General features: G+C 58.9%; 57 protein-coding genes and 1 other annotated feature. Of the genes, 25 read left to right on the forward strand and 32 right to left on the reverse strand.

Features of this window, described 5'->3' with window-relative positions; genetic code table 11:
- Positions 1–619, forward strand: a 619-nt coding sequence (locus tag ACQUTP_RS23340; RefSeq protein ID WP_369286206.1) for a carbohydrate porin, incomplete at its 5' end; no start/stop codon positions are given.
- Positions 620–1,069: 450 nt separating this feature from the next.
- Here ACQUTP_RS23340 and phnV read toward each other — a convergent pair.
- The 5 genes from phnV to phnR all read right to left on the reverse strand — a co-directional run bounded on the left by phnV (position 1,070) and on the right by phnR (position 5,759).
- A complete protein-coding gene (gene phnV / locus ACQUTP_RS23345) occupies positions 1,070–1,867 on the reverse strand; it encodes a 2-aminoethylphosphonate ABC transport system, membrane component PhnV (RefSeq protein ID WP_064178482.1) in 798 nt (265 codons plus the stop codon).
- A gap of 2 nt (positions 1,868–1,869) precedes the next feature.
- Positions 1,870–2,730 carry a 2-aminoethylphosphonate ABC transporter permease subunit gene (phnU, locus tag ACQUTP_RS23350; RefSeq protein WP_004202231.1) on the reverse strand — a complete coding sequence of 287 codons (861 nt, stop codon included), beginning with the start codon at positions 2,728–2,730 and terminating at the stop codon, positions 1,870–1,872.
- Positions 2,730–3,842: a 2-aminoethylphosphonate ABC transport system ATP-binding subunit PhnT gene (gene phnT, locus ACQUTP_RS23355; RefSeq protein WP_285756255.1), complete on the reverse strand. Its 1,113-nt coding sequence runs from the start codon at positions 3,840–3,842 to the stop codon at positions 2,730–2,732. Before phnT ends, phnU begins: the two co-directional genes overlap by 1 nt.
- 5 nt (positions 3,843–3,847) lie before the next feature.
- The gene (phnS, locus tag ACQUTP_RS23360) at positions 3,848–4,861 is read right to left on the reverse strand and encodes a 2-aminoethylphosphonate ABC transporter substrate-binding protein (protein WP_004202233.1); all 1,014 of its coding nucleotides are present in this window, start codon (positions 4,859–4,861) and stop codon (positions 3,848–3,850) included.
- A 178-nt stretch (positions 4,862–5,039) separates the two neighbouring features.
- Positions 5,040–5,759 (reverse strand): phosphonate utilization transcriptional regulator PhnR, encoded by a 720-nt coding sequence (gene phnR, locus ACQUTP_RS23365; protein WP_109938684.1) that lies wholly within the window; start codon positions 5,757–5,759, stop codon positions 5,040–5,042.
- A 141-nt stretch (positions 5,760–5,900) separates the two neighbouring features.
- Between phnR and phnW the strand changes: the two genes are divergently transcribed.
- Positions 5,901–7,004: a 2-aminoethylphosphonate--pyruvate transaminase gene (gene phnW, locus ACQUTP_RS23370; RefSeq protein ID WP_004202236.1), complete on the forward strand. Its 1,104-nt coding sequence runs from the start codon at positions 5,901–5,903 to the stop codon at positions 7,002–7,004.
- 9 nt (positions 7,005–7,013) lie between these two features.
- Positions 7,014–7,823, forward strand: a complete 810-nt coding sequence (gene phnX / locus ACQUTP_RS23375) for a phosphonoacetaldehyde hydrolase (protein ID WP_004202238.1) — start codon at positions 7,014–7,016, stop codon at positions 7,821–7,823.
- Here the strand turns inward: phnX and nepI are convergent.
- Positions 7,820–9,013: a purine ribonucleoside efflux pump NepI gene (gene nepI / locus ACQUTP_RS23380; protein ID WP_087849573.1), complete on the reverse strand. Its 1,194-nt coding sequence runs from the start codon at positions 9,011–9,013 to the stop codon at positions 7,820–7,822. The two genes, phnX and nepI, sit on opposite strands and share 4 nt — an antisense overlap.
- 211 nt (positions 9,014–9,224) lie before the next feature.
- On the opposite strand from nepI, the gene ACQUTP_RS23385 reads away from it, so the two are divergent.
- A complete protein-coding gene (locus ACQUTP_RS23385) occupies positions 9,225–9,584 on the forward strand; it encodes a type II toxin-antitoxin system RelE/ParE family toxin (protein ID WP_004173863.1) in 360 nt (119 codons plus the stop codon).
- Positions 9,568–9,891 (forward strand): helix-turn-helix domain-containing protein, encoded by a 324-nt coding sequence (locus ACQUTP_RS23390; protein ID WP_004173862.1) that lies wholly within the window; start codon positions 9,568–9,570, stop codon positions 9,889–9,891. The genes ACQUTP_RS23385 and ACQUTP_RS23390 overlap by 17 nt, the downstream gene beginning before the upstream one ends.
- Before the next feature lie 128 nt (positions 9,892–10,019).
- Here ACQUTP_RS23390 and ACQUTP_RS23395 read toward each other — a convergent pair whose 3' ends face one another.
- From ACQUTP_RS23395 to ivbL, 8 genes are all read right to left on the reverse strand, one after another.
- Entirely contained in the window at positions 10,020–10,472 is a 453-nt protein-coding gene (locus ACQUTP_RS23395) for a DUF1198 domain-containing protein (RefSeq protein ID WP_004181583.1), read from the reverse strand.
- A gap of 136 nt (positions 10,473–10,608) precedes the next feature.
- Positions 10,609–12,000 carry a hexose-6-phosphate:phosphate antiporter gene (uhpT, locus tag ACQUTP_RS23400; RefSeq protein ID WP_004202242.1) on the reverse strand — a complete coding sequence of 464 codons (1,392 nt, stop codon included), beginning with the start codon at positions 11,998–12,000 and terminating at the stop codon, positions 10,609–10,611.
- 145 nt (positions 12,001–12,145) lie between these two features.
- Complete coding sequence (locus ACQUTP_RS23405; protein WP_017899678.1) at positions 12,146–13,474, reverse strand: MFS transporter; 1,329 nt, start codon at positions 13,472–13,474, stop codon at positions 12,146–12,148.
- 11 nt (positions 13,475–13,485) lie between these two features.
- On the reverse strand, positions 13,486–14,967 hold the full coding sequence (gene uhpB / locus ACQUTP_RS23410) for a signal transduction histidine-protein kinase/phosphatase UhpB (protein WP_025999189.1): 1,482 nt from the start codon (positions 14,965–14,967) through the stop codon (positions 13,486–13,488).
- A 17-nt stretch (positions 14,968–14,984) separates the two neighbouring features.
- A complete protein-coding gene (gene uhpA, locus ACQUTP_RS23415) occupies positions 14,985–15,578 on the reverse strand; it encodes a transcriptional regulator UhpA (RefSeq protein ID WP_043522852.1) in 594 nt (197 codons plus the stop codon).
- A gap of 121 nt (positions 15,579–15,699) precedes the next feature.
- Positions 15,700–15,987, reverse strand: a complete 288-nt coding sequence (gene ilvN, locus ACQUTP_RS23420; RefSeq protein ID WP_017899675.1) for an acetolactate synthase small subunit — start codon at positions 15,985–15,987, stop codon at positions 15,700–15,702.
- 3 nt (positions 15,988–15,990) lie between these two features.
- Complete coding sequence (gene ilvB, locus ACQUTP_RS23425; RefSeq protein WP_032425823.1) at positions 15,991–17,679, reverse strand: acetolactate synthase large subunit; 1,689 nt, start codon at positions 17,677–17,679, stop codon at positions 15,991–15,993.
- 104 nt (positions 17,680–17,783) lie between these two features.
- On the reverse strand, positions 17,784–17,879 hold the full coding sequence (gene ivbL, locus ACQUTP_RS23430; RefSeq protein ID WP_002923286.1) for an ilvB operon leader peptide IvbL: 96 nt from the start codon (positions 17,877–17,879) through the stop codon (positions 17,784–17,786).
- Positions 17,880–17,891: 12 nt separating this feature from the next.
- Between ivbL and ACQUTP_RS23435 the strand changes: the two genes are divergently transcribed.
- The 5 genes from ACQUTP_RS23435 (at position 17,892) to emrD (ending at position 21,427) form a co-directional block, all read left to right on the forward strand.
- Positions 17,892–18,059 (forward strand): hypothetical protein, encoded by a 168-nt coding sequence (locus ACQUTP_RS23435; protein ID WP_072096580.1) that lies wholly within the window; start codon positions 17,892–17,894, stop codon positions 18,057–18,059.
- 450 nt (positions 18,060–18,509) lie between these two features.
- The gene (gene tisB, locus ACQUTP_RS23440; RefSeq protein WP_004145059.1) at positions 18,510–18,629 is read left to right on the forward strand and encodes a type I toxin-antitoxin system toxin TisB; all 120 of its coding nucleotides are present in this window, start codon (positions 18,510–18,512) and stop codon (positions 18,627–18,629) included.
- Positions 18,630–18,719: 90 nt separating this feature from the next.
- A complete protein-coding gene (locus ACQUTP_RS23445; RefSeq protein ID WP_004202251.1) occupies positions 18,720–19,166 on the forward strand; it encodes a GNAT family N-acetyltransferase in 447 nt (148 codons plus the stop codon).
- Positions 19,167–19,233: 67 nt separating this feature from the next.
- Positions 19,234–20,067, forward strand: a complete 834-nt coding sequence (locus ACQUTP_RS23450) for a DMT family transporter (RefSeq protein ID WP_049092136.1) — start codon at positions 19,234–19,236, stop codon at positions 20,065–20,067.
- Positions 20,068–20,242: 175 nt separating this feature from the next.
- A complete protein-coding gene (emrD, locus tag ACQUTP_RS23455) occupies positions 20,243–21,427 on the forward strand; it encodes a multidrug efflux MFS transporter EmrD (RefSeq protein ID WP_428902459.1) in 1,185 nt (394 codons plus the stop codon).
- Positions 21,428–21,497: 70 nt separating this feature from the next.
- On the opposite strand, the gene dsdC is transcribed toward emrD, so the two are convergent.
- Positions 21,498–22,421: a DNA-binding transcriptional regulator DsdC gene (gene dsdC, locus ACQUTP_RS23460; protein ID WP_017899673.1), complete on the reverse strand. Its 924-nt coding sequence runs from the start codon at positions 22,419–22,421 to the stop codon at positions 21,498–21,500.
- A 226-nt stretch (positions 22,422–22,647) separates the two neighbouring features.
- On the opposite strand from dsdC, the gene dsdX reads away from it, so the two are divergent.
- Together dsdX and dsdA are read left to right on the forward strand one after the other, a co-directional pair.
- Positions 22,648–23,985: a D-serine transporter DsdX gene (dsdX, locus tag ACQUTP_RS23465; RefSeq protein WP_004202257.1), complete on the forward strand. Its 1,338-nt coding sequence runs from the start codon at positions 22,648–22,650 to the stop codon at positions 23,983–23,985.
- A gap of 17 nt (positions 23,986–24,002) precedes the next feature.
- Positions 24,003–25,331: a D-serine ammonia-lyase gene (gene dsdA / locus ACQUTP_RS23470; RefSeq protein WP_117247112.1), complete on the forward strand. Its 1,329-nt coding sequence runs from the start codon at positions 24,003–24,005 to the stop codon at positions 25,329–25,331.
- Between the two features lie 3 nt (positions 25,332–25,334).
- On the opposite strand, the gene ACQUTP_RS23475 is transcribed toward dsdA, so the two are convergent.
- From ACQUTP_RS23475 to ACQUTP_RS23495, 5 genes are all read right to left on the reverse strand, one after another.
- A complete protein-coding gene (locus ACQUTP_RS23475; protein WP_025999188.1) occupies positions 25,335–25,757 on the reverse strand; it encodes a hypothetical protein in 423 nt (140 codons plus the stop codon).
- 74 nt (positions 25,758–25,831) lie between these two features.
- Complete coding sequence (locus ACQUTP_RS23480; protein WP_285756248.1) at positions 25,832–26,194, reverse strand: DUF202 domain-containing protein; 363 nt, start codon at positions 26,192–26,194, stop codon at positions 25,832–25,834.
- Entirely contained in the window at positions 26,184–26,531 is a 348-nt protein-coding gene (locus ACQUTP_RS23485) for a YidH family protein (RefSeq protein WP_004202264.1), read from the reverse strand. Before ACQUTP_RS23485 ends, ACQUTP_RS23480 begins: the two co-directional genes overlap by 11 nt.
- Positions 26,532–26,631: 100 nt before the next feature.
- Complete coding sequence (locus ACQUTP_RS23490; RefSeq protein WP_017899668.1) at positions 26,632–27,954, reverse strand: 6-phospho-alpha-glucosidase; 1,323 nt, start codon at positions 27,952–27,954, stop codon at positions 26,632–26,634.
- Positions 27,951–29,573, reverse strand: coding sequence for an alpha-glucoside-specific PTS transporter subunit IIBC (locus tag ACQUTP_RS23495; RefSeq protein ID WP_004202268.1), 1,623 nt, complete (start codon positions 29,571–29,573; stop codon positions 27,951–27,953). Before ACQUTP_RS23495 ends, ACQUTP_RS23490 begins: the two co-directional genes overlap by 4 nt.
- A 298-nt stretch (positions 29,574–29,871) precedes the next feature.
- Between ACQUTP_RS23495 and ACQUTP_RS23500 the strand changes: the two genes are divergently transcribed.
- Positions 29,872–30,618, forward strand: coding sequence for a GntR family transcriptional regulator (locus ACQUTP_RS23500; protein WP_004202269.1), 747 nt, complete (start codon positions 29,872–29,874; stop codon positions 30,616–30,618).
- Here ACQUTP_RS23500 and ACQUTP_RS23505 read toward each other — a convergent pair.
- From ACQUTP_RS23505 to ibpA, 3 genes are all read right to left on the reverse strand, one after another.
- Complete coding sequence (locus ACQUTP_RS23505; protein WP_004202271.1) at positions 30,586–32,247, reverse strand: putative transporter; 1,662 nt, start codon at positions 32,245–32,247, stop codon at positions 30,586–30,588. The two genes, ACQUTP_RS23500 and ACQUTP_RS23505, sit on opposite strands and share 33 nt — an antisense overlap.
- A 145-nt stretch (positions 32,248–32,392) precedes the next feature.
- On the reverse strand, positions 32,393–32,821 hold the full coding sequence (ibpB, locus tag ACQUTP_RS23510) for a small heat shock chaperone IbpB (protein ID WP_004145074.1): 429 nt from the start codon (positions 32,819–32,821) through the stop codon (positions 32,393–32,395).
- A gap of 116 nt (positions 32,822–32,937) precedes the next feature.
- Positions 32,938–33,351 (reverse strand): small heat shock chaperone IbpA, encoded by a 414-nt coding sequence (ibpA, locus tag ACQUTP_RS23515; protein WP_004151523.1) that lies wholly within the window; start codon positions 33,349–33,351, stop codon positions 32,938–32,940.
- Positions 33,345–33,420, reverse strand: a sequence feature (ROSE (Repression Of Heat Shock gene Expression) occurs in the 5'-region of heat shock genes and acts as an RNA thermometer to modulate expression.). Its footprint overlaps the gene before it by 7 nt.
- A 244-nt stretch (positions 33,421–33,664) precedes the next feature.
- Here ibpA and ACQUTP_RS23520 point away from each other — a divergent pair.
- On the forward strand, positions 33,665–33,997 hold the full coding sequence (locus ACQUTP_RS23520; RefSeq protein ID WP_004202272.1) for a YceK/YidQ family lipoprotein: 333 nt from the start codon (positions 33,665–33,667) through the stop codon (positions 33,995–33,997).
- A gap of 1 nt (position 33,998) precedes the next feature.
- Here the strand turns inward: ACQUTP_RS23520 and ACQUTP_RS23525 are convergent, their stop codons facing one another.
- The 8 genes from ACQUTP_RS23525 to dnaA form a co-directional block, all read right to left on the reverse strand.
- Positions 33,999–35,225: a DUF3748 domain-containing protein gene (locus ACQUTP_RS23525; protein WP_285756247.1), complete on the reverse strand. Its 1,227-nt coding sequence runs from the start codon at positions 35,223–35,225 to the stop codon at positions 33,999–34,001.
- 77 nt (positions 35,226–35,302) lie between these two features.
- Positions 35,303–36,418, reverse strand: coding sequence for a BamA/TamA family outer membrane protein (locus ACQUTP_RS23530; RefSeq protein WP_164877811.1), 1,116 nt, complete (start codon positions 36,416–36,418; stop codon positions 35,303–35,305).
- 20 nt (positions 36,419–36,438) lie between these two features.
- Positions 36,439–37,521, reverse strand: coding sequence for a hypothetical protein (locus ACQUTP_RS23535; protein WP_285756245.1), 1,083 nt, complete (start codon positions 37,519–37,521; stop codon positions 36,439–36,441).
- Between the two features lie 150 nt (positions 37,522–37,671).
- The gene (gene yidA, locus ACQUTP_RS23540) at positions 37,672–38,484 is read right to left on the reverse strand and encodes a sugar-phosphatase (RefSeq protein ID WP_004202280.1); all 813 of its coding nucleotides are present in this window, start codon (positions 38,482–38,484) and stop codon (positions 37,672–37,674) included.
- A 198-nt stretch (positions 38,485–38,682) separates the two neighbouring features.
- Positions 38,683–41,097: a DNA topoisomerase (ATP-hydrolyzing) subunit B gene (gene gyrB, locus ACQUTP_RS23545; RefSeq protein ID WP_060656538.1), complete on the reverse strand. Its 2,415-nt coding sequence runs from the start codon at positions 41,095–41,097 to the stop codon at positions 38,683–38,685.
- A 28-nt stretch (positions 41,098–41,125) separates the two neighbouring features.
- Positions 41,126–42,199, reverse strand: coding sequence for a DNA replication/repair protein RecF (recF, locus tag ACQUTP_RS23550; RefSeq protein ID WP_032454434.1), 1,074 nt, complete (start codon positions 42,197–42,199; stop codon positions 41,126–41,128).
- Between the two features lie 148 nt (positions 42,200–42,347).
- The gene (dnaN, locus tag ACQUTP_RS23555; RefSeq protein ID WP_004145090.1) at positions 42,348–43,448 is read right to left on the reverse strand and encodes a DNA polymerase III subunit beta; all 1,101 of its coding nucleotides are present in this window, start codon (positions 43,446–43,448) and stop codon (positions 42,348–42,350) included.
- A 4-nt stretch (positions 43,449–43,452) separates the two neighbouring features.
- Positions 43,453–44,856, reverse strand: coding sequence for a chromosomal replication initiator protein DnaA (gene dnaA / locus ACQUTP_RS23560; protein WP_017899658.1), 1,404 nt, complete (start codon positions 44,854–44,856; stop codon positions 43,453–43,455).
- A gap of 621 nt (positions 44,857–45,477) precedes the next feature.
- On the opposite strand from dnaA, the gene rpmH reads away from it, so the two are divergent.
- From rpmH to ACQUTP_RS23610, 10 genes are all read left to right on the forward strand, one after another.
- Positions 45,478–45,618: a 50S ribosomal protein L34 gene (gene rpmH / locus ACQUTP_RS23565; protein ID WP_000831330.1), complete on the forward strand. Its 141-nt coding sequence runs from the start codon at positions 45,478–45,480 to the stop codon at positions 45,616–45,618.
- Positions 45,619–45,633: 15 nt separating this feature from the next.
- Positions 45,634–45,993, forward strand: a complete 360-nt coding sequence (rnpA, locus tag ACQUTP_RS23570; RefSeq protein WP_004151535.1) for a ribonuclease P protein component — start codon at positions 45,634–45,636, stop codon at positions 45,991–45,993.
- Positions 45,957–46,214 carry a membrane protein insertion efficiency factor YidD gene (gene yidD / locus ACQUTP_RS23575; RefSeq protein ID WP_004151536.1) on the forward strand — a complete coding sequence of 86 codons (258 nt, stop codon included), beginning with the start codon at positions 45,957–45,959 and terminating at the stop codon, positions 46,212–46,214. The genes rnpA and yidD overlap by 37 nt, the downstream gene beginning before the upstream one ends.
- 2 nt (positions 46,215–46,216) lie before the next feature.
- Positions 46,217–47,863 carry a membrane protein insertase YidC gene (gene yidC, locus ACQUTP_RS23580; RefSeq protein WP_285756243.1) on the forward strand — a complete coding sequence of 549 codons (1,647 nt, stop codon included), beginning with the start codon at positions 46,217–46,219 and terminating at the stop codon, positions 47,861–47,863.
- Positions 47,864–47,985: 122 nt separating this feature from the next.
- Positions 47,986–49,350 (forward strand): tRNA uridine-5-carboxymethylaminomethyl(34) synthesis GTPase MnmE, encoded by a 1,365-nt coding sequence (gene mnmE, locus ACQUTP_RS23585; protein ID WP_021313053.1) that lies wholly within the window; start codon positions 47,986–47,988, stop codon positions 49,348–49,350.
- 118 nt (positions 49,351–49,468) lie between these two features.
- Positions 49,469–49,888 (forward strand): GNAT family N-acetyltransferase, encoded by a 420-nt coding sequence (locus tag ACQUTP_RS23590; RefSeq protein WP_004202289.1) that lies wholly within the window; start codon positions 49,469–49,471, stop codon positions 49,886–49,888.
- A 99-nt stretch (positions 49,889–49,987) separates the two neighbouring features.
- Positions 49,988–51,172 carry an MFS transporter gene (locus ACQUTP_RS23595; RefSeq protein WP_004202290.1) on the forward strand — a complete coding sequence of 395 codons (1,185 nt, stop codon included), beginning with the start codon at positions 49,988–49,990 and terminating at the stop codon, positions 51,170–51,172.
- Positions 51,141–52,100 carry an HTH-type transcriptional regulator YidZ gene (gene yidZ / locus ACQUTP_RS23600; protein ID WP_004202291.1) on the forward strand — a complete coding sequence of 320 codons (960 nt, stop codon included), beginning with the start codon at positions 51,141–51,143 and terminating at the stop codon, positions 52,098–52,100. The genes ACQUTP_RS23595 and yidZ overlap by 32 nt, the downstream gene beginning before the upstream one ends.
- A gap of 310 nt (positions 52,101–52,410) precedes the next feature.
- The gene (locus ACQUTP_RS23605; protein ID WP_072140520.1) at positions 52,411–52,986 is read left to right on the forward strand and encodes a 4'-phosphopantetheinyl transferase family protein; all 576 of its coding nucleotides are present in this window, start codon (positions 52,411–52,413) and stop codon (positions 52,984–52,986) included.
- Positions 52,987–53,022: 36 nt separating this feature from the next.
- Positions 53,023–53,589 carry an NADPH-dependent FMN reductase gene (locus tag ACQUTP_RS23610; protein WP_004202293.1) on the forward strand — a complete coding sequence of 189 codons (567 nt, stop codon included), beginning with the start codon at positions 53,023–53,025 and terminating at the stop codon, positions 53,587–53,589.
- 45 nt (positions 53,590–53,634) lie between these two features.
- Here ACQUTP_RS23610 and ACQUTP_RS23615 read toward each other — a convergent pair whose 3' ends face one another.
- On the reverse strand, positions 53,635–54,972 hold the full coding sequence (locus tag ACQUTP_RS23615; RefSeq protein ID WP_004202294.1) for an NCS2 family permease: 1,338 nt from the start codon (positions 54,970–54,972) through the stop codon (positions 53,635–53,637).
- A 169-nt stretch (positions 54,973–55,141) separates the two neighbouring features.
- Between ACQUTP_RS23615 and yieH the strand changes: the two genes are divergently transcribed.
- Positions 55,142–55,807, forward strand: coding sequence for a 6-phosphogluconate phosphatase (gene yieH, locus ACQUTP_RS23620; protein ID WP_004202295.1), 666 nt, complete (start codon positions 55,142–55,144; stop codon positions 55,805–55,807).
- Positions 55,808–55,893: the final 86 nt, after the last annotated feature.

Here is a 55,893-nt window from a genome sequence, read left to right on the forward strand (position 1 = left end):
CAAAACCCACAACATCAAGGCCGGGCCGATCGACGTCGAGGTGTACGCCAACTACGGCTTTGACTCGAAGGCGGTGGACAGCGACGCGCGCCTCGAAGCCTGGCAGGGCGGGCTGGTGCTGAGCCACACCAACGACAGCGGGGTGAACAAGGTGATCCTGCGCTACTCCGACAACTCGGATAACAGCGTTTATAACAAAACCGACGACCTGACCACGGTCTACGCCAGCTTCGAGGGCAGCCATAAGTTCACCCAGCAGGCGCAGGTGGAATATCTGCTGGCCTTCCACGACTACGACAACGGCAGGGACAACACCGACAACCGTAAAAACTACGGCGCCATCGTGCGGCCGATGTATTTCTGGAACGACGTGCACTCCACCTGGCTGGAAGCGGGCTACCAGCGCGTGGACTACGACCAGGGCGGGGATAACCATGGCTGGAAGCTGACGCTGTCGCAGAACATCGCCATCGGCATGGGGCCGGAGTTCCGCCCGATGCTGCGCTTCTACGTGACCGGCGGCCAGGTGGACAATGAGCATACCGCGAAGGTGAACGGCACCCAGGACCAGCAGCTGGATTCGCTGAACGTCGGCGGGATGTTTGAGGCGTGGTTCTGATGCGATAGCGTTGTTGAAGGAGCGTTCCCGGCTGGCGCTACGCTTAGCCGGGCTACGACTGGTGCGCTCCATTTATGCCGGATGGCGGCATACATGCCTTATCCGGCCTACGTTCCTTCCTGCGGGCTCCCCCCGTAGGCCCGGCAAGCGCAGCGCCGCCGGGCAGGACACTTCAAGCTCCATACCTGCGGTTGTGCCGGATGGCGGCATAAATGCCTTATCCGGCCTACGTTTCTGAGGAGGCGTGCGGGATACCCTCCCCAGGCCCGCGCAAGCGCAGCGCCGCCGGGCAGGACACTTCAAGCTCCATACCTGTGGTTGTGCCGGATGGCCGCATCAATGCCTTATCCGGCCTACGTTCCGGAGGAGGCCTGCGGGATCCCCCCAGGCCCGGCAGGCGCAGCGCCGCCGGGCGGTCTGGCGCCAGCCCCGCATGACGACATCCACTCTTTATCTCTGACACAAACGACGGGCGATGCGCTCCAGCTTCATCATCAACAGCAGCGTGACGCCCACCAGCACGATGGTCAGCGCCGAGCCATCGGCTATATTACCGCGATCGGTCAGGCTGAAAATGGTCACCGGCAGCGTCGTCCAGCCCGGCGGATAGATCATCACCGTCGCCCCTAACTCTCCCATCGACAACGACAGGCTCAGCGCCAGCGCCGAGATCATCCACGGCGTCATCAGCGGCAGCGTCACATGGCGCAGGCGGTACCACGGTGAAGCGCCCAGGCTGGAGGCGACGTTTTCAATATCAGCGGAAATCCGCGCCAGGCCGGTCGTGACGTTGCTGAAGGTAAAGGCCGAGATCAGCACGAAATGCGCCGCCAGGACGATAAAGAAGGTGCCGTTCATCTGCAGCGGCCCCTGGCTGAAGGCCACCAGAATGCCCAGTCCCACTGAAACCGAGGGGATGGCGCTGGGCAGATAAAACATCAGCCCAAGATATTTCTGCAGCTTCGCGCCAGTCTGGCGCAGCGCCAGCGCCGCCCACATCCCGCACAGCAGCGCCAGCAGGCTGGCGCAGAAGCCCACCACCAGGCTGGAAAACAGCGAATCCCACGCCGCCCCGCGAAACGCGTTAACAAAGTGGGCAAAGGTAAAGCCGGTGGGCAGCAGGCCGTTCCATTGTTTACTCAGGCTGGAGAGTAAAATCACCGCCAGCGGCAGCAGGAAAACGCCGGCAAAAAGCGTCACCGCCAGCGCGCCCGCCGCCGCGCGGCCTTTACGCGACCAAATCAACATCGTTAACTCCTTACGCCAGTGCGCACCGCCGCCAGCCGATAGAGCATAAACAGCCCCAGCGACAGCAAAATATTGATCAGCGCAATCATGCAGGCCACGCTGTAATCCGACTCCAGAATCGCCTTGCTGTAGACCATCATCGGCAGGGTATTGACCCCTTTGGCGCCAATAAACAGCACGATACCGAACTCGTTAGTGGTCAATAACAGGCACAGGCTGCCCCCCGCCATCAGCGCCGGCAGCGCCGCCGGGAAGATAACCTGGGTAATCACCCGTAACGGATGAGCGCCGAGAATACTCGCCGCTTCCAGCTGGCTCTTATCTATCTGCCGCAGTCCCGCCATCAGCGGGCGCATCACCAGCGGCGTAAACACGGTAATCTCCGCCAGAATCACGCCGTTAATCGAATAGAGGAAGTCTACCGGCGGCAGTTCAAAAGCAAACAGCGCCATCAGGGTGCCGTTGAGCAGCCCCGCCGAGCCGTAAATAAAGGTGAACGCGAGAGTGATAAGAAAGGTCGGCAGCGCAATAAAAGTATCAATGACCCGGCCCACCAGTTGGCTGCCGGGGAACGGAATAAACACCAGAATCAGCGCCAGGACGCTGCCGAGCACCAGGCAGCCAAGGGTGGCGAACACCGCAATCTGTAAGGTATTGAGCAGCGCGCCAATAAAGCGCTTAGAGTCGATCACCTGCCAGAAGGTCTCGAGGCTCAGGTTGCCGCTGGCGTCGCGTAACGCCTGTTCGGCGATCAGCAGCAGCGGATAGAAAAACAGCGTCGCCAGCACCAGCAGCGGCAACGCCAGCCACAGGTAAGGGCGCAGGTTTCGCGCCGGACGCGCAAGCGTGAGGGTTTGCGCCATCATTGCACCTCGATCAGAACCGCATCGCCAGGTTCGAAGTAGAGCGCCAGCTTGTCCCCCGCGCGCGGCAGTGGGTTGACCTGAGTCATGACGATCCGCACCGCTTCGCCCGCGACGTCGCACAGCAGATGCGTCAGATCGCCCTGCCAGTGCACCGACATCAGGATGGCGTTGAGGCGATTACTGGTTGCCGATCGCGGCGCCAGGCTCATGTGCTGCGGGCGAATGCATAACAGCTTATTGTTGCCATGCAGGCCGCCCCGGCTGAAGGCGTTAATCAGGCCGCCGCCGCAGCTTACGCTAACCAGCCCCGGCTCGGGGCTGTCTTTCAGCGCCGTCGCCTGCAGGATATTGGCGCGGCCGAGGAATTCGGCGCTAAAGCGGTTCGGCGGATAGTGGTACAGCTCGTGCGTTTCACCGTGGGCGATCAGCGACCCGTCTTTCATAATGCCGATTTTGTCCGCCAGGGTCAGCGCTTCGGTCTGATCGTGGGTAACGTAGAGGATGGTCAGCTCCGGCAGTTCGCGGTGCAGACGGGCAATCTCTTCCACCATGTTATGGCGAATTTGCGCGTCCAGCGCCGACAGTGGTTCATCAAGCAGTAACACCCGAGGACGCACGGCAATCGCGCGGGCTATCGCCACGCGCTGCTGCTGGCCGCCGGAAAGCTGATGCGGATAGCGGGTGGCGTAGTCCGCCATACCGACGATTTTTAAGGCTTCGGTCACCCGCCCGGCGATAAGCCCCCTGGGCTGCTTTTGCGCCCGCAGGCCGAAGGCGACGTTGTCTTCCACCTTCATATGAGGAAACAGCGCGTAGTTCTGCACCACCATCGCCAGCCCGCGCTGGTAAGGCGGCAGGTGGGTGACGTCCGTGTCGCCGATCAGGATCCGCCCGCCAGCCGGTTGCACAAAACCGGCAATCGCCCGCAGCACGGTGGTTTTCCCGGAACCGGAAGGGCCAATCAGCGCCAGCACTTCACCGGGCTCAATGGTCAATGACAGCGGTTTTAAGACCACGTTGCCGTGGTAGGAAACGCGCAGCGAGTCCAGGGTGATCCCGGAGGTCCCCGCCAGCGACGGGGAAGAGATGACGGTGGTTTTCATTAACATCAGGCTTACTCGCTATCGGTCACTTTATGCCAGCGGGCGATATCCGCCGAGAGAGAAACCGCGACGTCGTCCCAGTTGGGTTCCCAGCGCTTCACGCCGTCGAGCGCCGCCTGCGCTGCCTTAAAGTTAGCGTCATCCGGCGCCACGTCGTTGCGCACCGGTAAGCCCCAGGAGCGCGCGCTGACGCTGGATTGCGCCGGTTTATCCAGCAGGAAATTAATCAGCTTCTTGCCGTTTTCGCTGTTCGGTCCGTTCTGCACCAGCCCGATGGTGTAGGGCAGCGCCAGCGCGCTGCGCTCGCCTTTGTCGTCCGCCGGCCAGAAGATTTTGACGTTCGGGTTACGCGCCATCTGCGACAGGTTCATCTGCAGATCGCCGTTGGCGACGTACAGCTCGCCTTTGTTGACCAGCGCCGTCAGCTTGCCGGTGGAGGCCGATGGGCCGACGTTATTGGCCTGCAGCTTGCCCAGATACTCGAAGCCGGCATCTTTGCCGCCAAGGCTGTGGAAGGCCTGCAGCATCACCGCGGTGCCGTCCCCCGCCTGGCCCGGCGTGGAGTACTGCAGCTTATTCTTAAAGCGGCTATCCAGCAGATCCTGCCAGCTGGCCGGCGCGGTTTTCAGCAACTGGCCGTTATAGATGAAGGTCAGATAGTTGTTCACCAGCGGCGAATAGCGGTCATTGGCGCCGGGGATCTGCGCGCTGCCCTGTGGGGTAAAGGTGGCCAGCAGCTGCTCTTTCGCGGCGCGCTGGATAAACGGCGGCACCGTGACCAGCACATCGGCCTGCGGATTGGTGCGCTCCTTCGCCAGACGCTCGACGATCGCGCCAGAGCCGCCTTCCACATACTGCACTTTGATGCCCGTCGCTTTGGTGAAGGCGTCGAACTGGCTCTGATACCAGCTGTTATCGCCGTCATGCAGGCCGTCGGCGGAGTAAACCGTGACGACGCCGTCCGCCCAAACCGGGGAGCTGGTCAGCGCGAACAGGGACAGCAGAGCAAGTCGGGAGAGTTTCATCGTGTTAGCCTCATCGCAGTTAGTTGTTCTGGTGTAGACCAGATTTGCGTTCACGCTACCGAGGGTTTATGACAAAACGATGAAAGAAGTGTGTCGAAAGAGTTAAAGCGAAGGGGATACGTCGCCCCCGGTTAACGCTGACGCCACCGGGGATACGGGAAGGGTTAATACAATAAAATCAATGGGTATCGACTTCGATCCGCAGGCTGTCATGCCGCCAGTATTCGATATCGTAATCAAGAATACGCCCGTGCTGATCATAATTCAGCCTGCGCAGCAGCAGCGCCGGGCGCCCCTCCATCACCCCCAACGCCTCTGCGGCCTGCGGCGGCATGGAGGTGGGATAAAACGACAGATGCATACTGGTATAGATCAGGTCGTAGTGACTCTGATAAATCTCGGTCAGACTGCCATTGAGATCGTGGCGCAGCAGCTCCGGCACCCGGGCCGGCAGGCAGTGGTTTTCGCAATAGCACACCGGACGCCCGTCGGCATAGCGCAGGCGGGTCAGCAGGTAGACCTGATCGAAGGGCTGCAGCGCCAGCGGCGCCATCACATCCAGCGGCACGGCGGTTAAGCGGCCATCAAGCAGCATCGTTTTCGGCTCACGTCCCTGTTCGAGACACAGCTTGTGGAAGTTGGTGTTCTGCGTCGGATCCAGCCACAGACGCTCCGGCGTCACAAACCAGCCGCGGCGGTCGGCGCGGTAGATCACGCCGCTGGCCTCCAGCTGCGCCAGACTCTCGCGCACGGTGATACGGGTTGTGTTGAACAGTGCGCACAGCTCGCGCTCGGAAGGCAATTTATCGCCGCTTTTGAGGGCGCCGTTTTGAATACGCGCCTGCAGCTGCGCCTTAATCATCAGGTATTGCGGCATCTCGCCAGAGGGTGATTTCATGTTTACTCGCTGCCACGTTTGGTGCGCTCATTATACATAGCCAGATGAATTTTTTGTTGCAGCACCACATTTCCTTTGACCCTGCCCCGGCTTTGTCTCCATGATAAATATAAATCTGGTATAGACCAAATGGTGAGACAAATGACTTCACGGAATTACCTGCTGCTGACTCCCGGCCCGCTAACCACCTCCCGCACGGTGAAAGAGGCGATGTTGTTCGATAGCTGCACCTGGGATGATGATTACAATCTCGGCGTGGTACAGACCATTCGCCAGCAGCTGGTGCAGCTGGCCACCCCGGCCGACGGTTATACGGCGGTGCTGTTGCAGGGCAGCGGCAGTTACGCGGTCGAAGCGGTGCTCGGCAGCGTCATCGGCGAACAGGGCAAAGTGCTGATCGTCAGCAATGGCGCCTATGGCGCGCGTATGATTGAGATGGCGCAGCTGATGGGCATCGCCTTTCATCCTTACGATTGCGGCGAAGTCGCCCGTCCGGACGCGGCGGCGATCGCGCGGATCCTGCAGGATGACCCGATGATCACCCATATCGCGATGGTGCATAGCGAAACCACCACCGGCATGCTCAACCCGATCGAAGAGGTAGCCGCGCTGGCGAAGGAGTATGGCAAACGCTATATCGTCGATGCGATGAGCAGCTTCGGCGGCATTCCGCTGGATATCGCCGCGCTGAATATTGACTATCTGATAAGCTCCGCCAACAAATGCATTCAGGGCGTGCCGGGCTTCGCTTTCGTCATCGCCCGCGAATCGGAGCTGGCCACCTGCAAAGGCCGCTCGCGCTCGCTGTCGCTGGATCTTTACGCCCAGTGGCGCTGTATGGAGGATAACCACGGCAAGTGGCGCTTCACCTCACCGACCCATACCGTGCTGGCCTTCGCTCAGGCGCTGAAAGAACTGGCCCAGGAGGGTGGCGTCAGCGCCCGCCATCAGCGCTACAGCCACAATCAGCGCCGACTGGTCGCCGGAATGCGCGCGCTCGGCTTCCGGACGCTGCTTGATGACAGCCTGCACTCGCCGATCATTACCGCCTTTTATTCACCGGACGCGCCGCAGTATCGCTTTCACACCTTCTACCAGAAGCTGAAAGATCAGGGCTTCGTTATCTATCCGGGCAAAGTGTCGCAAAGCGATTGCTTCCGCATCGGCAACATCGGCGAAGTCTACGACGCCGACATCACCGCCCTGCTGGCGGCCATCGACAACGCCATGTACTGGAAACAATAAGGAACCGCCATGAACCGTATCACCGCACTCATCCTCGACTGGGCCGGCACCACCGTGGACTTCGGCTCCTTCGCGCCGACGCAAATTTTCGTCGAGGCCTTCCGCCAGGCCTTCGATATTGAGCTCACCCTTGAAGAGGCCCGCGTGCCGATGGGGCTTGGCAAATGGCAGCACATTGAGGCGCTGGGCAAACTGCCGTCGGTCGATAGCCGCTGGCAGGCGAAATTTGGTCGGCCAATGACGGCTGCTGATATTGATGCGATCTACGCCGCGTTTATGCCGCTGCAAATCGCTAAGGTTGTCGATTTTTCCGCTCCGATCGCCGGCGTGGTCGACACCCTCGCCGCGCTGCGCGCCGACGGACTGAAGATCGGCTCCTGCTCGGGCTATCCGCGTCCGGTGATGGAAAAGCTGGTTCCAGCCGCCGCCGCGCAGGGCTATGCCCCGGACCACTGGGTCGCCACCGATGACCTTGCCGCCGGCGGGCGTCCCGGGCCGTGGATGGCGCTGCAGAACGTAATTGCCCTTGGCATAGACGATGTGGCCCACTGCGTGAAGGTCGATGACGCCGCGCCGGGCATCAGCGAAGGGTTACATGCCGGGATGTGGAGCGTCGGCCTGGCGGTGTCCGGTAACGAATTCGGCGCTACCTGGGAGGCGTACCAGGCGATGTCGAAAGAGGAAATCGCCACCCGTCGCGAGCGGGCGGCAGGCAAGCTGTATGCCGCCGGGGCGCATTATGTGGTTGATACCCTGGCGGACCTGCCGGAAGTGATTGCCGACATCAACGCCCGGCTGGCAAAAGGCGAACGGCCTTAAGCGGGTGAATTCACCTTCACTTTGGCCGCCACCAACAGGCCGGTAAACAGCATTAATACCCCTGACAACACCAGCGGCGACAGCAGCCCTAAGTGGTCAAGCGCAATGCCGCCGACCGCGGCGCCGCAGGTGTTGGCCAGCTGGATCACCGCCACCTGAATCGACCCGGCTTTTTCCGCCTGATCGGAGAGTGAACGGGTGATCCACGTTGACCACCCCACCGGGATCAAGGCGAACGCGAAGCCCCAGATAATTGCCACCGTCGAGGCGACGATTTTGCTTTCTCCCCACAGCACCAGCGCCGCCGCGCAGGCGGTCAACACCAGCGGCGCAATCGCCAGCGCCGCTTTCACCGAGCGTTTGAGCAGCACCGAGGAGAGCGACGTGCCGATGAAGCTGGCGATACCAAAGCTCAGCAGCACCAGCGTCAGGCCATCGACATCAAACCCGGCGAGGGTCATGTAGACCGGGCGAATATAGGTAAAAAAGGCGAACTGTCCGGCAAAGGCCATGAAAATGGCGCACATGCCGGCCATCACCCCCGGCCGCTTCAGCAGGCCAAACATATTTTGCTGCTGAGCCGCCGATTCACCAGGCAGCGACGGCAGCGCTTTCAGCACCCAGAGCGTACACAGTACACCCATCACCGCCGCGCCGTTAAACACGTTGCGCCAGCCGATAAGCCCGCCAAGGAAACTGCCCAACGGGGCGGCGATCACCAGCGCGATGGATACCGCGCCGAAGATAATCGACAACGCTTTCGGCACCACGCGCATCGGCACCAGCCGCATGGTCAGCGAGGCTGACATCGCCCAGAAACCGCCGAGCGCCAGCCCCAGACAGGCGCGTCCCAGCAGCAGCAGGGTGAAGCTATCGGCAAAGGACACCAACAGGCAGGAAAGGGTCAGCAGCAGCGAAAAGAGGATCACCACGTAGCGGCGATCGGTTTTGCCAATGACGGAAGTGATAAACAGGCTGGAAAACATCGCGACGAATGCCGTCGTCGTCACCGACTGCCCGGCCATCCCTTCGGAGATACCTAAATCCAGCGCCATCGGCGTCAGCAGACTGACCGGTAGAAATTCGACGGTAATCAGGCAGGCGACGCAGAAAGCAACCGCGAAGACCGCCGACCAGTTTGGTCGCGCGAGTTCGCGTGCATGGGGTTTGGCTTCATTTGAATGACTCATGAGTGACCTGCGAAGAAAGTGGCGGAAAGCTGCGCAGTGTAACATTTTGTTTGTGACGCATTTAACGTTTTCGCAACTCTTCTCGCTTTTCATAAGAGGATGCGTAGCTGCTCGCATGTTTAAAAAAACGATGCTTGCTATCGCTTTAACAAATCTCAGAAGAATTTAATGTAGCACTATGTGCTATACTTTTAACGACAGGATGTCAGCAATGCGTATCTTCAAAACCAAATGGTTCGCCAGAGAGGCTAGCTCTCATGGCATTTCCGACGACGAGCTCTATCAGGCAATTCAATCTGCGCTTCAGGGCAAGGTGGTTGATTTAGGAGGAGGGGTTTATAAAAAGCGACTCAACAAGAATCGCGATCGCGCAATCATCCTTACCAAAAGCGCAGGGTATTGGTTTTATACCTTTCTATATGCCAAACAGGATATGGCCAATATCAACCATCGCGAGTTAATGGGTTTTCGTGAGTTAGCAAAACACTATGCCAATCTCTCTGAAGAGAAAACGACGGTCTTAGTTAAAAGTAAAGAACTGGTGGAGATTTGCGATGACAGCAAAAAATAAATACAAAAGCCCGGCTTTCGAAGCGATCCATAGCGCTGCGTCGGGGCTATTCAGCGTTGGCGCAATCCCACAGGAAACAATGCGCCATTTTGACGAATCATGTCTCGGTAGCGTAGCCGCACTTCAACCCATTGAAATTAAAGCGCTACGTGAACAACTCAATGTTAGCCAACCCGTGTTCGCTCGTTATCTGAATACCAGCGTGTCTACCGTGCAAAAATGGGAGACTGGCGCTAAGCGACCAAGCGGAATGTCATTAAAATTGCTTAGCGTCGTACAAAAACACGGCCTGAAAATCCTACTGTAGTTATCCTGCCGGATGGCGCTTACGCTTATCCGGCCTACAAGTGACGAGTGCGGAAACCGTAGGCCGGATAAGGCGCAGCCGCCATCCGGCACAAAAAGCGATGAACCCCAGGCCGAATAACAATGAGATCAGTGCAGCCAGTGCACGCCGTCTTCCGGGAGAAACAGGTCGTTATAGCGCTGCTGAAGGTTATGCAAATCGCTCATATCCGGATCCAGCTCGCGCAGAAACCCTTGCGCCAGGCGGATCTGCGCCTCGGTGATCGGCGCCGCTAAACGCGCTTTTTGCATCAGGCGATACCAGTAATGCAGGTTTTTTTCGCTAGCGTCGACAATTGCAACCTGCCAGATCAGCAGCACCTGGGCAGCGTTCTGCAGATGCGCTTCATTCGGCCGTTCAAGGTAACGCAAATACTCATTGCCGGCGGTTTTACCCAGCTGATCGATCATCGATTCCAGCGGGACGGGCGTGATGCCCAGGCGTTCGCTCAGGCGGCGGATCGCGCGGCGTGAATCAGAGGTAAGCACCCGAAATCCCACAACAAATACCACTACCAGGGTGGCCAGTCCTATCCAGATCATGCATCCTCTCATCCAATCGCAGCCTGACTATCATAATGGGAATTTGCCTGCTGTCGACTGTCGGACCTGGCATATTACGCAAGAAATAAAAAAGCCCGGCGCAATGGCCGGGCAAGGTTACCAAATACCTGGTGAATCAGGCAGTCTGCAAAATACGGTTCTTTTTCTCGCGGCGAATTTTACGCTCTTCGAAGATAGCCACGATGGCCATCAGGCAGATACAGCCGATGGCGGCGGCGTCCAGCGCCGCAAAGGTGCCGGCCCAGCCGGTGAGGCCAAAGACCGGGGTGCCGTCGGCGATCATCCCGAGGCCCAGCTTGGCGAAGCTATCGCCGATCAGATAGGCGAAAGTGCCCTTGATCCCATCGGCGGCGCCGATCGCTTTTTTCGGTACGAAGCCAACGGCGGCGACGCCAATCAGCAGCTGCGGGCCAAACACCAGGAAGCCCAGCGCAAACAGCGAAGCCAGATAGACGTACTGATTGCTGGCATGTTGATAAACGCCAAGAGTGGCGATAATCAGCGCCAGCGCGATGCAGGCAACCAGCGCGCGGCGGCCGTTGGCCAGGTCCGACAGCCAGCCCCACAGCAGCGTGCCAACCAGGGCGCCGACTTCAAACAGGGTAAAGCCCTGAATCGCCACCTCTTTCGACAGTTTCAGCTCCTGGAAGGCATACACGGTGGACCATTGATCGATACCGATACGCACCACGTAGAGGAAGATGTTGGAGAAGCACAGCAGCCAGATCACTTTGTTTTTCAGCACGTACTCAACAAAGATCTGCCACTTGGTCATCGCGTTTTCTTCGGTCTCTTTATCCTCTTCGCTGATCGCTTCGCCAAACAGCTCCTCCGCCGTGCCGAGGCCGTAGGATTCCGGCGAGTCGCTACCGTAGCGCAGGCCAATAAAGCCGACGATCAGCGCAATAATCGACGGGAAGATAAACATGCCGATCACGTGGCCGTCGAACAGATAGTTGGCGCCAAACAGCGCCACGCCCGCCGCGCCGGCGCCGCCGAGGTTGTGAGAGATATTCCAGAAGCCGAGGAAGGTGCCGCGTTTGCGTCGTGGCGTCCATTTGGTGATGGTGGAATAGCTGCACGAGCCGCCGGTGCTCTGGAAGAAGCCGCTTAGCGCATAGAAGGCGATCATCAGGAACAGGCTGGTGGAACCCGCACCCATACTGGCGCTAAAGCCCAGCATGCAGATGGCGGAGAGGATCAGCATAAACGGCAGGAACTGCTTGGTGTTTTTGCCATCGGCATAGTAGGAAACCAGGGTTTTCCCTACGCCGTAGGTAATGGAGAAGCCCAGGCCAATCATCCCCAGCTGGGTCATGCTCAACCCGTAGGTGGAGATCATGTCGTTCTGCGCAATATTAAAGTTCTTGCGGATCAGGTACATGGTCAGGTAGCCAATGAAGACCACCAGATAGGACTGCATGAAAGGTTTGAACCACATTTTGCGCCGCACGTCGAGCGGCAGATCCAGGGTCGGCTTACGAACCTGATTCAGAAAGGCCAGCATGGGTATCTCCTGAGCTGATTTTTTATGCCTGCGTCATAGCCAGGCATTGTAAAAATCAGCGCGCCGTCTGGCCTGAGACGGCGTCCAGGTGAAACCGGGAAAATTTCTTAGTTTTGCCCCATTCGCGGCGAAAGAGTGAGATGCATCACGCTTCACTGGCGGCGCGCGGCGCCTGCGCGTTTAAGAACGGCAGCAGCAGCAGCGCGGAAATGCCGGCGGCAATCGCGATCGCCACGAAGAATCCGGTCCAGTGCCAGATATCCATTACCTGCGCCAGCGGCCAGCCGGAAAGCGACGCGCCAAGATATGCGAACAGGCCGACAAACCCGGTAGCCGCCCCGGCGGCCTCTTTATGCGAACACTCCGCCGCCGCCATGCCGATCAGCATCTGCGGGCCGAAGACAAAGAAACCGGTGGTGAAGAAGCAGGCCGCCTGCATCACGTAGCTGGCGAACGGCATCAGCCACAGGCCGCCAACCGACAGCAAAATGCCGGCGGCGAAGATCAGGTTCATCGGTCCGCGATTGCCGTTAAACAGCTTATCCGAGCCCCACCCCGCCACCAGCGCGCCGATAAATCCGCCCAGCTCGAACATGGTCACCGCCGAGTTAGCGGTCACCAGATCGACGCCAAGCGTCTCCGACATATACAGATTGCCCCAGTCGTTAATCGCCGCCCGCACCACGTACACCAGCACATAGCACAGCGACAGCAGCCAGATATAGGGGTTTGCCAGCACGTATCGGGTGAGGATCTCTTTGCGCGTCAGCCCGGCGCCCTCCTGCTGCTGGGCAATCTCCAGCGCATCGTGACGCCAGTCGCCCACGGCGGGTAGCCCCACCGCCTGCGGACGATCGCGCAGCCGCCAGCACAGATATAATCCGGCGAGGATCGCCAGGCCGCCGGCGATGGTCATCCCCGCGCGCCAGCCGTAATGTAGCGCCGCCGCTCCCACCACCATCGGGATCAGCGCGCCGCCCACGTTATGCGCCGTATTCCACAGCGCCCACCAGCCGCCGCGTTCGGTGCGTGAATACCAGGCCGTCAGCAGCCGGGCGCAGACCGGCGAGCCCCACCCCTGAAAGAAGGCGTTCAGTGCCCACAGCAGGGCGAAGGCCCACAGTGAGGAAGAAAAACCGAACAGAATATTCACCACCCCGGTGGCGATAAGCCCCAACCCCATAAAATAGCGGGCATCGGAGCGGTCGCTGACGATACCGGAGAAAAATTTCGACAGTCCGTAGGTGATGTAAAACAGCGTGGCCAGCAGACCGATATCGCTGCGGGTCAGCACGTTGCTGGCGAGAATGTCAGGCACCGCGGCGTTAAAGCTTTTGCGGGTGAAATAGAACAGCGCGTAGCCCAGCCAGATGGTCAACAGGATATGGCGGCGCCAGTAGCGATAACGCGCATCAAGCTCGCGTTTATCGCTAATCGGCGCAGCGTCAGGCGGGGCTTTTAAAAAGGCGAACATCAGCGATCCTCTCAGGCGTAACGCAGCGGTAGATTGACGCACACCCGGGTACCGTGGGTGCAGGAGATCGTCAGCGTGCCCCCCAGGGCGGTCACGCGCTCACGCATGCCGGTCAGACCGAATCCCTGCGCGCTGGATCCCGGCGGCAGGCCGCAGCCGTCATCCTCCAGCACCAGCATCAGACGCTCCTCCTGCTGCCAGCCCTGCAGGGTCACGGCGCTGGCGCTGGCGTGCTTGACGATATTGTTCAGTCCCTCCTGGCAGACGCGGAACAGGGTCACGCGCTGGTTTTCGCTCAGCCCCGCCTCGTTAATCCGCCAGTCGAGATGGCTGACAATGCCGCGGTCCTCCAGCTCCATCTCGCGCATCAGAGAACGTACCGCCTGCTCCAGCGGCAGGTCGTCAAGCTGGCGCGGACGCAGGCGGCCCAGCAGGCGACGCACCGAGTCGTAAACCCCCAGCGAGAGGTGTTCAATCAGCTGGCCGCTCTGGCGAACGCTGGCGTTGTCCGGCGCCAGCCGCTGGACGATCCCCGCCTGGGTGCGTATTGCGGTGATGGTCTGGCCGATATCATCATGGAGCTCGCGCGCGACGTCGCGGCGCACGCTCTCTTCGGTCTCCAGCAGGCGATCCGCCAGACGACGATTACGCGCCAGCTCGTTCTGTAGCGACTGGTTAAGCTCGCGCAATCGCTGGATCCCCGCCCCCAGCAGCAGTCCGGTGAGGCTCTGCGCCAGCAGCGAAAGCAGGAGATCGACGGGGTGATCGTGCCAGGTCTGGCTGGCAATCAGGGCGATAGCGTTCATCAATGTGGCGATCAGCGCGCCCTGCCAGCCGTAGTGCCAGGCGAGGGCGATAATCGGCAGCGCAAGGCAAAACGGGGTAAAGCGGGAGAGCTCAGCGGGCAGCCCAAGCTGCAGCCACAGGCTAATAGTGAATAACAACAGATACCAGATCAGATGCCGCCCGCGCCAGTTTACCGGCTGCGCCACCAGCGACGGCCCCAGGGGCCGCCAGACGGTGCTGGTGAGGTAGTGCCAGAACACCAGACAGGTCGGCGCCAGAGTCAGGCCGCCGGTGAGCGTCAACAGCAGGGCGTTAAGACCCTCGTCCCCCTCCGCCAGCCAGGGCAGCGATTGCAGCAGCGCGGCGGCCATTAACGCCCCGCCCTGACGCAGAAGCGTCAGCCAGTCGCGCTGCTGGCGATACCGCGAGATCAGCGCCACCGGCAGGAGGGTCAGCAGGCTTCCGGTCATCAATATTATCGGGTGCGCCAGCGCCACTTCCTGCGCCAGCCAGAAGATCAGCAGCCACTCGGTTCCCAGCAGCACCGGCCAGTAGCCGCGCGGGCACTGCAGCATCAGCCCCAAACGCAGGCCGAAGGGGAACAGCAGCACCGCCAGATCGGCGCGCTCCACCAGATGCAGGCTGATGCTCCACAGACAAAACCAGGCGGCGGCGAAAATAAAGGCGCAGCCGATCACCGACAGCAGGCGCGGGAGTATGGTCTTCATTGCCAGCTGTCAAACATACGGCGCGCCAGCTCGACGTCATTGTTGACGCCCAGCTTTTCCAGCAGGTTAGCGCGGTGAACGTGGACGGTTTTCGGCGACAGTCCGAGCTCAGCGGCGATCTCTTTCACCGCCATGCCCTCCGCCAGCTTTTCCGCCACCTGGCGTTCGCGTCTGGTGAGCGGATCCTGGCGCCCGGCGGCCAGCTTCATGGCGATATCCGGTGTGAGATAGCAGCCGCCCGCCGCCACCGTGCGCACCGCGGCGATAAGTTCGTCCGGGCTGCAGCGTTTCGACAGAAAGCCCCGCGCGCCGGCGTTAAGCGCCTGCTCGACCAGCGCCGGGCTGTCGTGCACCGACAGCATGATGGTCGCCATCCCCTTCGGCAGCTGGCTGAGCAGCGCCAGCCCGGAAATATCCGGCATTGAGATATCGCAGATACAGACCTGAACGCCGCGCCCCGGCAACCCCGCCAGCGCCTCGCGGCCGCTGCCAAATTCGGCGACAACCTGAAAATCAGTTTCCAGCCCCAGCAGCTGAGCAAAGCCGGAGCGGACAATCAAATGATCGTCAATAAGGGCGATGGTGGTCATGATAGGGTCCTGGTGCCTGAGGCGACAAAGCGCTGTGTCCGTAGGCCGGATAAGCGCAGCGCCATCCGGCAAAGGCGCTTACCTTAACCATAAGCACCTTACCGTTCAAGCCTTGCGCGATTTACTCGAAGAACACCGCAATTTTGTTAAACATGGTGGGATCGGACTGGTTACGCGCCACTTTGGTGACATCTTCCAGCTTTTCAATCTGGCTAATCATCTGCCCGAGACGCTGATCGTCGTTCACCAGCAGCCAGATGCGGCTGTGTTCGCTGCCCTGAATCGGTAGACAAAGAATACCTTCGACGTTAAAGGCGCGGCGGGCAAAAAGCCCGCAGACGTGGGTCATGACGCCGGGGTGGTTGCGGACGGTGAGTTCCAGAATGACGTTATCACAGTGTTTTTGCATGGCTTATTCCCCCACCATTTCAGTATTGGCCGCACCCGGCGGTACCATCGGATACACTTTCTGCTGCGCGTCGATGCGCACGTGGATCAGCGCCGGCCCCGGACGAGCGATGATCGCCTGCAGCGCCGCCTGCGGATCGGCTTCGTTATTTAAATCACAGGTTTGCAGGCCAAAACCGGCGGCAATCTGCATAAAGTTAATCATCCCCGGATAAGTGGCGGCAAAAACGCCCTGCTGATAAAACAGGCTCTGCTGCTGATGCACCAGCCCCAGCGCTTCGTTGTTCAGCAGAATAATTTTTACATCCAGCTGATTTTCAGCGGCGGTAGCCATCTCCTGAATATTCATCATCAGGCTGCCGTCGCCGGAGAAGCAGATAACCTTGCGCTGCGGATTCGCCAGCGCCGCGCCGATCGCCGCCGGCAGGCCGAAGCCCATGGTGCCGAGGCCGCCGGAGGTCAGCCACTGGCGCGGACGGTTGAGCGGGTAGGCCTGCGCCGTCCACATCTGGTGCTGGCCAACGTCGGTAGTGATGATCGCTTCATCATCCACGCAGGCGGCCACGGCGTTAATCAGGCCGTAATGGGAGAGCGGGTCGCTTTCCTGCGGGATGGCGCAAGGGAATTCGCGCTGCAAGTCGGCCACCAGCTGGCGCCATTCCTCGCGCGGCTGCGCCTCAATCTGCGGGTTCAGCTGGGCTAAGACTTCCGCCACATCGCCCTGAATCGCCACGTGCGGTTGCTTGATTTTGCCCAGCTCGGCGCGGTCGATATCGACGTGGATAATCTTCGCGTTCGGGCAGAACTGCTCGGTCTTGCCAATCGCCCGGTCATCAAAACGCGCGCCTAAAACAATCAGTAAATCCGCTTCCTGCAGAATGAAGTTGGTGCTGCGCGCGCCGTGCATCCCCAGCATCCCCAGCGACAGCGGGTGCGCCTTCGGCAGCATGCCCAGCGCCATCAGGGTCATGGTGGTCGGCAGATTGGCTTTTTCCGCCAGCTCACGGATCTCCTGCGGCGCGTTAATCACCCCGCCGCCCAGATAGAGCACCGGACGCTTCGCCGCATTGATCATCGCCGCCGCTTCGCGCACGCTTTCGTGGGCGAATGCCGGCGGAGCGGCGCGCTCGCCCGGTTCCGGCAACGTTTCCAGCTCAATGGTCGCCGACTGTACGTCCTTAGGAATGTCTATCCACACCGGCCCGGGACGCCCGGACTGAGCAATACGGAAGGCGTCGCTGATCACCTGCGGCAGCTCAGCGATGTCGCGCACCAGATAGTTATGTTTGGTGATGGGGATAGAGATGCCGTAGGTGTCCACTTCCTGGAAGGCGTCGGTGCCAATCATCGATGCCGGCACCTGGCCGGTGATGCAGACCAGTGGAATCGAATCCAGGCGGGCATCGGCGATCGCCGTCACCAGGTTCGTCGCCCCCGGGCCGCTGCAGGCCATACAGACCGCTGGTTTGCCTTCGGTACGCGCCATCCCCTGGGCGATAAAGCCCGCGCCCTGCTCGTGGCGCGCCAGGATGTGGCGGATCTGCGTGCTCTGGCTTAAGGCATCGTAAATAGGCAGGATGGAGCCGCCCGGAATGCCGCTAACCATAGTGATACCCTGGCGTTCCAGTAAATGAACAACCAGCTGCGCGCCGGTAAAGCGCATTGTGTTTGATGTGGTGCCCGAACTTGCCATGCTCCAGTCCTTTTCTTCTGGGCCGACTTTACCGGGGGGCTCGCCAACAAAAAACCCCGCTCGGTTTGCGCCGGCGGGGTTTGGAATTCGTGTTGTTCCGGACCCTACGGCGCATTGCCGACGACGACCACCACAGACACGACGACCACCGCGGCTGGCGCGGTTTTTAGTAGGGTCGAAGCGATCAGGGTTGCGTTCATTAGGGACCTGTTGTGTCGAAAAATAAGCTGAATTTATACAAACACAGGTTTTACGTTTTCACAATGGATTTATTTTCATCCACGAAAATTTGCGCGAAAGATCACAGTTCGGCGCAAAAGGGCAGAAAACAAAAAACCCCGCCGGAGCGAGGTTTTTATCAGTATGGTTACAGGTGGTAGCCGCAAGCACACTGTATTACGTCAACGCCAAAAGTATACGCGATCGCTGCAGTTCGCGCAATTTAAGGTCGCTTTTTCTCTGTCATAGAGTATGGGCGAGAGCGGCGGATTTGTCCAAAAAATACTGTTCATCCATACAGTATTTATCTATACTGGGTGTGTTCATGGTGTGCCATTCGGGGGCCGCAAGTTTGACCGGCGCAACGAAGTCCTGGCTGAAACGGGTGGTGCCGTCAGTGCCTTAACCCCGAGAGAGCACACTGTGTTACGTCAACAACGTGCAGTCACTGGTCCGCGCGGCAACGCGTGGTTCAGCGCTGCGCACCCCTGTCGTTGCTGGCGGCGGGCCGGGAAGCCGTCCACGGAAGGAGCAATCATTGGCCAGGGCGACGCCGCCGGCGACAGGCAGGGATAAGCTGGCAACAGGCAGCGGAAAGGTACGTCAGCTTATTGTGCTCCTTAACCACAGGAGACGCGCGTATGGGCGGAATGGATATTATTATTTTAATCCTGAAACTCATGGTTGCTGTGTTGCAACTACTTGATGCAGTCCTGAAACAGTTCCGCTGATTCAGGTTCAAGTCGCACCTGAGGGGGGCGGGAAACCGCCCCCCTGCAGGCGCCCGCCGGGCGTCCCGGGATGACTTGATGGAGGAAGCTATGCCACCCCTGTTAATTGCCGCCACGACGCCGGATGCCCCGGGGTTCGCGGCGCTGCGCACCGAAAGCCTTGAACAGCATTTCAATATGCTGCGCCGCCTGGCGGAAAACTGGCAGAGCGGCAAAAACCGCTTTACCGCGCCGGGCGAAACGCTGCTGGGCGCCTTTGTGAACCACCAGCTGGTTGGGGTATGCGGCATCAATAGCGATCCCTTCAGCCCGCAGCCGCGGGCCGGGCGTATTCGCCATCTCTACATCAGCGAGCGCTACCGCCGCCGGGGGATCGGCCAGCAGCTGCTGGTCTCGGTTATCACCCACTCCAGCGCCTGGTTTGATTTTCTGAACACCCACGCCCCGGCGCAGGCCTGGCCCTTTTATGAAAGACTTGGCTTTCGCCCGGTGTACGATGAACCGCGGGTGACGCATCGCCTGTTTTGTTCGCTGTAGCCCCCGCTGGCTGGCAGCGCGGGCGCGTGTTACAGTCCGGTGACCTTCACTGTTGAACCTGTCTGCGATGACCATCACCGTATTCTGCATTTTGCTGTTCGCCGCCCTGCTGCACGCCAGCTGGAACGCTATTGTCAAAGCCAGCGGCGATAAAATGTACGCGGCGATCGGCGTCAGCGGCTCGGCCGCGCTGATCGCGTTGGTGATGCTGCCCTTTTCCCCGCAGCCCTCGCTGGCCAGCGCCCCCTATCTGCTGGCGTCGTGCGCGTTACAGGTGGTGTATACGGTGCTGGTGGCGAAGACCTATCAGGTGTCGGATATGAGCCAGACCTATCCGCTGATGCGGGGAACTGCCCCATTGCTGGTGGCGGCGATAAGTGTGCTGTTTCTCGGCGATCGCTTGTCGCCGCTGGCCTGGCTGGGCATCGGCGTCATCTGCCTGGCTATTCTGGCGATGGCCTTTAACGGCCGCGCCAGCTCGCGCAAAGGCATCGTGCTGGCGCTGATCAACGCCTGCTTCATCGCCGGCTATACGCTGGTGGACGGCACCGGCGTCCGGCTGGCGGGCTCGGCGCTGGGCTACACCCTGTGGACCTTTTTTATGAACGGCTTCTGCCTGCTAAGCTGGGCAATGATGACCCGCCGCGCTGAAGCCAGCCGCTATCTGCGCCTGCACTGGCGAAAAGGTATCCTCGGCGGTATCGGCACCATGGGCTCCTACGGCCTGGCGCTGTGGGCGATGACCCAGGCGCCGCTGGCGGTGGTCGCCGCGCTGCGTGAAACCTCCATTTTGTTCGGCGCGCTGATCGCTTTTATCGTCCTGAAAGAGCAACTGATGCCGCTGCGCATCTTCGCCGCCTGCGGGATTGCCGCCGGGGCGATCCTCCTGCGCCTCGCTTAGCCTGCAATGGCAACATTAGTTGCCGTTCCTGTTTACATAACCTGCCTGGAATTCCCTCAACAATCGGCACTTTGCAGTTGTTCTGTCATTTTTATATGGTAGATTCCTCCATCGATTACGGGATGTGCCAGTCACATATTCTTCATTTCTCTTTACTCACAAAGTATTCATCGACATGAAACGGCATAAAAACTTCAATTTGTTGTTGATGCTGGTACTGCTGGTGGCCGTTGGCCAGATGGCGCAGACCATATATATTCCGGCCATCGCCGACATGGCGGTCGCGCTGAACGTTCGCGAAGGGGCGGTTCAAAGCGTGATGGCGGCCTACCTGCTGACCTACGGTATTTCACAGCTGTTTTACGGCCCGCTCTCCGACCGCATCGGTCGCCGCCCGGTGATCCTCGTCGGGATGTCGATTTTTATGCTGGCGACGCTGGTCGCCATGACCACCCATAGCCTGCCGGTGCTGATCGCCTCCAGCGCCATGCAAGGGATGGGCACCGGCGTCGGCGGCGTGATGGCGCGCACCCTGCCCCGCGATCTGTACGAAGGCGCCCAGCTGCGTCATGCCAATAGCCTGTTAAATATGGGTATTCTGGTCAGCCCGCTGATTGCCCCGTTGCTCGGCGGCATCCTCGACACCCTGTGGAGCTGGCGCGCCTGTTACGCTTTCCTGCTGGTGCTGTGCGCCGGGGTGACCTTCAGCATGGCGAAATGGATGCCGGAAACGCGCCCGGAGGGCGCGCCGCGCTCCAAACTTCTGGCCAGCTACAAAACGCTGTTCGGCACTGGCGCGTTTAACTGCTATCTGCTGATGCTGATCGGCGGCCTGGCGGGGATTGCGGTATTCGAAGCCTGTTCCGGCGTACTGATGGGCGCGGTGCTCGGCCTGAGCAGCATGGCGGTGAGTATTCTGTTTATTCTGCCGATCCCGGCGGCCTTCTTCGGCGCCTGGTTTGCCGGCCGCCCCAACAAGCGTTTCCCGACCCTGATGTGGCAATCGGTTATCTGCTGCCTGCTGGCGGGTCTGATGATGTGGATCCCGGGGCTGCTGGGCGTCATGACCGTCTGGACCCTGCTGGTGCCAGCGGCGCTGTTCTTCTTCGGCGCCGGCATGCTGTTCCCGCTGGCCACCAGCGGCGCGATGGAGCCATTCCCGTTCCTCGCCGGTACCGCCGGGGCGCTGGTTGGCGGCTTGCAGAATATCGGCTCCGGCGTACTGGCCTGGCTGTCGGCGATGATGCCGCAAAACGGTCAGGGCAGTCTCGGTCTGCTGATGATGCTGATGGGTCTGTTGATTCTGCTGTGCTGGCTGCCGCTGGCCTCGCGCTTTACCCACCATCAGCAGCCGGTATAAGCACCGCTTGGCGCTCCCCGGATAGCGGCTGACGCCTTATCCGGGCTACCTCCCGGTGGCTGCTTTTGTCTTATGTCAGACTATGCAGCCACTCGATAAAGGCGTCGATTTTCGGCCACTGGCGACCCGGCAGGGTGGTTACATAGTAGTGCTGGTGGCATTTCAGCGTCATATCGCCAAACGGGGCGATCAACTCCCCACTCTCCAGCCGCTTCTGCACCAGCCGCTTACGCCCCATCGCCACCCCGACATGATTCATCGCCGCAATCGTCGCTAAATCGGAACGATCGAAGCCAATCCCCGACGATGGCGGCAGTTCCACCGCAAACTGCTGCGCCCAGCTATACCACTCGTCGGTGCCGGAATCGTTACTCCATGCCTGGCGGTCGTGGAGCAACGTACAGTGGCACAGATTGCCCGGATTCGACATTAACTGCCGCTGTTGCGCGTAATTCGGCGTACATACCGGCACGATCGCCTCATCCATCAGAAAATGGTGACTCAGCTGCGACGACGGCGCATCATCAAAATAGATCGCCAGATCGATGCCCGTCCGCTGCAGGTTAACGTTTTCATTGCCGGTCAGCACGGTGAGGGAGATGGCCGGGTAACGGCGGGTAAAGTCACCCAGGGCCGGCACCAGCCAGCACTGGGCGATAGAGGGCCGCGAGTAGACCGTCAGACTGCCGGAGAGCTCCTGGTTTTTGATATCGAGGATCTCCTGATTGAGACCATCCAGCGACGACTTCAGCGCCCAGTAGACCCGCTTACCTTCACGCGTCAGCTCAACTTTGCGATGCGAGCGGACAAAGAGCAGGATCCCCAGCTCCTCTTCAAGTTGATTAATCCGGTGGCTGACGGCGCCAGGCGTGAGCGCCAGCTCGTCGGCGGCCAGGGCAAACGACTCGTGCCGCGCCGCCACCTCAAAGGTCGACAGCCTGGAGAGCTGCCAGCCGTTCAGCAACCGGGTACCTAAGGTTTTTAGCACATCCATCACGCGCTCCTGGCAAATACAGTGGCTGTTGATGATAAAAAAATCACGCCGGTTTTGCCGCAAAAGGGTGAGTTAATTTGACCCATAGCATATTTAATGGTCTGTTTTTGAGCTAAATCACCCATTTGATTCAATTCTCCTCACCCTAAAGCCCATTTTTATCGTTTGTCAGCCCATGACGATTCTCGCTTCAATAAGGCCAGATTATTCACAGGCGAGGTGGAATATGGGTTCGCAAGTCTGGGTTGTGAGCACGCTGCTGATCAGCATCGTGTTAATCGTCTTAACGATCGTCAAACTGAAGTTTCATCCATTTCTGGCGCTGCTGCTGGCGAGCTTTTTCGTCGGCGCGATGATGGGGATGGGCCCGCTGGAGATGGTCAACGCTATTGAGAGCGGCATCGGCGGTACGCTGGGCTTCCTTGCGGCGGTGATCGGTCTCGGCACCATTCTCGGCAAGATGATGGAGGTCTCCGGCGCGGCGGAGCGCATCGGCCTGACGCTGCAGCGCTGCCGCTGGCTGTCGGCGGACGTGATTATGGTGCTGGTCGGCCTGATCTGCGGCATCACGCTGTTTGTCGAAGTCGGCGTGGTCCTGCTGATCCCCCTGGCCTTCTCCATCGCCAAAAAAACCAATACCTCGCTACTGAAGCTGGCTATTCCGCTGTGTACCGCGCTGATGGCGGTGCACTGCGTGGTCCCCCCGCATCCGGCGGCCCTGTTTGTCGCTAACAAACTGGGCGCCGATATCGGCACAGTGATTGTTTATGGCCTGCTGGTCGGTCTGATCGCCTCGCTGGTTGGCGGTCCGCTGTTTCTCAGAGCGTTAGGCAACCGCCTGCCGTACAAACCGGTTCCGGCCGAATTTGCCAACCTTGAGGTCCGCGAGGCGTCGACGCTGCCGTCACTCGGCGCCACGCTGTTTACCGTACTGCTGCCGATTGGCCTGATGCTGGTGAAAACCGTCGCCGAACTGAACATGGAGAAAGGCGGCACGCTGTATACGGTGCTGGAATTTATCGGCAACCCCATCACCGCGATGTTTATCGCCGTCTTTGTCGCCTATTACATGCTCGGCATTCGTCGGCAGATGGGGATGGGCGTCCTGCTGACCCATACGGAAAACGGCTTTGGGTCTATCGCCAACATCCTGCTGATTATCGGCGCAGGCGGCGCATTCAACGCGATTTTAAAATCCAGCGGCCTGGCCGATAGCCTGGCGGTGATTCTGTCGAACCTCGACATGCATCCGATTTTGCTGGCCTGGCTGGTGGCGCTTATCCTGCACGCCGCCGTCGGCTCCGCCACCGTGGCAATGATGGGCGCTACCGCCATCGTCGCGCCGATGCTGCCGCTCTATCCCGGCGTCAGCCCGGAGATCATCGCTATTGCCATCGGTTCCGGCGCCATTGGCTGCACGATCGTCACCGATTCCCTGTTCTGGCTGGTAAAACAGTACTGCGGCGCCAGCCTCAGTGAAACGTTCAAGTACTACACGACGGCGACTTTTATCGCGTCGCTACTTGCACTGGCCGCCACCTTCCTGCTTTCTTTTATTATCTGAGCGCAAAGAGACGTATGATGAAACACGCTGAATTGACCAACTTAACCGCGACCTTCCCGCTTGTGCAGGATCTGATCGCCCTGAAAGAAACCACCTGGTTTAACCCCGCCACCACCACCCTGGCGGAGGGATTGCCTTACGTCGGCCTGACCGCCGACGACGTGCAGGGCGCCCATGCCCGCCTTCAGCGCTTCGCGCCCTATCTGGCGGAAGCCTTCCCGGAAACGGCCGCCAGCGGCGGGATTATCGAATCGGAAGTAGTCGCCATTCCGGCAATGAAGCACCGCCTTGAGCAAAAATTCGGCCAGCCGATTGGCGGCGAACTGCTGCTGAAAAAAGACAGCCATCTGCCGATCTCCGGCTCGATCAAAGCGCGCGGCGGCATTTATGAAGTGCTGACCCATGCGGAAAAGCTGGCGCTGGAAGCCGGACTGCTGACTACCGCAGACGATTATCGCAAATTACTGACGCCGGAGTTTAAACAGTTCTTCAGCCAGTACAGCATCGCCGTCGGCTCCACCGGCAACCTCGGGATGTCGATCGGCATCATGAGCGCCCGCATCGGCTTTAAGGTTACCGTGCATATGTCCGCAGACGCCCGGGCGTGGAAAAAGGCCAAACTGCGCAGCCACGGCGTGACGGTGGTGGAGTATGAAGAGGACTACGGCGTGGCGGTCGAACAGGGGCGCAAGGCGGCGGAATCAGACCCGAACTGCTTTTTCATCGACGATGAAAATTCGCGCACGCTGTTCCTCGGCTATGCCGTGGCCGGCGAACGCCTGAAGGCGCAGTTCGCCAAAGCCGGACGGGTGGTCGATGCCGACCATCCGCTGTTCGTCTACCTGCCGTGCGGCGTCGGCGGCGGCCCTGGCGGCGTGGCGTTTGGCCTCAAGCTGGCCTTTGGCGACCACGTTCACTGCCTGTTCGCCGAACCGACCCACTCCCCCTGCATGCTGCTCGGCGTCTATACCGGGCTTCATGACCAGATAGCGGTGCAGGATTTAGGCATTGATAATCTGACCGCCGCCGACGGTCTGGCGGTCGGCCGGGCGTCCGGCTTCGTTGGCCGGGCAATGGAGCGCCTGCTCGACGGGTTCTATACCCTTGATGACCAGACGATGTATGACATGCTGGGCTGGCTGGCGACAGCGGAAAATATCCGCCTTGAACCCTCCGCGCTGGCCGGAATGGCCGGGCCGCAGCGCGTCTGCGCCAGCAAAGCGTACCATCAGCTGCAGGGGCTGAGTGAGCAGCAGCTGCAGCAGGCGACCCACCTGGTGTGGGCCACCGGCGGCGGAATGGTGCCGGAAGAGGAGATGGCGCAGTATCTGGCGAAGGGGCGCTAATCTTCAGCGCAGCAGCGGCATCAACGCCTCTGGCGGCCGCTGCTGTCGGCGCAGGTCCCGCATCACCCGCATATAGGGCCCGCTGAGATCGTAAAACTGTCGGTAACCCGCACACAGCGGGTCTTCCTGTTCGCCGCAGCGGCACAGGCGTAGCCACGGACAGCCGTAGCAGGCGCTGTTGGCCGCCGGCGCTCCCGCCTGCGTTATCAACTCGCCGCACCAGGCGCTCAGCGTCTCGCTAAACAGCAAAATATTGATACGGCCAATATCTTCCCGCACCCAGCGGTGAAAGACTGCGCAGAGAAACTCACCCCACAGCGCGGCGTCGCCGGCCGCCAGCTGCGGAATAAAATGGATAGCCGTGAGTCCCTGTTGACGCAGCTGCGCATAGAACGCCTGCGGTTGATGGCAATGATGCGCCTCCACAACGACAGCCTGAAAGGGAGTGTCATGGTGCTGGCCGGGGGCATGAGTGAGAGGCAAATTCGCCGGACATCCTGTCATGACATATCCCTAATGAATAAAACGATCTGTTGAAGGTGAGTAACAGCAAACAGGAATGCCAGAGAAAGTACTGCGAGTGCGATCAAAAATTTGTCACGAACCGCCCGCGGCTGTAAAAAATCGCTGTCGTCGACGTCCATCAGATGACGACGGTGGGTATAGCCCCAGAGGATCACCGCCACTATCGTCAGCACGCCGATCGACAGCCAGAAAGGCAGTCCGGCGCGGTGCCAGCTGTGCTTAATCGCCAGCGCCATCAGCGCGCCATAGCCCAACAGGGTGCGAAACCAGGCCAGCGAGGTACGCTCTGGCTGTAGTCCCGGGTCGCTTTCCCGCCGCGCCCGGCGTTTATCCGCCATACAGCACCAGCAGCATCACCGCGACCACCACCGCCAGCAGCAGGATGCTAATCACCAGCAGCGTCCGGGTATAGGGGAGATCCTGCTTCAGGCGCATCGCCTTCTCGTTATTCAGCCAGCGCAGATAGCCATAGATGGCCATGCCGCCGGCAAACAGGCACAGCAGCAGGGCGAGAATTTCACGGATCAGCGGCGTGGCAAAGTCTGGCGCCAGCTGGTCAAGACCGACGCCAGCGGCGAGAAAACCGAGCGCCGTGCGGATCCACGCCAGAAAGGTGCGTTCGTTAGCCAGCGAAAAGCGGTAATCCGGCGCTTCGCCGAGGCGGGAGATTTTCATGACGGTTCCTTGTTCATCGCGCAGCAGGCTTCAGCATAGCGTAAATCAGGAACCGGGGAGAAGAACCGGCGCCCCGCAGGGCGCCGGTCAACGGCGGGGATTAATGCAGCTCCGGCCAGTAATCTTTGTTGGCGGCAATCAGGTCGTCGAGGATCGCTTTCGCCACCGAGGCACTCGGCACGGTTTTCGACAGGGTAATCGCCTGCCACAGCTTGTGGTAAGAGCGCTGTTCCCAGGCATCGACCACCAGTTTTTCCACCGCCACCTGCTGGCTCATCATCCCTTTCTGGAAGTGCGGGATGTCGCCGACCGTCAGCGGCTCCGGCCCGTTGTGACCCACCAGGCAAGGAATTTCCACCATCGCGTCAGCGTCAAAGTTATGGATCGCGCCGTTGTTCGGCACAATCAGCAGCATCCTTTCCTGCGTGTTAAAGGCGATGGCCGTCGCCAGATCGACGATATACGACGCGTGCTCGTCAATTTCCAAATCGCCAGCGGAGGATTTCCCGGCGGCAATAATCGCCCGGCAGGCGCTGAAGACGTTTTTCTCGCGATGATCCATCACCTCATTGGCGCGGGTGCGTTCCGGGTTGGAGTGGGCCACCACGTAGTCCGGGAACAGATAATATTTCAGATAGGTATTCGGCATGGTCTGCGGATCCAGCGCCTGCACATCTTTCGCTTTGGCAAAAGTGTCGTTCCAGCTGGCCTCGGTGTGCGGGTCGTTAGAAGGCGGCACATAGCCGTATTTCGCCACATATTCGCGCAGTTTTGGCATCAAATCGTTGCCGTCGAGATCCTCAATCGAAGTCCACCAGCCGAAGTGGTTAAGGCCGTAGTAGCGCACGCGCATCTGTTTACGGTCTTTGAGGCCAACAATCTGCGCCATCCGCCCTTCGATACCGATTGGCATATCGCAGATGTTGAGGATTTTGGCGTTTGGCCGCAGACGGCGGGTGGCTTCCGCCACAATCGCCGCCGGGTTGGAGTAGTTGAGCATCCAGGCGTTCGGCGAATATTTTTCCATATAATCCACCAGCTCCAGCACGCCGCCGATAGACCGCATACCGTAGGCGATCCCGCCCGGTCCGCAGGTCTCCTGGCCCAGCACGCCGTGGCGCAGCGGGATTTTCTCATCCTGTTCACGCATCGGATATTTCCCGACGCGGATATGCGCCATGACGAAATCAACATCGGTAAATGCCGCCTGCGGATCGGTGGTATAGCTGAATTCAATCTCCGGCGCCTGCTCTTTGAGGATCACTTTGCACGCCTCGGCGATGGTCTCCTGGCGCGCACCGTCGTTGTCGTAAAATTTCAGCGACCGCAGCGGAAAACGATCCTGGTTTGCCAGCAGCATCAGGACAATGCCCGGAGTGAAGGTGCTGCCGCCGCCTGCGATAACAACTGAGAATTTTTTCATGATACTGCCTCCGTCATGGTGGTATGTTCGGTCGAAAGAGAATCTTTCATCAGGTTTTCCAGCTGGTCGCGCACCTGGGGAACGTGCAGGCCGACGATGACCTGAATCCCGTTGCCGCGGCGTACTACCCCGTGGGCGCCCAGCGCTTTAAAGACGTCGTCACTTTGCGTTTTCGCCATATCGACCAGCGCGATGCGCAGTCGGGTGGCGCAGTTGTTGATACTTTCAATGTTGCCGGCGCCGCCGAGGGCCTGCAGGAAGCCAGCGGCCTGGCCCAGCCGGGTCTCTGGCACGGCCGCCGCCGTGGTTTTACCGCGCGCTGCCTGATAGTCGGCCTTGCTGTAGAGCTTGATTTCACTCTCTTCCCGGCCCGGCGTCTTCAGGTTCAGACGCAGGATCAGGGTGCGGAAGACCACGAAGTAGAGAGCGGTGAAACAGAGACCAATACCTATCTGAATGAACATCATCGAGGCGTGGTGATGAAACATTGGGATCCAGTTTTGCGGCAAGAACTGGTCGAGCAGGCCACCGCCGAAATTGCCCACCACCCCGCAGATGTACATTACCGTCGCCATGGACGCCGCCAGCACTGCGTGGACGGCGAACAGCAGCGGCGAGATGAACAGGAAGGTGAACTCCAGCGGCTCGGTGATCCCGACCAGCATCGCGGTCAACGTGGCGGGGATCAGCAGGCCGGCAACCTTGACGCGATTTTCCGGCGCGGCGGTGAAGTAGAGCGCCAGCGCAATACCCACCGAACCAAACACTTTCGAGTTACCGTGCAGGGCAAAGCCGCCCTCCGGGAACAGCGTCTTCAGCGGTTCCGTACTCTGACTGAACGCCTGCAGATGCTCTGCCCAGTAGACCTGTAGTCCCCCCTCCACCACCGCCGGGCCAAAGATGAACGGGCCATAGACGAAGTGGTGCAGGCCGGTGGGGATCAGAATGCGCTCAAGGAAGATGTAAACCCACACCCCAAGCGCGCCGGCAGAGCGCAGGAAGGCCTGTAGCGATTCAATACCCAGCTGGACTTTTGGCCAGCCGAGCAGCGTCAGCCAGGCGCAGGGGATCATCGCGAGGAAGGCGACAATGACCACAAACGATGAGCCCTGGAAGATGCCGAGGAACACCGGCAGGGGTTTATCGAAATAGCGATTATGCAGGGCCGTCACCAGGCCGGAGATGACGATCGCCCCGATAATGCTGGTGTCGAGGGTTTTAATCCCGGCAATCATCGTCAGGCCGCTGCCGGCCGTGGGTTCAACGGAAAAGTCGACGCCGAAGAAGTGGCCCCAGGTCATCCCCATGGCATTGATAAAGTAGTTCCAGGTGAGAAAGCTCACCAGTACCGCCAGACAGGCCCGGCCCTGGGCCTGCTTCGCCAGGCCAATCGGCAGGCCGACGGCGAAAATCAGCGGCATATTACGAAAGACGGTCCAACCGCCCTCTTCGATGATGTGAACGATCTGTGCAAACAGGCTGTCGGGTGCGGTCAGCGCTTCGCCGACGAACATCGGGTTGCGCAACATAATGGCGATACCGACCACGATCCCGGCGAAAGGAAACAATAAAACCGGGGTAAACATGGCGCCGCCAAAGCGTTGTATTTGACTGAGCATTGGGAAATCCTCATATAACAACTCGTAGGGTGAATGGCCTTCTTTTTCTTGGTTACCGGCCTCACTCGAGAATAGGAATTTGCCCGTCCGACAACATGCCGCGCCGTTGCGATTCGTGATCGCTTTCATGGTTTTAATTTGGCCAAAGTTGTCTACTTCGCTAACAAAAGTTAGACATCGATAAGCTAAAGGATGTAATCGATCTAATGAATGGATAATAACTATCTGTCTTAAAACCTATTTTTTGCTGACAGGTGAAGAAAATAACCTCGCCCTTTCCTGTACAAGAGGACTACTGGTGATCTACAAATCCATTGCTGACCGCCTGCGGCTACGGCTGAATTCTGCCGACTTCGCCATCGGCAGCCCGCTGCCGGGAGAGAAAAAACTGGCCGAGGAGTTCGGGGTGGCGCGCATGACCATCCGCAAAGCCATCGACCTGCTGGTGGACTGGGGGCTGGTGGTCCGTCGTCACGGCTCGGGGACCTACGTGGCGCGCAAAGACGTCCATCATGAAACCAGCAATCTCACCGGCCTGGCGGAAGTGCTGCGCAAACAGGGTAAAGAGGTGGTGAGTCAGGTGCTGGCCTTCGAGGTGATGCCCGCCCCGCCGGCCATCGCCAGCCTGCTGCGGATTAAAATTGATGAACGGATCTACTTCTCACGGCGGGTGCGCTTCGTCGACGGCAAGCCACTGATGCTGGAGGATAGCTATATGCCGGTGAAGCTGTTCCGCAACCTGTCGCTGAGCCATCTGGAAGGGTCGAAATTTGATTATATTGAGAAGGAGTGCGGGATCATCATCAGCGGGAACTATGAGACCCTGACGCCGGTGCTGGCGGACAAGCAGCTGGCGCGCTCAATGAACGTCCCGGAGCAGACGCCGCTGCTGCGTATTACCTCCCTTTCCTACAGCGACAGCGGCGAATTTCTTAACTATTCGGTCATGTTCCGCAACGCCAGCGAGTATCAGGTGGACTACCATCTGCGCCGCGTCCAGACGCACAGCCCGCTAGCTCAGCCCCCAGAACAGCACGGCGAGTAGCTGCGGGGTGATAATCCGCAGAAACATCACCAGCGGATAGACGGTAGCGTAAGAGAGCGCCGCCGCGCCGCTGGTGGCGTGCAGATTGTTGGCGAAGGCCAGCGCCGGCGGGTCGGTCATCGAGCCGGCCAGCATGCCGCACAGCGTCAGATAGTTCATGTTCGCCAGCATGCGCGCGAGAATGCCTACCGTCAGCAGCGGGATGGCGGTGATGAAAATGCCGTAAGCGATCCAGCTCAGGCCATCGCCCTGGGTCAGGGTCGCCACAAAGTCGCCCCCCGATTTTAGCCCGACCACCGCCAGAAACAGCACGATCCCCAGCTCGCGCAGCGCCAGGTTGGCGCTCGGCGGCATAAACCAGTACAGCTTGCCGATGCTACCGATACGCCCGAGGATCAGCGCCATAATCAGCGGCCCTCCGGCCAGCCCCAGCTTCAGGGCGGCGGGGAAGCCGGGAATAAACAACGGGATAGAACCCAGCAGTACCCCGAGGCCGATGCCGATAAATACCGGCAGCATCTGAACCTGCTGCAGCTTCTGCTGGGCGTTACCCAGCTCGGCGGCCACGGCGTCAATCGCCTCCGGACGGCCGACCAGGTTGAGGATATCGCCAAACTGCAGGCTGGCGCTGCTGCTGGCCACCAGTTCGACGCCTGCGCGATTAAGCCGGGAGATCACCACGTCATAGCGCTGTTTGACGTGCAGATCGCGTATTTTCTTCCCCAGCACTTTCTCGTTAGTCACCACCACCCGCTCCACCTTCAGGTCGGTGCCGCGCGTTGACAGCGAGGTGGCCACCTCCTGGCCGATCACCAGTTGCGCATTGTGCAGATCCTCCGGCCGCCCCACCAGGTGCAGCAGATCGCCGGCCTGGATAAGGGTTCCCGGCGCAGGCACCATCAGCAGCTCACCGCGCTTCAGCCGCGAACAGACGATATTGTCGCTGTTGAGCATCGGCACATCCTGAATCGCCATCTGGTGGAGGTTGGGGTTCTCCACCCGCACGTTGATGGTGTGCAAATGGGCATGGCCGTTGCCGCTGCTCTCCTCAAACTGCTGGGCCTCTTTCTCGACATTGATGCGAAAGAACAGGCGTACCAGCCACATGGTCAGCAGAATGCCGCAGATGCCGAACGGATACGCCATCGCGTAGCTCATCCCCATCTGATCGACCACCTCGAACGGCACCCCGAGATCGCGCAGGATTTGCTGCCCGGCCCCCAGCGCCGGCGTGTTGGTCACCGCGCCGGAGAAGATGCCAAGCACCACCGGGAGAGGAATATTGAACAGCTTATGCAGCACCGCGGTGACCAGGCCGCCGAGAATCACGATCAGGATAGCGAACAAATTGAGCCGCAGGCCTGAGACCCGCAGCGAGGCGAAAAAGCCCGGTCCCACCTGGATACCGATGGTGTAGACAAACAGGATCAAGCCGAATTCCTGAATAAAATGCAGCATCGGGCTGCTGAGGGCGACGCCCGCCTGATCGACAAAGTGACCGACGATAATGCCGCCAAATAACACGCCGCCAATACCAAAGCCAACGCCGCGGATTTTGACATTGCCGATCCACAACCCAACCACCGCCACCAGCGCCAGTACGCTGACCGTCAATGCTATCTCACTCATGGTACCGTCCCTGTGAATAACATTATTATTAACAGGGATTATGACCGCGGCCAGGCGGGTTGTATGCTGCCTGGCGCACAATACCAGCAAACAGACAGGCACAAAAAAGCCCCGAAAATCGGGGCCTTATAAGTTATTCGCTTAATTAACTATTTAACGCCGGTCGTTCGCTAATGGCGATACGCTGCGGGGCGATCTGCTCAGGCTCATTGCGGGTCAGATCGATATGCAGCAGACCGTTGGTGAAGGTCGCGCCAGAGACCTCCATGTTGTCAGCGAGGGTGAAGCTCAGGCTGAAGGCCTGGCTCACCAACCCCTGGTGTAGCCAGGTGGTCTCTTTTTCCGGCTGCTGCGGCGTGCCTTTTACCACCAGACGGGTGCCTTCCAGTTGAATATCCAGATCTTCCTGACGGAAACCGGCCAGCGCAAGGGTGATGCGGTAGTGGTTATCGTCGCTTTTTTCGATGTTATAGGGCGGGAAGCTCTGGCTTTCACCGGCGGTTTGCAGGGCGCTGGCCAGTTTGTCAAAACCGATCCATTGACGCAGCAGGGGGGATAAATCGTAGTTACGCATACTGTTTTCTCCTTCTAAGAAGCGAGTGAATGTCTGCGAATTGCGTGAATTCGCATCTGCTCCCTGACGGCGAGCAGGTTGTTACATCAGGCCGCCTTGCGGCCTGAGAGAGACAATTAGTTGATTTCGATACGGCGCGGCTTGTTCGCTTCCGGGATCACCCGTTCCAGATCGATATACAGCAGACCGTTTACCAGGTTGGCGCCGCGGACATGAATGTTTTCCGCTAGCTGGAATTTGCGCTCGAAGTTGCGCTCGGCGATCCCCTGATACAGGTAGGTCCGCTCTTTCTGCTCGGCAGCGTGGGCGCCTTTGACGATCAGCAGATTGTCCTGGGCGGTGATCTCCAGTTCGCTTTCAGCAAAGCCGGCCACCGCGATGGCGATGCGATAGTGGTTTTCGTCTACCAGCTCGACGTTATACGGAGGGTAGCCGCCATTGCTCTGGCTTTGATTGTTTTCCAGCAGGTTAAACAGGCGGTCGAAACCAATGGCTGAACGATAAAGCGGGGAGAGATCGAAGTTACGCATAATAAATAGCTCCTGAAAATCAGCGAGAATCAAATGACCTTCCATCGTGGACAGGCCGCGGTAATCCGGAATACCCCTCAGGCGTATTCTCAGCGGGTTACACCTATAAAATGGGTTTCTCCCCGTCCTTTTCAAGGGATTCGGGGCGTTTTTTTTTGCAGTTTGCCGATGATTGCTTAGACTGGGGGGAGGAGCACAAAAAGCAAAGTGCGATGCCCGCCACAGTGCGGCGCAATAACGCTATGCATTCACGGGATGGCCCGATATAACCCAACAAGGTTATCTCAACGCCCGAAACGACGATGGAAGAACAATGAAAAGCAGACGACTGTTAAAGCTGGTCCTGTTCAGCGGGATAATAAGCCTGAGCGGTTGCTCCAGCGTAATGTCACATACCGGTGGCAAAGAGGGAACCTATCCGGGCACGCGATCCAGTGCGCAAACGCTGGGGGACAGCAATACCAACTGGGGTGTGAAATCGCTGGTGGCGCTGGACATGCCGTTCACCGCCGTCATGGATACCCTGCTGCTGCCGTGGGATATGTTCCGCACCGACAGCTCAATCAAATCTCGGGTCGAAAAGAGCGAGAAGGCCACGCTGGCGACCAACTCGGTGATCCCGCCAGCGCCGATGCCTGCCCAGTAAGTTATCGCCCGGTCTGCGTAACCCACAGCTGACGATAACCGTCCACCTCCTCCATCCAGGCAATCTGTTTACCGTCTGGCGAAAAGACGATCGCGTCCGCCGAGGGCGCATGAGCATGCGCCTCGGTTAAAAAGGTGATATCGCCTGTGCCGGCATGACAGCAGGCAATCCGCCCCTCCAGTACAAAGCCCAGCCACTCTCCCGACGGATGCCAGTTAAACGCCGACTGGATACCCGACGCGTGATGCGTCAACTGCCGCGGCTCGCCCCCCCGCGGGGAAATAAGCCATAGCTGCACTACGCCGGCGTCGTCGCGCATCAGAAAGGCTATCGCCGTCGCCTGCGGATTGGCGCGCATCCAGTGGCGCGGAACGTTCACCAGCCCCGGGTAGCGGCGATGGTGGGTGAAGGTCAAACGACGCTGACTGATGCCCGCCGGCGGCACCGGCATCGTGCTTGCGGTGCCCGCCAGCGGCGCCCCGCCGGGCTGCTTCCAGCCGGCTTCATCCTGCGGCAGCTCGACAATAAACAGCTCCGGGACTTTGTCGCCGTTTTCCGCCAGCGTATCGCCAATAAACGCCAGCGCATGGTTCCCGACCCAGCCCTCTTCATAGGCGCGATTAATCTCATCGCTGCCCGGCGCGGGAGTCGGCGTCGTGCGGCTCACCAGCACGCACCAGTGGCTGCCGCCGTATTCGCGCGGATGGTGGCCCGGCGGCGTCACGGGTCCATACGGCGCCGCCACGCCGACGTTGCGCAGATCCAACGCCGGGTCGCGCTCATGCAGCACATGATCGTTGTAGGTAAAACTGACCAGTTGGCCGTTGGGGCTATAGACATGGACGTGGCTGCCGCCGCGCAGCGCCCCGGGGGTGTAAGGGGCGGTAATGTCCATGGCGTCCAGATTCTCGACGGCTCCCTGAAAGGCCACCACCCCGCGACGGTGATGAAAATCATACTGCCACTGTGCATCCGGCCGCTCGGGGCCGTGAATGAACACGTAGCGCTCCTGGGTTGGATGCACGGTCACCACGCCGACGTGCGCGCCTTGCGTGGCACGATAAATGGTCTCCACCGCGCCGCTGTTTACGTTCACTCGCTCTATGGTCTCGCCGGTGAACGACGCGCCGGACGGGCGGACGTCGTACACCAGCCACTGGCTGTCGGGGGTCCAGGTGCGGGTGTTGGTGAGCTGGTGGTTGCGAGGAGCAAAGGTAACTTGTTTCATGGTGTGCTGACCGGGCCGATATGAGAGTAGCCTTAGCATACCGCAATCCGCACCGGGTTGAATGCCCGGCGACGAGCTTAAAACGCTTCGCCGACCTGGAAGTAAAAGCCGCTGCTGCCTTTGCCGATACCGTAGTCGAGGCGAACGTTAACGCGAGGTTTGAATTCAAAGCGGTAGCCAACGCCCGCCGAAGGCAGCCAGCGGTCATTATTCAGCGACGACAGTGAAGGCCCCATGGTTCCCGCCCCGGCCCAGGCGACAATCCCGTGCCGCCAGGTGAGCTGCCGGCGATATTCCAGCTGGCTGCTGAAGACGTTTTTATCCCGGTAGCGCCCCTGGTAGTAGCCGCGCATCCGTTCATCGCTGCCCAGCAGCGGCATCATGCTCCACGGTACCTCGCCCTGGGTGAAGGCGCCATCGGCCTCCCAGGCGAGGACGCTCTTCTCGCTGAGGGCATGATAATGGCTGTAGTGCAGCTGAAATTCTTCAAAGCGGGTATCGCTGCCTAAGCCGGGCGCATAGTGGGTGTAACGGAAGTTGGCATACTGACCCCGGCGCGGATTGGGGACGAAGTCGCGATCGTCCCAGTTGAGCGCGACGCTGGCACCCGAGCTGAATACCGACGGTCCCTGCGGGGTATTTTCAATTTTCGGCAGATCGTTATGGTCCATCTTATCGGCATTCTGCGCCGCCAGCGACCATCCAGCGCCGAGATAAACATTGTCGATGAGCTGCCGGTAGACCGTCGGGCGCAGGGTCAGCACCTGGGCGGTATATTTCTCTTTTTCGTTGTCTTTATCGCCGGCATGAAAGCCTTGTCCCCAGAAGTACGTCGGGGTGTTGGCCATTGAACCATCAACAAAAATTCGCCATCGGTCGTGGTCAAAAAAAGCGTAGTTTTTCACGCTAAGGCCAAAGGCGCCGGTGGAGCTGGCGTAGCCGCTGAGCGTCAGCGTGGAATTCTGGCTGGTGGTATCCTGCGGATCGGGACGGTAGAGACCGACGACGGCAGTGCCGATGCCCAGCCCCAGCTCCGGCGTATAAAACGGACCGGGCATCATGCCCCAGTCAATGCCTTTGCTGGCGTCGAACTTATCGCTGGCGCCGAGATGCTGCAGCCAGCCGTCGATTTGCTCGCGGCTGATGGCCTTGGCCTGGACCGGCGCGCATAGCGCGCATGTCAGAAGCAACAGAACAGGGTTAAGCGGTCGGCTCAAAAGCGATACTCACCGGAGATAAAGAAGCTGTTACGTTCGGCAAAACCAAACTCCGTGGTGATGTTAAAATTCTGCGTCAGCTCATACTGTGCGCCCACCAGCACGTTCCACGGCGACTGCAGATGCTGCTTCACATCGAAGCGACCGTTATTGTCCTGGTTGGCCAGGTTGACCATATTCTGCAGCAGCGGCGACGGCATCGAGAGATCGTTAAGGCTGCCCTTAAACTCCTGCTGCACGTCCTGATACATGCTGCCGACCCACAGGTTCAGCTTACCGGCGGGGAGATGTAGCGCATCGACCGAAGGCGTATTGAAACGATAGCCTACGCGCGGCGAAAAGGTAAACGCATCAATGCTGCCGTCGAGGATATCAAAGCGGGTCTGGGTGTAGTTAGCGTCCAGCACCGTAAACCAGTTGCCGACGCCGCCCACCAGCGTGGTGCCCATCCCATAGGTGGTACCTTTAAAATCGAGGCGAAAGTCGAGGTCCTGCATCCCGGGCATGGGCACCACTTTGCCGTTCGGTCCCTTCAGGCCGACGGCAATCTGCGAAATGGAGTGTCCCTCGGTGTGTCCGACGAGACCATAAACATTCATAAACGGCAGCAGCCAGGCATCCAGCTTGAGCGTCTCGGTTTTGCTGCTTTCCCGCGTATGACCAACGCCAATCTGGAAGGCGTTATCCAGTGAGACCGGCCCCTTAGCGAAAATGTTCTTCACGGCGTGTTTGCAAACAGGATCCTTACCGCAATCGATATTGCGGCCGTCCAGCGACAGGCCGGTGAAGCTAATGCTGTCGACATTAATATTCTGCCGCATATCCATATAATTAATGCTGACGCCAAACGGCAGCGGCAGGACGTAGTCACGTTTTCTGGCCTCATCGCCTAGAAATGGCAATATCGGCGCCGATTCCGCTGTCTCAGTCTCGGTGTCGACCGGCGCCGGCAGATCCGCAGGCTCGGCGCCGTGATAGGCGTACGCCGGCTCAAGCGGCGTCGTTGGTTCCGCGGCCGCGCAAATCTGAACAGAGGCGAATGGCAGCGTAACCAACATCAAATAATGGCGTTTATTCATGAAAAATCTGATGTTAGTTCTGAATTGCAAAAAAAGAGGGCGGGTAGCTTATAGAATCCCCTGTGCGGAATAAGGGATTTAAATGCGGATTAACATCTGTTCATGAAAAAAGAGAAGACAGGCCCGAAGAACGCCGGGCCTGAAGGAAGCTTACGCTAAAACGTATTTTTCAATAGCGAAGGCGACGCCATCATCGAGGTTCGATTTGGTAATGAAGTTCGCCGCCTCTTTAACCGCCGGAATGGCGTTATCCATCGCCACGCCGACGCCGGCAAATTCTATCATCGCGATATCATTTTCCTGATCGCCAATCGCCATAATCTCTTCCGGTTTGATACCCAGCGCATCGGCCAGCGACTTCACGCCGGTGCCTTTATTGACGCGTTTATCCAGTATTTCGAGGAAGTAAGGCGCGCTTTTCAGCACGGTGTACTTCTCTTTCACTTCCGCCGGGATACGGGCGATGGCCTGGTCGAGGATCGCCGGCTCATCGATCATCATGACTTTCAGCAGCTGGATCTCAGGGTCCATCTTTTCCGCTTCGCAGAACACCAGCGGGATGGTCGCCACATAGGATTCATGCACGGTGTAGTAGCTGATATCGCGGTTTGCGGTATACAGCGTATTGCGATCGAGCGCGTGGAAGTGGGAGCCGACCTCGCGGGAAAGCTGTTCGAGGAAGCGATAGTCGTCATAGCTCAACGCGGTTTGCGCCACGGTGCTGCCGTCCCCGGCTTTTTGCACCAGCGCGCCATTGTAGGTAATGCAGTAATCACCCGGCTGCTCCATATGCAGCTCTTTCAGATAGCTGTGAACGCCGGCGTAAGGGCGGCCGGTGGTCAGCACCACGTTGACGCCGCGCTCACGCGCCGCGGCAATGGCGGCTTTCACCGCAGGAGAGATGGTATGGTCTGGCAGCAGCAGAGTGCCGTCCATATCGATTGCAATCAGTTTAATAGCCATAGGATCCCCGGGTAAGATGAGTCTTCCCTCATGCTAACGCGATTCCGCTCAAAAAACAGTAAAAGTGTCGGCCAGAAAGGGGGATGGAACCGCAGCAGAGGATTCCTCTTTTACTGGCAAAGAAAAGCCCGGTCGCGCCATGCGACCGGGCTCAGACATTCCGTTACCCCGGGCAAACTCGCTCCGGGGGAACACGGCTTAGATATCGATATTCGCCGCTTTCAGGGCGTTTTCTTCGATAAAGGCGCGACGTGGTTCAACCGCATCACCCATCAGGGTGGTGAACAGCTGATCGGCAGCAATGGCATCCTTGACGGTGACGCGCAGCATGCGGCGGCTGTCCGGATCCATGGTGGTCTCCCACAGCTGATCCGGGTTCATCTCGCCCAGACCTTTATAGCGCTGGATGGAAAGACCGCGACGGGACTCTTTCACCAGCCAGTCCAGGGCCTGCTCGAAGCTGGCCACCGGCTGACGACGTTCGCCGCGCTCGATGTAAGCATCTTCTTCCATCAGGCCGCGCAGTTTCTCGCCCAGGGTACAGATACGGCGATATTCCGGCCCCATAATGAACTCATTATCCAGCGGATAGTCGGTGTCCACGCCGTGGGTACGAACGCGAATAACCGGTTCAAAATGCTGCAGCTCTTTGTTCTCGTGGAGATCAAATTTCCACTGGCTGCCGTGCTGCTCTTTCTCATTCAGCTCGGATACCAGCGTGTTCACCCAGCGGGTCACCTTCTGTTCGTCAGCCAGATCGGTCTCGGTCAGGGTCGGCTGATAGATAAGCTCTTTCAGCAGCGCTTTCGGGAAGCGGCGCTCCATGCGGCCAATCATTTTCTGGGTGGCGTTAAACTCGGCAACCAGTTTTTCCAGCGGTTCGCCCGCCAGCGCCGGCGCATTGGCGTTAGTATGCAGGGTCGCACCGTCAAGAGCGATAGCGATCTGATACTGATCCATCGCTTCGTCGTCTTTAATGTACTGTTCCTGTTTGCCTTTCTTCACTTTGTACAGCGGCGGCTGGGCAATATAGACGTGGCCGCGCTCGACGATCTCCGGCATCTGACGATAGAAGAAGGTCAACAGCAGGGTACGAATGTGCGAGCCGTCGACGTCCGCATCGGTCATGATGATGATGCTGTGATAGCGCAGTTTGTCCGGGTTGTACTCATCGCGGCCGATGCCGCAGCCCAGAGCGGTGATCAGCGTGGCCACTTCCTGAGAAGAGAGCATCTTGTCGAAGCGGGCTTTCTCAACGTTGAGGATTTTACCCTTCAGCGGCAGGATCGCCTGATTCTTACGGTTACGACCCTGTTTAGCAGAGCCGCCCGCAGAGTCCCCTTCCACCAGGTACAGTTCGGAGAGCGCCGGGTCGCGTTCCTGGCAGTCCGCCAGTTTGCCCGGCAGGCCAGCCAGATCCAGCGCGCCTTTACGGCGGGTCATCTCACGGGCACGACGCGCGGCTTCGCGCGCGCGCGCGGCGTCAATAATTTTGCCGACCACGATTTTCGCATCGGACGGGTTTTCCAGCAGGTATTCGCTCAGCAGTTCGTTCATCTGCTGCTCAACCGCCGATTTCACCTCGGAGGAGACCAGCTTGTCTTTGGTCTGTGAGGAGAATTTCGGATCCGGCACTTTCACCGATACCACGGCAATCAGGCCTTCACGGGCGTCGTCGCCGGTGGCGCTGACTTTCGCTTTTTTACTGTAGCCCTCTTTGTCCATGTAGGCGTTGAGGGTACGGGTCATCGCCGCACGGAAGCCGGCAAGGTGAGTACCACCGTCACGCTGCGGAATGTTATTGGTAAAGCAGTAAATGTTTTCCTGGAAGCCATCGTTCCACTGCAGGGCCACTTCCACACCGATACCGTCTTTTTCCGTAGAAAAATAGAAGATATTCGGATGGATCGGCGTTTTGTTCTTATTGAGATACTCAACGAACGCCTTGATGCCGCCTTCGTAGTGGAAATGATCTTCTTTGCCGTCGCGCTTATCGCGCAGGCGGATAGAGACCCCGGAGTTCAGGAACGACAGCTCGCGCAGGCGTTTCGCCAGGATATCGTATTCAAACTCGGTGACGTTGGTGAAGGTTTCCAGGCTTGGCCAGAAACGCACCATGGTGCCGGTTTTATCGGTTTCGCCAGTCACGGCCAGCGGCGCCTGCGGCACACCGTGTTCGTACATCTGCTTGTGAACTTTGTTATCGCGCTGGATAACCAGCTCCAGCTTCTGCGACAGGGCGTTTACCACCGAGACGCCTACGCCGTGCAGACCGCCGGAGACTTTATAGGAGTTATCATCGAATTTACCGCCAGCGTGCAGGACGGTCATGATAACTTCCGCTGCGGAGACGCCCTCTTCCGGGTGAATGCCGGTCGGGATGCCGCGGCCGTCATCCTGGACGGAGACGGAGTTATCGCTGTGGATGGTCACCACGATATCTTTGCAGTAACCCGCGAGCGCTTCGTCGATAGCGTTATCCACAACCTCGAATACCATGTGGTGCAGACCGGTGCCGTCATCCGTGTCGCCGATATACATACCCGGGCGCTTACGCACCGCATCCAGCCCTTTCAGGACTTTGATACTGGAGGAGTCATAAGAATTCGACATCAACGTTTCTCGCTCATTTAATCTTGGGTTAATCCGTTATTTTACCTTTTTCCACGCGGAACATCTTCGAATTTTTGTCCGACATGTCCATAACGTGCTCAGCGCTGATCGCGCTGACGAAAACCTGCGACTGCGTCGCTTTCAGGCGACTGGATAACAGACCGCGGCGGGCATCATCGAGTTCCGAGGCAAAATCATCTATCAGGTACAGGCAGCGCCGCCCGCTGACGCGGGTGAGGAACTCGCCCTGCGCCAGACGCAGGGCGCACATCAGCAGCTTAAGCTGCCCGCGCGACAAGGTATCTTCCACCGGCGCCCCGTCGGCACGAATACGGAAATCCGCTTTATGCGGGCCGTGGGCGGTATAGGTTAACATTCTGTCGCGCTCGAAATTCCGCTCCAGCACTTCAGCGTAGTCGGTCTCTTTTTCCCAGCCGCGCTGGAAGGAGAAAGAGAGCGAGAATTCCGGTAAAAATTGCTGACAGGTATCCGCCATGTCTTCGACGATAGCGGCGCTGTATTCGGCACGCCAGCGGCTGATCTGCTCCGCCAGCGGGATTAATTCCAGATCCCATGGCCGCAGCTGGGCATAGCGGCTGACCTGACGCAGCGCGGCGTTGCGCTGCTTGACCAGGCGCTTCAGGTTGCTCCAGGCGGTGAAGAATCCGGCTTCGTTATGAAAGCATCCCCAGTCAAGGAATGCTCTTCTGTATTTGGGGCCGCCGTTGAGTAAAGTAAACCCCTCCGGCGTAATCAGCTGCATCGGCATCAGGTGCGCCAGCTCCGCCACTTTGTGGCCGTCGGTGCCGTCGATACGCACCTTGCTGTCGCCCTGTTTGTCTTTGGTCAGGCCGATGGCGGTTTCCCGCTCTTCGCCCTGCAGACGGCCATGAAGAACAAAGGCCTCCTGCTCGTGGCGGATCACCCGGCCAATTTGCAAACTGCGAAACGCCCGGCCGTGGCCAAGCGTGTAGATGGCTTCCAGCACGCTGGTTTTGCCGCTGCCGTTGGCGCCAACCAGGAAGTTAAAGCCGGGAGATAAAGCGAGATCCGCATGTTCAATATTGCGGAAGTCTTTGATCAGGAGTCGGGATAGCGACATATCAGCTCGTCATCATTCAAGGGGCGTGGGTGTCGCAGCCAGTTCGTCTACCGCCAGCGCGCAGAAAGCGGAGCGTACACGAAGTACGTGAGCATTTCGAGCACTGCCGGAAGGCGAAATGGCAAGTAAACCAGCCCCTTTGCAGATTCTACAATCGCATTGGCATGACAACGTAGGCGGCGGATTGCGAAGCCGCATCCTCAATCTGCACGCTCGACACCGAATCCGTCAGCAGAATCCGTACATTCTCGCACTTCAGCGCGTTCAGCACATCCAGCACGTAGCTAACGTTGAAGCCAATCTCCATCTCCGTTCCGGCGTAGGTCACGTCCAGAATCTCTTCCGCTTCTTCCTGCTCCGGGTTATTGGCGGTGATTTTCAGCTGATTTTCGCTCACGTACAGCCGCACGCCGCGGAATTTCTCATTGGAGAGAATCGCCGCGCGGGCAAAAGCCTGCTTCAGAATATCGCAGCCCGCTTCGAGGTGTTTATCCGGATTTTTCGGCAATACGCGGCGATAATCCGGGAAACGGCCATCAACCAGCTTCGAAGTGAAGATAAAATCGCCGACGTGGGCGCGGATGTTATTGCTGCCAATCTGCACGCGCAGCGGCGTATCACCGCCGTCGAGCATCCGCATCAGCTCAATCACCCCTTTACGCGGCACGATCACCGAATGGTTCGGCAGCGACGCTTCCAGCGGCATCGAACAGACCGCCAGACGGTGGCCGTCGGTAGCAACGGTGCGCAGTTCGCTGCCTTCGGTTTCGAACAGCATACCGTTTAAGTAGTAACGAACATCCTGGTGCGCCATCGAGAACTGGGTCGCTTCGATCAGACGCTTCATGGTCGCCTGCGGCAGGGTAAATTCCACCTCGCTCTGCCAGTCGTCAAGATTCGGGAAATCGGCAGCGGGCAGGGTCGACAGCGAGAAGCGGCTGCGGCCGGAACGCACCAGCATGCGATCGCCTTCCAGCTGCACCGCGATCTCCGCGCCTTCCGGCAGGCCGCGGCAGATATCAAAGAATTTACGCGCCGGAACGGTGGTGGCGCCCGCTTCGTGCGGCTGAACCAGCGCCACGCGCGCCACCATCTCCATTTCAAGATCGGTACCGGTCAGCGACAGCGCGCCGTCCGCGACCTGAAGCAGCAGGTTACCGAGAATGGGCAGCGTCGGACGACCACCTAACGGACCGCTCACCTGTTGCAGCGGTTTTAATAAATGTTCACGTTCTACGGTAAATTTCATAGCGTCACGAGGATAATGTTCTGATTAAATTGGAAAAATCTTCTTTAATGTCGTGGCTTTCTTCACGCAGCTGCTCAATCTTGCGGCAGGCGTGCAGCACGGTGGTATGGTCGCGGCCGCCAAACGCATCGCCGATTTCCGGCAGGCTGTGGTTGGTCAGCTCTTTGGCCAGCGCCATCGCCATCTGGCGAGGACGCGCCACCGAACGGGAGCGGCGTTTGGACAGCAGATCCGCTACCTTAATCTTGTAGTACTCCGCCACCGTCTTTTGAATATTGTCGATGGTGACCAGTTTTTCCTGCAGCGCCAGCAAATCGCGCAGCGCTTCGCGCACGAAATCGATGGTGATCGCCCGGCCGGTGAAGTTGGCGTTGGCGATAACGCGGTTCAACGCCCCCTCCAGCTCACGCACGTTTGAGCGCAGACGCTTGGCAATAAAGAACGCTACTTCACCCGGCAGGCGGATGTCGTTCTCATCGGCTTTTTTCATCAGGATCGCGACGCGGGTTTCCAGCTCCGGCGGCTCGATCGCCACCGTCAGCCCCCAGCCGAAGCGGGATTTCAGACGATCTTCAACGCCGTTGATCTCTTTGGGATAACGATCCGAGGTCAAAATGATCTGCTGATTACCTTCCAGCAGGGCATTGAAGGTATGGAAAAACTCTTCCTGGGATCGCTCTTTATTGGCGAAGAACTGAATGTCATCGATCAGCAGGGCGTCAACGGATCGGTAGTAGCGCTTAAACTCTTCGATGGCGTTGTTCTGCAGCGCTTTAACCATGTCCTGAACGAAACGCTCCGAGTGCATATAGACCACTTTGGCGTTCGGTTTACGCGCCACGATACCGTTCCCCACCGCGTGCAGCAGGTGGGTTTTGCCCAGACCCGTCCCGCCATAAAGGAACAGGGGGTTGTAGGCGCCGCCCGGGTTATCCGCCACCTGACGCGCCGCCGCGCGGGCCAGCTGGTTAGATTTACCTTCGACGAAGTTATCAAACGTGTGTTTCACGTTAACGTTAGAACGGTAGGTCGGCTCCGCTGGCGCCGGGACATTATCCCAGCCAGGGCGCACGATCGTCGGCGCCACGCGCGCGGTCTGCACCTGCGCCGCCGGGATAGTCGCTGCGGCCGGGCTTACCGCCCCTTTCTGCAGCGAGCTGGCGGGCTTAGCGCCCACCTCAAAACGCAGCTGCGGGGCGTCCGCACCGCAAAAATCATTGAGGAGTCCATTGATATTATTGAGGTATTTGTCCCTTACCCAGTCGAGCACAAAACGGTTTGGCGCATACAGTGCCAGCGTGTTATCGCTCAGTTCCGCCTGCAATGGGCGGATCCACATGCTGAATTCTGTGGCTGGTAACTCATCCTGCAATCGGGCAAGACACTGCTGCCAAAGCGAAAGTGACACGGCGGACTCCACTCGAACATAAAATCGATATCAAAGAAAAACTGAAACAATCGTGATTGTTGGCACACGTCGACAAGACCCTGCATTAGCCGAAAAGCCCCTGCACAAAAGGGGTGACGTGCGAACCGCTATCTGCGGTTATTTCCCGCTGCGGATCCGGGGATCGCGATCGGGACCGGGGATCATAGCCTAAACTGAGAAAGAGATCTTGTGTTTCTCAACAGATTCTTCCCGATTTATCCACAGGAAGGATCGAAACCGGGTAAGTGTAATCGATCCTGGAAGGAGTGAAGCACGATTTCCGCCGCATATTGGAAAAATTAATGAGCTATGCCGCTTTTGGGCGCAAACGATCTAACAAAGATCCTTCAGGATCCTTGCGCTTTACTGGCCAGGCCGTATAATCCCCCACCCGGCGCGTAATGCCCGTTTTCGTCACACGTCTCAGCTTATTTTTTGTGCGACGAGGTGCGAGAAATAAGGAAAGAGAATTGACTCCGGAGTGTACAATTATTACAATCCGGCCTCTTTAATCACCCACGCTGAGGCGTAAGTCGTTCGAAGTTCGTTCGGGTCTACGCAAAAGTCAGTGAATTTATTCAAGTTTAGGTAGAAATCGCCATGAAACGCACTTTTCAACCGTCTGTACTGAAGCGCAACCGTTCTCACGGCTTCCGTGCTCGTATGGCTACTAAAAATGGTCGTCAGGTTCTGGCACGTCGTCGTGCTAAAGGCCGCGCTCGTCTGACCGTTTCCAAGTAATAAAGCTAACCCTGCGTGGTTAAGCTCGCATTTCCCAGGGAGTTACGCTTGTTAACTCCCAGTCATTTCACTTTCGTCTTCCAGCAGCCACAACGGGCTGGCACGCCGCAAATCACCATCCTCGGCCGCCTGAATTCGCTGGGGCATCCCCGCATCGGTCTCACCGTCGCCAAGAAAAACGTGAAACGCGCACATGAACGCAATCGGATTAAACGTCTGACGCGTGAAAGTTTTCGTTTGCGTCAACATGAACTCCCACCTATGGATTTCGTGGTGGTGGCGAAAAGAGGGGTTGCCGACCTCGATAACCGTGCTCTCTCGGAAGCGTTGGAAAAATTATGGCGCCGCCATTGTCGCCTGGCTCGCGGGTCCTGATCGGCCTGATTCGAGTTTATCAGCGCCTGATTAGTCCGCTACTCGGGCCGCATTGTCGTTTCACCCCAACCTGTTCTCAATACGGAATTGAGGCCTTACGCAGGTTTGGAGTGATAAAAGGCAGTTGGTTGACAATGAAACGCGTATTAAAATGCCACCCTTTACACCCTGGTGGTGACGATCCCGTCCCGCCTGGACCATTTGATACCAGAGAACACTAACGATGGATTCGCAACGCAATCTTCTTATCATCGCTTTGTTGTTCGTGTCTTTCATGATCTGGCAAGCCTGGGAGCAGGACAAAAATCCGCAACCCCAGCAGCAGACCACGCAGACTACGACCACAGCAGCGGGTAGCGCCGCCGACCAGGGCGTACCGGCCAGTGGCCAGGGGAAACTGATTACGGTTAAAACCGACGTGCTTGAGCTGACTATCAACACCAACGGTGGCGATATTGAGCAGGCGCTGCTTCTGGCGTATCCAAAAACGCTGAAATCGACCGAACCGTTCCAGTTACTGGAAACCACCCCGCAGTTTGTCTACCAGGCGCAGAGCGGCTTAACCGGCCGTGACGGTCCGGATAATCCGGCAAACGGCCCGCGTCCGCTGTACAGCGTCGATAAAGAGGCGTTTGTGCTGGCCGATGGCCAGGATGTGCTCGTCATCCCGCTGACCTACACCGACAAAGCCGGCAACGTCTTCACCAAAACCTTCACCCTGAAACGCGGTGGCTATGCGGTGAACGTCGGTTATAGCGTGCAGAATGCCAGCGAGAAACCGCTGGAAGTCTCGACCTTCGGTCAGCTGAAGCAGACCGCTGCGCTGCCGTCCAGTCGCGATACGCAGACCGGCGGCCTGTCCACGATGCATACTTTCCGTGGCGCAGCGTTCTCCACCGCGGATTCGAAATACGAAAAATACAAATTCGATACCATTCTGGATAACGAAAACCTGAACGTCAGCACCAAAAACGGTTGGGTTGCCATGCTGCAGCAGTACTTCACCACCGCGTGGGTGCCGCAGAATAACGGGACGAATAACTTCTATACCGCCAACCTCGGCAACGGCATTGTTGCTATCGGCTATAAATCCCAGCCGGTACTGGTACAGCCTGGCCAAACCGACAAACTGCAGAGCACGCTGTGGGTCGGCCCGGCGATTCAGGACAAAATGGCTGCCGTCGCGCCGCACCTGGATCTGACCGTCGACTACGGCTGGCTGTGGTTCATCTCCCAACCGCTGTTCAAGCTGCTGAAGTTCATCCACAGCTTCCTCGGCAACTGGGGCTTCTCGATCATCGTCATCACCTTTATCGTTCGTGGCATCATGTACCCGCTGACCAAAGCGCAGTACACCTCCATGGCGAAGATGCGTATGCTGCAGCCGAAGATTCAGGCCATGCGCGAGCGTCTGGGCGACGATAAACAACGTCAAAGCCAGGAGATGATGGCGCTGTATAAAGCGGAGAAAGTGAACCCGCTGGGCGGCTGCTTCCCGCTGATTATTCAGATGCCGATCTTCCTTGCGCTGTACTACATGCTGAGCGCCTCGGTTGAACTGCGTCATGCGCCGTTTATCCTGTGGATCCACGACCTGTCTGCTCAGGACCCGTACTACATCCTGCCGATCATCATGGGCGCGACGATGTTCTTCATCCAGAAGATGTCGCCGACCACCGTGACTGACCCGATGCAGCAGAAGATCATGACCTTTATGCCGGTCATCTTCACGGTGTTCTTCCTGTGGTTCCCGTCTGGCCTGGTGGTGTACTACATCGTCAGCAACCTGGTGACCATTATTCAGCAGCAGCTGATTTACCGTGGTCTGGAGAAGCGTGGCCTGCATAGCCGCGAGAAGAAGAAATCCTGATACTCTTCATTCTTCAAGGCAACGCATCTGCGACTTGAATGATTTAGAGTAGTTACGGTAACGTTAATGCCAGAGAAGGCGGTCAATGGACCGCCTTTTTTACATCTACATAGAGAGTCACCATGAGCCATAACGACACTATCGTCGCCCAGGCAACCCCACCGGGACGCGGGGGTGTGGGCATCCTGCGCATCTCCGGCCTCAAAGCGCGCGACGTCGCGCAGGCGGTACTCGGCAAGCTGCCGAAACCGCGCTATGCCGACTACCTGCCGTTCAACGACGTTGACGGTACGCCGCTTGATCAGGGGATTGCGCTTTGGTTCCCCGGGCCGAACTCCTTTACCGGGGAAGATGTGCTTGAGCTGCAGGGCCACGGCGGCCCGGTCATTCTCGACCTGCTGCTTAAACGTATTCTGACCCTGCCGGGCCTGCGCATCGCCAGGCCGGGCGAATTCTCTGAGCGCGCGTTCCTTAACGACAAGCTCGACCTGGCGCAGGCAGAGGCCATCGCCGACCTTATCGACGCCAGCTCAGAACAGGCGGCGCGCTCGGCGCTGAACTCACTGCAGGGGGCCTTCTCCGCGCGGGTTAACCACCTTGTGGAAGCGCTCACTCACCTGCGCATCTACGTGGAAGCGGCGATTGATTTCCCGGATGAAGAAATTGATTTCCTCTCCGACGGCAAAATTGAAGCCCAGCTGAACGAGGTGATGGCCGACCTCGACGCCGTCCGCGCCGAAGCCCGTCAGGGCAGTCTGCTGCGCGAAGGGATGAAGGTGGTGATCGCCGGGCGGCCAAATGCCGGTAAATCGAGCCTGCTGAACGCCCTGGCGGGCCGCGAAGCAGCGATCGTCACCGACATCGCCGGCACCACCCGCGACGTGCTGCGCGAGCATATCCATATCGACGGCATGCCGCTGCATATCATTGATACCGCAGGCCTGCGCGACGCCAATGACGAAGTGGAACGTATCGGCATCGAGCGTGCCTGGCAGGAGATTGCCCAGGCCGATCGAGTGCTGTTTATGGTCGATGGCACCACCACCAGCGCCGTTGATCCGGCGGAGATCTGGCCAGATTTTATCGAGCGCCTGCCCGCTAAACTGCCGATTACCGTGGTGCGTAATAAAGCCGATGTCACCGGCGAAGCGCTGGGTATCAGCGAAGTAAATGGCCACTCACTGATCCGCCTGTCGGCACGCACTGGCGAAGGCGTCGAGGTGCTGCGTAACCACCTCAAGCAGAGCATGGGCTTCGATACCAATATGGAAGGCGGCTTCCTCGCCCGCCGTCGCCATCTGCAGGCGCTGGAAGAGGCGGCGAACCATCTGCAGCAGGGCAAAGCCCAGCTGCTGGGCGCCTGGGCCGGCGAGCTGCTGGCGGAAGAGCTGCGTCTCGCGCAGCAGGCGCTGAGCGAGATCACCGGGGAGTTCACCTCCGATGACCTGCTGGGCCGCATCTTCTCCAGCTTCTGTATCGGCAAATAACGTTTAGTCCGTAAATGTTCACTCACCCGCATTAACGCCGCGTTAATGCGGGTTTTTTCTTGCCCTTTGCGGCGCAACGTTCTCTACTTTTATCTCCCCTTAACCACGAGACTAAAGCATGACCGTTGAATATACCGTGATCGAGAAGGTGCCCTCCGCCGAAGCGTTTTGCCACCTGCGAGAGGTAGCGGGTATGTCGCCGCGCCCCCTGGAAGGCGCCAGAGCCGGGCTGCCGCGCAGCTGTTATGGCGTACATATCCTCTGGCAGGAGACGCCTATCGCCATGGGGCGCATCGTCGGCGACGGCGCAATTAATTTCGACATTGTCGACGTCGCCGTCGATCCGGCTCACCAGGGAAAGGGCCTTGGGCGGCTGGTGATGGAGAAGCTGGTTGCCTGGCTGGACGCTAACGCCTTTGACGGCGCCTACGTTACGCTGGTGGCGGATGTTCCGGAGCTGTACGCGAAGTTTGGCTTCGAAAGCGTTCGGCCGGAAAGCGAAGGGATGGCCCGCGTGTGGCGATGCCGGGGTCGCTAGTTCGCGTTTCCTGCCAGGAAAATAGCGTTGTCCAAATGGCAACTCGTCTTGCGGGACGTTCCTCACTATGCTGAACGCCATTCACATCGCGAGGATCTCATGACACGCTTTCTTCTCTGCAGCTTTGCCCTGGTTCTGCTCTATCCCTCCGGCATCGATATGTATCTCGTCGGCCTGCCGCGTATTGCTCAGGATCTGGGAGCCAGCGAGGCGCAATTACATATCGCCTTCTCGGTCTATCTGGCCGGAATGGCCTCCGCGATGCTGTTTGCTGGCCGTATCGCCGACCGCTCGGGGCGTAAGCCTGTCGCCATGGTGGGGGCGGCGATCTTTGTTATCGCCTCCCTGCTCTGCGCGCAGGCGCACACCAGCAGCCACTTCCTTACCGGACGCTTTATCCAGGGGATCGGCGCCGGCTGCTGCTACGTGGTGGCTTTCGCTATTCTGCGCGATACGCTGAACGACCGTCGACGGGCCAAAGTGCTGTCGTTGCTCAACGGCATTACCTGCATCATCCCCGTGCTGGCGCCGGTGCTCGGCCACCTGATCATGCTGAAATACCCGTGGCAGAGTCTGTTCTACACCATGATCGGCATGGGGGTAACAGTGGGTTTGCTGGCGGTATTTATCCTGCGCGAGACGCGTCCGACGGCGCCTGCGCAGACGGCTATGCCGCAGCATGGCGCGGGCGAATCGCTGTTGAACCGCTTTTTCCTCAGCCGCATTCTCATCACCACCCTCAGCGTGACGGCGATCCTCACCTACGTGAACGTCTCGCCGGTACTGATGATGGAGGAGATGGGGTTCGATCGCGGCACCTATTCCATGACGATGGCGCTGATGGCGATGGTCAGCATGGCGGTCTCCTTCTCGACGCCGTTCGCCCTGTCGCTGTTTAAACCACGCACCCTGATGATAACCTCGCAGCTGCTGTTCCTGGCGGCAGGCGTGGCGCTGAGCCTCGCCACCCAGCAGGTCGTCACCCTGGTCGGGCTGGGCATGATTTGCGCCGGCTTCTCCGTCGGCTTCGGCGTCGCAATGAGCCAGGCCCTGGGGCCATTCACGCTGCGCGCCGGTGTCGCCAGCTCGGTCCTCGGCATCGCGCAGGTGTGCGGTTCGTCGCTGTGGATTTGGATCGCCGCCATCATCGGACTCAGCGCAATGAATATGCTGATCGGGATACTCATTGCCTGTAGCATAGTGAGTCTTGTTCTGCTACTGGTCGCCACTCCGCCGCGGGTTGCGCAACACAATGAAGAAGCCGCTTTCGAGTCTCGATCTTAATTTACTGCTCTGCCTGCAGCTCCTGACCCAGGAGCTCAGCGTCACCCGTACGGCGAAGCGGATGAACGTTTCGCCCTCGGCGGTGAGCAAGTCGCTGGCCAAGCTGCGCGCCTGGTTTGACGATCCGCTGTTTGTCAAAACGCCGCTGGGTCTGGCGCCTACACCGCTGGTCAGCAGCATGGAGCAGGATCTGGCGGACTGGATGCAGATGGGCAACCAGATCCTCGATAAACCGCACCACACCATGCCGAGCGGCCTCAAGTTCGAGCTGGCGGCGGAAACGCCGTTGCTGATGATCCTGTTTAACACCCTCTCCCAGCGCATCTATCAGCGCTACCCGCAGGCATTGATTCGTTTGCGCAACTGGGACTACGACTCCCTGGACGCCATCATCCGCGGCGAGGTGGATATCGGCTTCTGCGGACGCGAAAGCCATCCGCAGTCGCGGGAGCTGCTGAGCCTGCTGCCGTGGTATATCGATTTTGATGTGCTGTTCACCGACCTGCCGCAGGTCTGGCTGCGCGCCGATCATCCGGCGCTCAGGGAGGAGTGGGATCTGGCGGCATTCTTACGCTATCCGCATATCACCATCTGCTGGGAACAACGCGATACCTGGGCGCTGGACGACGTGCTGCAGGAGCTGGGGCATAAGCGTAATGTGGCGCTGACCGTGCCGGGGTTTGAGCAATCCCTCTTTATGGCGGCTCAACCGCAGCACACCATGCTGGCCACCGCGCCACGCTACTGCCAGCACTATAATCAGCAGCATCAGCTACCGCTGGTCTCCCGGCCGCTGCCGCTGGAGCCGCAGCATCTGGAAAAGCTTCGCGTCCCCTTCACCTTGCTATGGCATAAACGCAACAGCTACAACCCGAAGCTTGTCTGGCTTAGAGATACGTTGAAAGCGCTCTATTCCGGTACGCTGTAAGCTTTGTTTCGTGTCCGTAGCACCTTATTTGCGCAATAATTTGTAAAATCCAAACAAATTCCCTTTTCAAGGGGGGATTTCGGCATTAAAACCTGTTAATACCAGGCGATAATAGCGCCCGCAGTTTTCATTCAGACCATTACTCACGGAGCGACGTATGGCAACGCATTTTGCACGAGGGATACTCAGTACCGGGGAGCCGCTATCGACACGTTTGTCAGCGGCCTGTCATCAATCCGCACGTCGGCTCCCTGAATACCGGCAAGCCCGCTTTCGCGCTTCGCGGTCGCTGCTCGCCGAACTGCTGTTTATGCTTTACGGCATCGGCGAGCTGCCTGAAATCGTTAACGAAGCCAATGGCCGACCGGTTTTTAGCGATCGTCACCTCCCCCGCTTCTCTATCTCTTATACTGGCAATATCGTTGGCGTAGCGCTGACCACCGAAGGGGATTGTGGCCTCGATATGGAGCTGCAGCGCACTGTCCGCAGCCACGACGCCGACCGGCAAAATTTCAGTAACAATGAGAATCTGTGGGTTAACATTCAGCATGACCCGGACGAAGCGCGCAGCCAACTGGTGGCGCTGCGGCGCAGCGTGCTGAAGCTGACCGGTGAAACATCAACGCAGCTGCAGCTGCTGCCTGGCTCCGGCCGCCTGCGTACCGCCGGCAGCCTGCCGATCGAAGCCGTCTGTGACGCCGAATCGCTGCTGGTGTGGTCGATTGCCGCTACCCCGAATATCGGCCCCCTGAAGGTCTGGGAGTATGACGCAAAGGGAGGCGACTGGCACAGCCTGGCGGACGCTCAGCGGCGCGCGCGCGAGCCGTCAGCCCGCCTGATGCGCTTTACCAGCCTACCCACGGAAAAAACCTTATCCCTCAATTGACCGGTCTTGCCGGCATCATGATCCAAAGGAGCAATCATGTCAGATACCTTGAAAGTGGTTACGTTACTCGGCAGCCTGCGTAAAGGGTCGTTTAATGGAATGGTCGCGCGTACCCTGCCCGGCATCGCGCCGGCGGGCATGGACATCTCCGCGCTGCCGTCAATCGGCGATATTCCGCTGTACGATGCTGATATTCAGGAAGAAGAGGGATTCCCGCAGCGCGTGCAGGAGATTGCGCAACAGATCCGCGAGGCGGATGGCGTGGTGATCGTCACCCCCGAGTATAACTATTCCGTGCCTGGCGGCCTGAAAAACGCCATCGACTGGCTTTCACGCCTGCCAGAGCAGCCGCTGTCCGGCAAGCCGGTGCTGATTCAAACCAGCTCAATGGGCGCCATCGGCGGCGCGCGCTGCCAGTATCATCTGCGGCAGATTCTGGTGTTCCTCGATGCGATGGTAATGAATAAACCGGAATTTATGGGCGGCGTGATCCAGAACAAAGTGGATCCGCAGTCAGGTGAAGTGGTCGATCAGAGCACCCTCGACCATCTGCGCGGCCAGCTGACCGCCTTTGGCGATTATATTAAGCGGGTAAAAGCATAAAAAAAGCCCGGCAGCGATGCCGGGCTTTTTCATCATGCGTGCGGATTAATGTGCATCAATAAAGACAATCTTCAGCACGAACAGCAGCGAGACGATAATTACGCAAGGGCTGAGGTCGCGCAGACGGCCGGTGCCGATCTTCATCACGCAGTAGGAGATAAAGCCCAGGGCGATACCTTCAGTGATCGAGAAGCTAAACGGCATCATCACCGCGGTGATAAACGCCGGTACCGCTTCCGTCAGGTCATCCCACTTCACGCGCGCCAGGCTGGAGGTCATCAGCACGCCGACGTAAATCAGCGCGCCGGCGGCCGCATAGGCCGGAACCATCCCCGCCAGCGGAGAGAGGAAGATAACCAGCAGGAACAGGATACCGACGACAACGGCGGTCAGGCCGGTGCGCCCGCCTACGGAAACGCCGGAGGAGGATTCGATATACGCTGTTACCGATGAGGTGCCGATGAAGGAACCTGCCACCGACGAGACGCTATCGACAAACAGCGCCTGCTTCATGCGCGGGAATTTACCGTTGGCGTCCGCCAGACCCGCTTTATCCGTCACGCCGATCAGCGTCCCGGAGGAGTCAAACAGGTTGACCAGCATAAAGGAGAAGATTACCCCGGCCAGGCCCAGATTCAGGGAGCCCGCCAGATCGACATGACCGATCACCGAAGTCACGCTCGGCGGCGCTGAGACGATACCGGTGTAGTGCACATCCCCCAGCATCCAGCCCAGCAGGGTGGTCACAACGATAGAGACCAGTACCGCGGCGTGAATGTTGCGCGACGCCAGAATCGCGATGATAAAGAAGCCCAGCACGCCCAGCAGCACGCTGTGGGAGGTAAGATGACCAATGCTGACCAGCGTTTCCGGGTTGGCGACAATCACCCCGGCGTTCTTCAGGCCCATCATACCGATAAACAGGCCGATCCCGCTGGTGATGCCCACGCGCAGGCTCAGCGGAATATTGGCGATCATCCAGTAGCGTACGCGGAAGATCGTCAGTAGCAGCAGGCCGACGGCGCCCCAGAAAATCGCGCCCATGCCGACCTGCCATGGCAGGCCCATCGCCTGCACCACCACAAAGGCGAAAAAGGCGTTCAGGCCCATCGCCGGCGCCAGAGCAACCGGCAGGTTCGCGAACAGCCCCATCATGATACTGCCGAAAGCGGCAATCAGACAGGTGGTCACAAACACGGCGCTGGTATCCATGCCCGCTACGCCAAGAATTTGTGGGTTAACAAAAACGATATACACCATCGTCAGGAACGTGGTGAAACCGGCGATGGCTTCCGTGCGCACCGTGGTGCCGTGCTCGCGCAGTTTAAATACGCGCTCCAGCAGACCCTGGCCAGAAGACTGGCTGGTTTGTTGTTGACTCATTATCGGTTTCCGAACGTAAGGAGGGAAAATTCGACGCTATCCTATACCAAATTACAGCGCCAGGCGCGGTTGTATGGTAATTTTTTTCATTTATTTTGCTTATACGGCAACGATTGCGTCGCGGCATTGGACATGACGAAAACGTTAAACTTGTTAATATGGAATGGCTATGACTCAACCAGAAGCAGTATTTTTTGACTGTGACGGCACGCTGGTCGACAGCGAGGTAATTTGCTCCCGCGCCTACGTGCACATGTTCCAGGAATTTGGCATTACGCTGGAGCTGGCAGAGATTTTTAAGCGCTTCAAAGGCGTAAAGCTGTACGAAATAATCGACACCATCAACGCCGAGCATGGCGTTAACCTGCAAAAGGCCACCCTGGAGCCGATTTACCGTGCGGAAGTCGCCCGCCTGTTCGATAGCGAACTTGAGGTGATTGCTGGAGCCCAGGCGCTGCTGGATGCGGTAAGCGTCCCGATGTGCGTGGTCTCCAATGGCCCGGTCAGTAAGATGCAACACTCTCTCGGCCGCACCGGCCTGCTGCACCATTTCGCTGACCGGTTGTACAGCGGCTACGATATTCAGCGCTGGAAACCCGATCCGGCGCTGATGTTCCATGCCGCAAAGGCGATGAACGTTAACGTTGAGAACTGCATTCTGGTTGATGATTCCAGTGCAGGTGCACAATCGGGAATAGCCGCCGGCATGGAGGTGTTCTACTTCTGCGCCGATCCGCACAACCCGCCAATCGATCATCCCAAAGTGACAACCTTTACCGATCTGGCTGCGCTGCCGGCATTGTGGAAAGCGCGCGGTTGGGATATCACTCGCTAGCCCCCGGCGTCGCCCGGCCGGGCGACGGTTGGCAGCAAGGGTAGCCCGGTAGCGCTGTGATCTCGCCCAGAACAGGATGGCTGGCG

It is taken from the genome of Klebsiella sp. 2-CIP_Kleb. (assembly GCF_050378715.1).
GTDB lineage: Bacteria > Pseudomonadota > Gammaproteobacteria > Enterobacterales > Enterobacteriaceae > Klebsiella > Klebsiella quasipneumoniae.

Excerpts from the sequence above, each read along its gene's own strand:
- phnV (WP_064178482.1), bottom strand. The coding sequence starts at position 1,867 with ATGTTGATTTGGTCGCGTAAAGGCCGCGCGGCGGCGGGCGCGCTGGCG.
- phnU (WP_004202231.1), bottom strand. The coding sequence starts at position 2,730 with ATGGCGCAAACCCTCACGCTTGCGCGTCCGGCGCGAAACCTGCGCCCT.
- phnT (WP_285756255.1), bottom strand. The coding sequence starts at position 3,842 with ATGTTAATGAAAACCACCGTCATCTCTTCCCCGTCGCTGGCGGGGACC.
- phnS (WP_004202233.1), bottom strand. The coding sequence starts at position 4,861 with ATGAAACTCTCCCGACTTGCTCTGCTGTCCCTGTTCGCGCTGACCAGC.
- phnR (WP_109938684.1), bottom strand. The coding sequence starts at position 5,759 with ATGAAATCACCCTCTGGCGAGATGCCGCAATACCTGATGATTAAGGCG.
- phnW (WP_004202236.1), top strand. The coding sequence starts at position 5,901 with ATGACTTCACGGAATTACCTGCTGCTGACTCCCGGCCCGCTAACCACC.
- phnX (WP_004202238.1), top strand. The coding sequence starts at position 7,014 with ATGAACCGTATCACCGCACTCATCCTCGACTGGGCCGGCACCACCGTG.
- nepI (WP_087849573.1), bottom strand. The coding sequence starts at position 9,013 with ATGAGTCATTCAAATGAAGCCAAACCCCATGCACGCGAACTCGCGCGA.
- ACQUTP_RS23385 (WP_004173863.1), top strand. The coding sequence starts at position 9,225 with ATGCGTATCTTCAAAACCAAATGGTTCGCCAGAGAGGCTAGCTCTCAT.
- ACQUTP_RS23390 (WP_004173862.1), top strand. The coding sequence starts at position 9,568 with ATGACAGCAAAAAATAAATACAAAAGCCCGGCTTTCGAAGCGATCCAT.
- ACQUTP_RS23395 (WP_004181583.1), bottom strand. The coding sequence starts at position 10,472 with ATGATCTGGATAGGACTGGCCACCCTGGTAGTGGTATTTGTTGTGGGA.
- uhpT (WP_004202242.1), bottom strand. The coding sequence starts at position 12,000 with ATGCTGGCCTTTCTGAATCAGGTTCGTAAGCCGACCCTGGATCTGCCG.
- ACQUTP_RS23405 (WP_017899678.1), bottom strand. The coding sequence starts at position 13,474 with ATGTTCGCCTTTTTAAAAGCCCCGCCTGACGCTGCGCCGATTAGCGAT.
- uhpA (WP_043522852.1), bottom strand. The coding sequence starts at position 15,578 with ATGACCACCATCGCCCTTATTGACGATCATTTGATTGTCCGCTCCGGC.
- ilvN (WP_017899675.1), bottom strand. The coding sequence starts at position 15,987 with ATGCAAAAACACTGTGATAACGTCATTCTGGAACTCACCGTCCGCAAC.
- ilvB (WP_032425823.1), bottom strand. The coding sequence starts at position 17,679 with ATGGCAAGTTCGGGCACCACATCAAACACAATGCGCTTTACCGGCGCG.
- ivbL (WP_002923286.1), bottom strand. The coding sequence starts at position 17,879 with ATGAACGCAACCCTGATCGCTTCGACCCTACTAAAAACCGCGCCAGCC.
- ACQUTP_RS23445 (WP_004202251.1), top strand. The coding sequence starts at position 18,720 with ATGCCACCCCTGTTAATTGCCGCCACGACGCCGGATGCCCCGGGGTTC.
- ACQUTP_RS23450 (WP_049092136.1), top strand. The coding sequence starts at position 19,234 with ATGACCATCACCGTATTCTGCATTTTGCTGTTCGCCGCCCTGCTGCAC.
- emrD (WP_428902459.1), top strand. The coding sequence starts at position 20,243 with ATGAAACGGCATAAAAACTTCAATTTGTTGTTGATGCTGGTACTGCTG.
- dsdC (WP_017899673.1), bottom strand. The coding sequence starts at position 22,421 with ATGGATGTGCTAAAAACCTTAGGTACCCGGTTGCTGAACGGCTGGCAG.
- dsdX (WP_004202257.1), top strand. The coding sequence starts at position 22,648 with ATGGGTTCGCAAGTCTGGGTTGTGAGCACGCTGCTGATCAGCATCGTG.
- dsdA (WP_117247112.1), top strand. The coding sequence starts at position 24,003 with ATGAAACACGCTGAATTGACCAACTTAACCGCGACCTTCCCGCTTGTG.
- ACQUTP_RS23480 (WP_285756248.1), bottom strand. The coding sequence starts at position 26,194 with ATGGCGGATAAACGCCGGGCGCGGCGGGAAAGCGACCCGGGACTACAG.
- ACQUTP_RS23485 (WP_004202264.1), bottom strand. The coding sequence starts at position 26,531 with ATGAAAATCTCCCGCCTCGGCGAAGCGCCGGATTACCGCTTTTCGCTG.
- ACQUTP_RS23490 (WP_017899668.1), bottom strand. The coding sequence starts at position 27,954 with ATGAAAAAATTCTCAGTTGTTATCGCAGGCGGCGGCAGCACCTTCACT.
- ACQUTP_RS23495 (WP_004202268.1), bottom strand. The coding sequence starts at position 29,573 with ATGCTCAGTCAAATACAACGCTTTGGCGGCGCCATGTTTACCCCGGTT.
- ACQUTP_RS23505 (WP_004202271.1), bottom strand. The coding sequence starts at position 32,247 with ATGAGTGAGATAGCATTGACGGTCAGCGTACTGGCGCTGGTGGCGGTG.
- ibpB (WP_004145074.1), bottom strand. The coding sequence starts at position 32,821 with ATGCGTAACTACGATTTATCCCCCCTGCTGCGTCAATGGATCGGTTTT.
- ibpA (WP_004151523.1), bottom strand. The coding sequence starts at position 33,351 with ATGCGTAACTTCGATCTCTCCCCGCTTTATCGTTCAGCCATTGGTTTC.
- ACQUTP_RS23520 (WP_004202272.1), top strand. The coding sequence starts at position 33,665 with ATGAAAAGCAGACGACTGTTAAAGCTGGTCCTGTTCAGCGGGATAATA.
- ACQUTP_RS23525 (WP_285756247.1), bottom strand. The coding sequence starts at position 35,225 with ATGAAACAAGTTACCTTTGCTCCTCGCAACCACCAGCTCACCAACACC.
- ACQUTP_RS23535 (WP_285756245.1), bottom strand. The coding sequence starts at position 37,521 with ATGAATAAACGCCATTATTTGATGTTGGTTACGCTGCCATTCGCCTCT.
- yidA (WP_004202280.1), bottom strand. The coding sequence starts at position 38,484 with ATGGCTATTAAACTGATTGCAATCGATATGGACGGCACTCTGCTGCTG.
- gyrB (WP_060656538.1), bottom strand. The coding sequence starts at position 41,097 with ATGTCGAATTCTTATGACTCCTCCAGTATCAAAGTCCTGAAAGGGCTG.
- recF (WP_032454434.1), bottom strand. The coding sequence starts at position 42,199 with ATGTCGCTATCCCGACTCCTGATCAAAGACTTCCGCAATATTGAACAT.
- dnaN (WP_004145090.1), bottom strand. The coding sequence starts at position 43,448 with ATGAAATTTACCGTAGAACGTGAACATTTATTAAAACCGCTGCAACAG.
- rpmH (WP_000831330.1), top strand. The coding sequence starts at position 45,478 with ATGAAACGCACTTTTCAACCGTCTGTACTGAAGCGCAACCGTTCTCAC.
- yidD (WP_004151536.1), top strand. The coding sequence starts at position 45,957 with ATGGCGCCGCCATTGTCGCCTGGCTCGCGGGTCCTGATCGGCCTGATT.
- yidC (WP_285756243.1), top strand. The coding sequence starts at position 46,217 with ATGGATTCGCAACGCAATCTTCTTATCATCGCTTTGTTGTTCGTGTCT.
- mnmE (WP_021313053.1), top strand. The coding sequence starts at position 47,986 with ATGAGCCATAACGACACTATCGTCGCCCAGGCAACCCCACCGGGACGC.
- ACQUTP_RS23590 (WP_004202289.1), top strand. The coding sequence starts at position 49,469 with ATGACCGTTGAATATACCGTGATCGAGAAGGTGCCCTCCGCCGAAGCG.
- ACQUTP_RS23595 (WP_004202290.1), top strand. The coding sequence starts at position 49,988 with ATGACACGCTTTCTTCTCTGCAGCTTTGCCCTGGTTCTGCTCTATCCC.
- yidZ (WP_004202291.1), top strand. The coding sequence starts at position 51,141 with ATGAAGAAGCCGCTTTCGAGTCTCGATCTTAATTTACTGCTCTGCCTG.
- ACQUTP_RS23605 (WP_072140520.1), top strand. The coding sequence starts at position 52,411 with ATGCTTTACGGCATCGGCGAGCTGCCTGAAATCGTTAACGAAGCCAAT.
- ACQUTP_RS23610 (WP_004202293.1), top strand. The coding sequence starts at position 53,023 with ATGTCAGATACCTTGAAAGTGGTTACGTTACTCGGCAGCCTGCGTAAA.
- ACQUTP_RS23615 (WP_004202294.1), bottom strand. The coding sequence starts at position 54,972 with ATGAGTCAACAACAAACCAGCCAGTCTTCTGGCCAGGGTCTGCTGGAG.
- yieH (WP_004202295.1), top strand. The coding sequence starts at position 55,142 with ATGACTCAACCAGAAGCAGTATTTTTTGACTGTGACGGCACGCTGGTC.